The organism is Rudaea sp. 3F27F6, from assembly GCF_005503555.1.
In the GTDB taxonomy this organism is placed as follows: Bacteria; Pseudomonadota; Gammaproteobacteria; order Xanthomonadales; family Rhodanobacteraceae; genus Rudaea.
Genome location: NZ_SCNG01000001.1, coordinates 343,297 through 400,742 on the forward strand (window position 1 = coordinate 343,297; position 57,446 = coordinate 400,742).

The window sequence follows — 57,446 nt, forward strand, 5'->3', positions numbered from 1 at the left end:
CTCGACGAACCGCTGCTCGCGCTCGATTTGTGTGACGCCGCCCGGCATGCGTTCCGCTATGCCTATGCCACGCTCGCAGAGGCACGTACGCCGAAGCTACTCCTCGCGACGTATTTCTCCGGGCTCGACGAAAATCTCGACCTCGCCCTCTCGTTGCCCGCGCATGGATTGCATATTGATCTCGTGCGCGCGCCGCAGTTGCTCGACGCCGTGCTCGACCATCTGCCGGACGACCGCGTGCTTTCGCTTGGCGTCGTCGACGGGCGCAATATCTGGCGCACCGATCTGCACGCGGCGCTCGGTCTGATCAAGCGCGCGCGCGCCGCGATCAGCGCGCATCGCCTGCAGATCGCGCCGTCGTGCTCGCTGCTGCACGTGCCGATCGACGCGAGCCCGGAGGCCGCACTCGAAATCCATCCGTGGCTCGCGTTCGCACGCGAGAAAGTCGCCGAGCTGCGCACGCTCGCCGATGCCGCCGAAGGCAAGGAAGCGGCGCTCGCCGCCATCGCCGCCTCGCGCGAACTGCAGAAGTCGCGGCGCGCGTCCAAGCTCACCGTCAATGCGGCCGTGCGTGAGCGCGTCAAGCAGACCACGGCGCAGCTCGAACAGCGCCAGTCGGACTACGAAGCGCGCCGGCTCAAGCAAGCGCAGGCGCTTGGCCTGCCGGCCTACCCGACCACGACGATCGGCTCGTTCCCGCAGACCGCCGAAGTGCGCCACGCGCGCGCCTCGCACCGCGCGGGCAAGTTGAGCGACGCCGAGTATCGGACCTTCCTCGAAAACGAAACCGCGCAGACGGTGCGCATCCAGGAAGAACTCGATATCGACGTGCTCGTGCACGGCGAGTTCGAGCGCAACGACATGGTCGAATACTTCGGCGAGCAGCTCGACGGTTTCGCCTTCACCAAGCAGGGCTGGGTGCAGAGCTACGGCTCGCGCTGCGTCAAGCCGCCGATCATCTACGGCGATGTTTCGCGTCCGCAGCCGATGACGGTAGCGTGGTCGCGCTATGCGCAATCGCTGACCCAGCGCGTGATGAAGGGCATGCTCACCGGGCCGGTGACGATCCTGCAATGGTCGTTCGTGCGCGACGATCAGCCGCGCGCCGACACCTGCCGCCAGATCGCGCTGGCGCTGCGCGACGAAGTCGTCGACCTCGAAACCGCCGGCATCCGCGTGATCCAGATCGACGAGCCTGCGCTGCGCGAGGGCCTGCCGCTGCGCCGCCGCGACTGGGACGCCTACCTCGCCTGGGCGGTCGCCTGCTTCCGCGTCGCCGCGGCCGGCGTGCGCGACGAGACGCAGATCCACACGCACATGTGCTACGCCGAGTTCAACGACATCATCGATGCGGTCGCGGCGCTCGATGCCGACGTGATCTCGATCGAAACTTCGCGCTCGCGCATGGAACTGCTCGAAGCGTTCACGCGCTTCCGCTATCCGAGCGGCATCGGCCCCGGCGTGTACGACATCCACTCGCCGCGCGTGCCCGAGTACGACGACATGCTCGGCCTGCTGCGCAAGGCGCAGGCGCGGCTCAAGCCCGAACAGCTCTGGGTCAATCCGGACTGCGGCCTGAAGACGCGCGGCTGGCCCGAAGTGAAGGCCGCGCTCGGCGCAATGGTCGCCGCAGCGAAGGCGTTGCGTCAGGAAGCCTGAGGCAGCGAACCACGTGTTTTCGTAGGGGTTCGACTCATCGCACCCGGCTCTCGGTTCCATTGCCGAAAAGCCGGGTGCGACTCGAATGCATTTCCACTCGCATGAGGCGCGCGCACGAATCGACGTCTTTTCGTGCGCGAGGCGGGAAAGTGCGCCTCTACGACTGCCTGTTTCGCGGCAAAATCAAAACACCATATTTAGCGCCAGCGCCGGCGTCACCGTTGCGGCATCGTTGCGGGTGCGCGGAATCACGCGCATCCCGAGCAGCAGGCCGATGTTCGCGTTCCAGTTGTATTCGACCGCCGGCGCGATCGCGAACGACGTGCGCGGCCCGCTGTCGACATTCACGTCATCTGCCGGCGCGGCCGGCGACGAACGGCCGACCACGCGCGTGCTTTGCGCGTGACGATAGAGCAGATCCGCAGCGAGTACCCAGTTCTGCGTCAGGCTGTATTCGAAGGCGAGATCGGCGGTCTGCACGTCGCCCGGCTTCGCCGTGCCGCGAAAGCCCTGCGCCGTGCCGTACACACTGACGTCGGCGACGCTCGCATCCTGCGCATAGGCGTACGAAAAATTCAGCCGCGTGCGCAGAACGCGCCCGTTCGGCATCCAGAAATACGTCTGCATGTACAGGCCGAGCGTGGTCGAGCGCGAACCGCTGCCGAGACCGTCGGCGGGACGGTCGCCGAGGCGGTCGTACTTGCCGGTCGGTAGGGACTCCTGCAGGTTGATCGACATCGTCGGCAGCCAGCCGTCGGGATCGAACTGGGTTAGGCGCCACTGCGCCTGCACGCTGACGTCGCCGACGCCGATGTGCAAGGAGTCCGCGCCGCCGCCGACGCGGTTGTAGCCGAATGTGGGAATCATGCCGACGGTCAGACGGTCGGTCAGGCCGTAGTTGATATAAGTCAGCGAGCCGAAGCCGTCCGCATGCGGCGATCTCACGTCGTAGAGATACGGCTCGACGAGGAAATGTCCCTGCGGCAGCGTCCCGGCCGCGGCGGCGAGCATCGGCCCGGTCCACCACGCCTCGTCGAGCGACTGGCGCTGGACCGGCGCGGCGCCTTCCGCCGGACCGGCCGTCTCCTGAGCGACAGCGGGCACGCTCGCCAGGACGGCGGCAAGAACGATGGCTTGCAAAGCAATGGAAATCAGCGCCACGACGACGGCCCCATGCGATGAAGCCGATAAGCTAGACCCCGGCGTGGCGCAGAAACAGGCTCACTGCGCGCGATGTCCCTGGGGCCACTTCGGCTTGCGACGGGGCGCACCGACGATACCGCAGCGGCGACGGTGGAACGCGATGGCAGCCGTGCATCGGCGGCGCGCCGCCGCTACACTGCGCCGCCATGAATTCGCCCCGCCACACCGAACTGCAGCGCTTCGTCGCCGCGCAATTTCCGCATACCCGTTTCAGCCTCGCCCCGGCCTCCGCCGACGCGAGCTTCCGCAGCTATTGGCGCGTCGACGCGGACGATAAAACCTGGGTCGTCATGGACGCGCCGCCCGACAAGGAAAACATCGCGCCGTGGCTCGACATCGGCGCGCGGCTGCACGCCGCCGCGCTGCATACGCCCGAGGTGCACGCGGTCGATCCGGCGGCCGGTTTCATCCTGATGGAAGACCTCGGCACGCGCACCTACCTGCCCGAGTTGAACACGGTCACGGTCGATGCGCTCTACGCCGACGCGTTCGACGCCCTGCTGACGATGCAGACGCGCGTCTCCGCACAGGGCCTGTCCGCGTTCGACGACGCCTTCGTCACCATGGAACTCGAGCTGATGGCGCCGTGGTTCCTTATGCGCCATCTGGGCTACGCCCTCACGGGCGAAGAGCGCGGCGTCATCGATGCGGCAATCGCGCTCCTCACGCGCAACGTGCGCGCGCAGCCGCAGAGTTTCATGCACCGCGACTTCCACAGCCGCAACTTGATGATCGTCGGCAACGGCGAACCGGGCGCTGCCGATACGGCGCTCGCGAACCCCGGGATCATCGATTTTCAGGGTGCGCTGCTCGGGCCGATCACCTACGACCTCGCTTCGCTGCTGCGCGATTGCTACATCGCCTGGCCGGGCGAGCGGGTCGACGCCTGGGTCGAACGGCACCGTCTGCGCCTGATCGACGCCGGCGCGGTCGACGCGGGCGCCGAACAATTCCGCCGCTGGTTCGACCTGACCGGCCTGCAGCGGCACATCAAGGTGCTCGGCTTGTTCTGCCGGCTCAATTACCGCGACGGCAAGGCGGCGTACCTCAGCGACCTGCCGCTCGTCCTCGACTACGTGCTCGGCGTGTCGCGACGCTACCCGGAACTCGAAGCCTTCGCTGCGCTGATCGAGCGCGCTGTCGCCGACCGCGACATCACCGAACCGCTGCCCAAGGAAAAAGCAACGTGGCCTGTCGAGCGCTGATCTTCGCCGCCGGCCGCGGCGAACGCATGCGGCCGCTGACCGACACGACGCCGAAACCGTTGCTCGAAGTTGGCGGCAAGACGCTGATCGAGCACCACCTGGAAAAACTCGCGCTCGCGGGAATCAGCGACGTCGTCATCAACACCTCGCACCTCGCCGAACAGTTTCCGGCTGCACTCGGCGACGGCTCGCGCTGGAACCTGCGCATTCGCTATTCGTACGAAGGCCCGACTCCGCTCGAAACCGGAGGCGGCATGCGCCGCGCGCTGCATTGGCTCGGCGACGAGCCGTTCATCGCAGTCAGCGCCGATATCTGGTCCGACTACGACTACGCGCGCCTGACCGATCCACATACCCTGGCGCCCGACGCGTGGGCGCATCTCGTCATGGTGCCGAATCCCGATTTCCATCCACGCGGCGATTTCTGTCTCGATGGTGACCGCCTCAACCAAGACGACGCGGGCGAGCGATTGACCTTCGCCAATATCGGTCTCTATCGCGCCGCCCTGCTTTCGGATCAACCCGAGGGCGCATTCAAGCTGTTGCCGATGTATCAGCGTGCGATGCGCGCGCGGAAACTTACCGGTGAGCGTTACGACGGGCGTTGGTGGAATCTTGGTACGCCCGCGCAGTTGGCTGATTTGGGTTCGGTGTTTTCCGTCTGAATTCGGTTTTTTGGTGTTATTGGTGTTTCTTGCTGGAACCCCGCGCTTTCGTAGGGGGCGATTCGTCGCGCCCAGCTTTGCTTCTTTTGCTCGTCATTCCTGCGAAAGCAGGAATCCGGCTCTTCTTTTGCTCGTCATTCCCGCGTGCTCTTAGCGGGAATCCAGTGACTTTGCTCTGTGCTCTGTTGGTTTAAGAGCAAAGGCTTCCACTCGTCCCGCGGACGAGCGGGTCACTTTCTCTTGCTTGTGCAAGAGAAAGTAACCAAAGAGAACACACCCCGGGAGCCGCGCCGCCTACGGCGGTTCGCGAGGCCATGCCGGGGTTCGCTCGATGGACATCCCTGTCCATTCGCGAACTCGCGCGCATCCTGCGCGCGCCCCTTGCGGGCGGTTCCGTCATGCCTTCGCCGCGGCTGACGGGGACCCGAGATCAAAAGCAAAAAAGCAAAAGCAAAGCAGAGCAGAGCACGGAGAGCCTGCTTCTCGCTTTGCTCTGGCGCGCACGATGCGCGCTGCTCCGGCTCTTCCGGGTCCCCATTACATTGCGGCGGCAGCGGACGAAAAGGCCCGTAGGGTCGGCGCGATGGATCGCGCCGATTCCGTTGCCTGTACGGGGACGTGCAGTCAACGGAACCCGGCCGCTGACGCGGACCCTTCGGGCAGGAGGCCCGAAGGGCGCAATGTTCTGGGGCGGCGTCTTTTGGTTACTTTTCTTCGCTGTTGAAGAAAAGTGACCCGCTCGCCCGTAGGGCGAGTGGAAGCTTTGCTCTTAACCAACAAAAGCAAAAGCTAAAGTCACTGGATTCCCGCTAAGAGCACGCGGGAATGACGAGCAAAAGAAGAGCTGGATTCCTGCTTCCGCAGGAATGACGAGCAAGAAAAGCCCCCCGTCAGCTTGCCAACAATTTGCGCAAAAACGGCACCGTCACTCGCCGCTTCGCGGCAAGCGACTCTCGATCGAGCCGATCGAGCAACGCAGTCAGACTGCCAAGGTCGCGCTCGGTGCGCGCGAACAGCCAATCGAGCGCGGTGTCGTCGAGTTCAATGCCGCGCGCAGATGCGCGCTCGCGCAATACTTCGCGACGCGCTTCGTCGTCCAATGGCTTGAGCGGCGCCTGTGCGCAGGCCGACAGGCGCGAAATGAGATCGGGCAGGCCAATGCCGATTTGTGCGGGCGTGCGCGATGCAGCGAAAAGCAAAGTACACTTCTCCACTTTGCAGCGATTGTACAGATCGAACAACGCATGTTCGGCCTCGCGGTCGCCGGCGATCGCATCGAGATCGTCTAGGGCCAACAGGTCGCTGCCGCCGAGCGCGCGGATCGCATCGGGCGCGCGATCGCGCAGGCTGCGCAGCGATAGGTATTGTGCGCGTCTTTCGCCCGCGCTCGCCGCAGCGCAGGCAGCGATCAGCAGATGCGTCTTGCCTCCGGCCGCGGCGCCGCTGACGAAAACCCAGGATGCGTCCGCATCGGTCGCCGCACGGCGTACCAGGTCGAGCGCCGCGGCGTTGTCGCCGGCAAGGAAGGTTTCGAAGCGCTGCTGCGGCGGCCAGCGCATCGTCAGCGGCAACTGGTCAGGCTTCATTTCGTGCGCGGCCCGTTGTCGGCGTCTCCTTTCCGCACCACTACCGAAGAGGGGTCCGCGGCCTGCCGGGAAGAAGACACCACCACAATGGGTTCGCCTACCCCCGCAGGCGCATCCGCCGGCGCCTCGGGCGACTCGTGCGCATACAACTGGCTCGCGCGATAGCGTTCATTGGCATAGCGCAGCAGCACCATCAGCACGGAAGCGACCGGCAGCGCGAGCAGCACGCCGAGGAAGCCGAACATCTCGCCGCCGGCGAGCACGGCGAAGATCACTGCGACCGGGTGCAGGCCGATCTTTTCGCCGACCAGGCGCGGCACGAGCACGTAGCCTTCGATCAACTGGCCGATCACGAAGACGGTGACGACGAGCAAGACGTGGGTGACGTCGCCGTACTGCACGAGCGCAGCGATCACGCCCATCAGGATGCCGGTGATGCTGCCGAGGTACGGCACGAAGCTGATCAATCCGGCGATGAGGCCGATCAGCGGACCGACGTCGATGCCGACCGCCCACAGGCCGATCGCGTAGAGGATGCCGAGCACGATCATCACCGAGAGCTGGCCGCGCACGAAGGCCGACAGCGTCTCGTCCGCTTCGCGCGCGAGGCGCGAGACGGTCGGTTCGATCGAACGCGGCAGCAGGTCGTGGATCTTCTGGATCATCACGTCCCAATCGCGCAGCAGGTAGAAGAACGCGACCGGAATCACGACGAGGCGCGTGATCCAGGAAATCACGGCAAAGCCCGACTTCGAGATGCCGGCCACGACCGTCGTCGCGATACCACCGGCCTCTTTCCAATGGCTCTGCAGCACGGTGATGACCTTCTGCATGTCGGGCATTTCGAAGTCGAGCTCGAAGCGCTCGTGCAGCCACGGCAGCGCCACGTCCTGCATCCACGCGAGCCACTGCGGCAGATGGCCGATAAAGGCCGCGACCTGGCGCGAGAGGTAGGGAATCGCCAGCAGCAGAATCAGCGTCACCACGAGGCTGAGGGCGAGGAAGACGATGCTGACGGCCGTGGTGCGCGAGAGCTTCCAGCGCTCGAGCAGATCGGCGAGCGGATCAAACAGATAGGCGAACATCGCCGCGATCGCAAACGGCGTCAGCACCGGCGACAGGTAGTAAAACGCCGCGCAAAGCAGCACGAACAGCGCCAACATTTGCCAGCGCAGAGTGAAAGTCGAATTCATGCGTTCCCCCCTATCCTTGTATGCAGCGCCTTGCGCGACCAGACGACGACGTAATGCACGCCGCTCGCGGCCGTCGCCAGCGCAGTGAGCCAGATCAGCGTCTCATCGACCGAGTCCGGCAGCGGCAACGCGCCGCTCAGCTTCAGCAGGAGGGCAAGGACGCAGACGATCTGGATGAAAGTCGTGATCTTCGACAGCAGCGACGGCTCCGGCACGACGCGGCCGACGAGGAAATGATAGGCCGTCGCGCCCGCGGCGATCATCAGATCGCGGCCGACGACGAGCCACATGAGCCAGTCGGGAATCACCTCGGCGAGATCGAGCGAGACGAAACAGGCGATCAGCAACACCTTGTCGGCGAGCGGATCGAGCACGCCGCCGAGCCAACTGCGCCAGCCGAAGCGCCTGGCAAGCAGGCCGTCGAGCGCATCGCTTGCGCCAGCGATCGCAACGACGAGCAGCGCGCTTTTGAAGTAATGGTTGGCGATCAGCCAGACCAGCGGCGCGACGAGCGCAATGCGCGCCAGGGTCAGCGCGTTCGGCAGGTGTCGCCAGGGGGAAGAGCTGTTCGACGCAGGCGGCATGCGCGGTTCACGGTTCGAGATCGAGCACGGCGTCGACGCCTTCGACCGGCGGTTTCGTGTTCGTCGCGCGCGCGATGCGCGCGGCGTCGAGCGATTCGGTCAGTTCCTGCAGCGAGCCGCGCGCATCGATGCGCGCCTGCAGCACGTTGCCGTGCGCCTGCTCGACGCGCAGCGCGCGCACCTCGGGGCTGCCGTTGAGCGCGCCGACGAGTCGGGCATAGTCGTCGGCCGAACGCAGGCCGCTGAACCAGACGCGATACGAACCGGCGGCGGCCGGCGCGGGCGCCGCGTCAGCCTGCGGGGCTGCGGCTTCCACATTTGCACTCGCTGCAGCCGCGGGCGGCGCGGCGGGACTCGCCGCCGGCGGCGGATTCGGCGTATTCGTCCCGGCCGGCGATGCCGCAGCCGCGGGAGCGGCGGCGAGCCCCTGATCGCGCACGAGCGCGTCGATCTGCGCGCCGTCGAACTGAGCGACCAGGAGGAATTTCGCCGGCGGCTTGCCGGGCTCGACGGGCGTGCTGTTCGGCTGATAGCTGTATTGGCGCGTGTAGCGCTCCGCGCGGGTCAGCGCACGCGCGACCTCGGGGCGCTTGAGTACGGCCGCGTCGCCCTTGGCCGCTTGGGTCACGGCCTGGCTCAGGGCGACGCGCAGCGCGGCGGCACGGTCCTGGTCTGATTGCGTGGCGACGGGGGCGGTACCGGTGTAAATGCCCGCTGCGCAGGCAAAAATCGGGGCGAGACTCAGGCCGATCCCGAGGATCAGGGCCTTCAACGGTGATTTCGGCATACCTACATACTGCCCAATCGGGATGGCAACGTCTATCATGCGCGCCTGCCGGCCGTACTTCCGTTGCAAATTCGTTCCGCTCGCCGCCAAGCAGCGAACCGTGAACGGCAATCTTGGCGTGAGGTTCGGCCTTCGATATCCGAGGCGACGGGCTTCGCCCCGCATCGGGGCCCACCCGGCGATCTCCATAACTGGTTTCCCCATGTCGACCGAAAAAGAATCCCTGACCTACCGCGCCGCCGGCGTGGACATCGATGCCGGCGAAGAAGTCGTCGAACGCATCAAGCCGCTCGTCGCGCGCACGTTTCGCAAGGAAGTGATGGCCGGACTCGGCGGGTTCGGTGCGCTGTTCGAGCTCGCCGGGCGCTACAAGGACCCGGTCCTGGTCTCCGGCACCGATGGCGTCGGCACCAAGCTCAAGCTCGCCCAGATTCTCGGCCGCCACGACACGATCGGCATCGACCTCGTCGGCATGTGCGTCAACGACGTGCTCGTGCAGGGCGCCGAACCGTTGTTCTTCCTCGATTACTTCGCCACGGGCAAGCTCCACGTCGACACCACGGTCGCGGTCGTCGGCGGCATCGCGCGCGGCTGCGAACTCGCCGGCTGTGCCCTGATCGGTGGCGAGACCGCGGAAATGCCCGACATGTATCCGCCCGGCGAGTACGACCTCGCCGGCTTCTGCGTCGGCGCCGTGGAGAAGTCCGCGCTGATCGACGGCGCCAAGGTGCAAGCCGGCGACGCGATCATCGGCATCGCTTCGAGCGGGCCGCACTCGAACGGTTATTCGCTGATCCGCAAGATCGTCGCGCGCGCCGGCAATCCGTTCGATCTGGATTTGGGCGGCGTCAGTCTCGCCGATGCGCTGATGGCGCCGACGACGATTTACGTCAAGCCGATCCTCGATCTGCTCAAAGCGCAGCCGGTGCACGGCATGGCGCACATCACCGGCGGCGGCCTGACCGAAAACATCATCCGCGTCGTGCCCGACGGCCTTGGCATCGCGCTCGACAGCAAGGCTTGGACGCAGCCTGCGGTGTTCGACTGGCTGCGCCGCGAAGGCAACGTGCCGCAGACGGAAATGTGGCGCACGTTCAATTGCGGCATCGGCTACACCCTGATCGTCGCGCGCGACCAGGTCGCGATGACGCTGCAGCGCCTCACCGCGCTGAATCTCGCCGCGTGGACGATCGGCGAGATCGTGCCGGCGAACGGCGAAGATCGCGTGCACATCGCGTAAAGCCTCGCCGAGATTGCGCTTGCCAGACTCTCGTCCCTTGCGCGTCGTCGTCCTCGCCTCGGGCCGCGGCAGCAATTTCGCCGCGCTCGCCGACGCGCGGCGCCGCGGCGAACTGGCGATCGACATCGCCGCCCTGTTGTCCGACCGGCCCACAGCACCCGCGCTCGAACTGGCGCGCGAGGCCGGTGTCGAAGCGATCGCGCTCAAGCCGCGCGATTATGCGAGCCGCACCGAATTCGATCGCGCCATCTTCGATCGCGCCGCCGAGTTCGCGCCCGACCTGATCGCGCTTGCGGGCTATATGCGCATCATTGACCCGGCCGTCGTCGGCCACTGGCACGGCCGCATGATCAATATCCATCCGTCGCTGCTGCCGAAGTATCCCGGCCTGCACACGCATGCACGCGCGATCGAAGCCGGCGACGCCGAGCATGGATCGAGCGTGCATTACGTCACCGCCGAACTCGACGGCGGTCCGGTGATCGCGCGGGCCGTGCTGCCGATAGAAAAAGACGACACGCCGGAAACCCTCGCCGCGCGCCTGCTGCCGCTCGAACACCGCCTGCTCGTTGCGACGACGAAGCTGCTTGCGAGCGGGGCGATCGCGCTCGACGCCAATCGCGTGGTTCACAACGGCCGGCCTCTCGCCGCGCCGCTGCGCCTCGATGCGAGCGGCGCGCTGGCCTGAATCCCGGCGATACCGGTTTTATTCAGTCGCGGCGCGGCAGACTCGATCCACTCCCCTGTTTCCCCGGCCGGACCCCAGCCACCATGCGCAAATTCGCTATCGGTTTTCTGCTCGCTCTTTCCACCGTCGCCGCGCATGCGGCCGACCTCAAGGCGACCAGCGCGGTCTACACCGTCATCCGCGACGGCAAAGCCATAGGCGACGCGAGTTATACGCTCAGTGCGAACCCTGACGGCAGTTGGACCCTGCGCAGCGAAATGAAAGGCACCTCGGGCACGGCGCGCCTGGTCGGGCTGAACATCCACGAAGAGTCGACCTTCCGCTGGAACGGCGGCAAGGTCCAAAGCCTGCGCTACGATTTCAAGCAGGACGCGACGTTCAAGAGTTCGGTCAAGCACATCGATTTCGACCACACCGCGAAGCAAGCGCATTCGCGCGACGGCAAATCGAACTCCGACTACGCCATCCCGGCCGACGCCCTCGATCGCACCAACCTGACCCTCGTCCTCGGTGCCGCCGCCGCGAGCGGCAAGCGCGACCTGACCTTGCCCGTCGCCGGCCGCGACCACATCGAGTCGCAGCACTTCGCGGTCAAGGGTGAGGAGACCATCCAGGTCCCCGCCGGCAGCTTCAAAACCCTGCGCTACGAACGCGACGACATGCCCGGCAAAGCACGCTCCTGGTACTCGCCGGCCACCGGGGTCTTGCCGATTCGCTTTGAGAAGGCGCAGGGTGATGGGTCGGTGATTGCGCTCGAGTTGAAGGAACGCGGCTAAGCCCCAAGGGGTTTCTTCGCCTCTCGGCGGCGCGCGACTAAGGGTTCGGCGCTTGCTTTTGCTCGTCATTCCCGCGTGCTCTTAGCGGGAATCCAGTGACTTTGCTTTTTTTTGTTGGGTTAAGAGCAAAGGCTTCCACTCGCCCTGCGGGCGAGCGGGTAACTTTCTTTGCTTGTGCAAAGAAAGTCACCAAAGAAACACACCCCAGAACATTGCGCCCTTCGGGCTCCTGCCCGAAGGGTCCGCGTCAGCGGCCGGGTTCCGCTAATTGCACATCCGTGTGCAATAGCGGAATCGGCGCGATCCATCGCGCCGACCCTCACGGGCCTTTTCGTCCGCTGCCGCCGCAATGTAATGGGGACCCGGAAGAGCCGGAGCAGCGCGCATCATGCGCGCCAGAGCAAAGCGAGAAGCAGGCTCTCCGTGCTCTGCTCTGCTTTGCTTTTGCTTTTTTGCTTTTGATCTCGGGTCCCCGTCAGCCGCGGCGAGGGCATGACGGATTCGCCCATAGGGTCGCGCGCAGGATGCGCGCGAGTTCGCGAATGGACACGGATGTCCATCGAGCGAACCCCGGCATGACCTCGCGTACCCGGAGCGCGTAGCGCGGAGGGCGCGGCTCCCGGGGCGGCGTTTCTTTGGTTACTTTCTTGTCGCTGCTGACAAGAAAGTGACCCGCTCGTCCAAAGGACGAGTGGAAGCCTTGGCTCCTAACCCCCGATAAAAAAGCAAAGTCACTGGATTCCCGCTAAGAGCTCGCGGGAATGACGAGAAAAAGAAGAGCTGGATTCCTGCTTCCGCAGGAATGACGAGCAAAAGAAGCAAAGTCAGCCGAACAACCAACCAACAACCGTCAGGAGGGCAACCGCCGGATATGCGCCCCGAGGCTGCCGAGCTTCTCTTCGATGTTCTCGTAGCCGCGGTCGATGTGGTAGACGCGGTCCACCGTGGTGTCGCCTTTCGCGGCGAGTCCGGCGAGAACCAGGCACGCGGACGCACGCAGGTCGGTCGCCATGATCGGCGCGCCGGTCATCGTGTCGACGCCGTGGATCGTCGCCGTGTTGCCGTCGACGCGGATATCGGCGCCGAGTCGCTGCAGTTCCTGCACGTGCATGAAGCGGTTTTCGAACACGGTTTCGGTGATGACGCCGACGCCTTCGGCGACCGCGTTGAGCGCAGTGAACTGCGCCTGCATGTCGGTCGGGAATGCGGGATACGGCGCGGTGACGATGTCGACGGCCTTCGGCTTGCGGCCCTGCATGTCGAGCAGGATCCAGTCGTCGCCGGTCGTGATGTGCGCACCGGTTTCTTCGAGCTTCTGTAGCACGACTTCAAGCGTGTCCGGGCGCGCGCGCTTGGCCAGCACGCGGCCGCCGGAGATCGCTCCGGCGACGAGGAAGGTGCCGGTCTCGATGCGGTCAGGCAGCACGTCGTAGTTCGTTCCGTTCAGGCGCTCGACGCCTTCGATCACGATCGTCTCGGTGCCGGCACCGGAAATCTTCGCGCCCATCGTGTTGAGGCAGTTGGCAAGGTCGACGACTTCGGGTTCCTGCGCCGCGTTCTCGAGCACGGTCGTGCCCTGGGCGAGCGCGGCGGCCATCATGATGTTCTCAGTGCCGGTCACAGTGACGATGTCGAAGCGCACGCGTGCGCCCCTGAGCCGTTTCGCGCGCGCCTTGATGTAGCCGTTCTCGACGGAGACGTCGGCGCCGAGCGCCTGCAGGCCCTTGATGTGCAGATCGACCGGGCGCGAACCGATCGCGCAGCCGCCCGGCAGGGACACGTCGGCCTCGCCGAAGCGCGCGACGAGCGGCCCGAGCACGAGGATTGAGGCGCGCATGGTTTTCACCAATTCGTACGGCGCGAAATAGCGGTTCGTCGTGCGCGGATCGATGTTGATGCGCATGCGCTCGTCGATTTCCAGGCTTACGCCCATCTGGCCGAGCAGTTCCATCGTCGTCGTCACGTCGTGCAGATGCGGCACGTTGGTGATCGAGACGGGCCCGTCGGCGAGCAGGGTCGAGGCGAGGATCGGCAGGACGGCGTTTTTGGCGCCGGAAATCTGCACTTCGCCGTTAAGCGGCTCGCCGCCCGAAATCACGATTTTGGCCATTCAAGTTTCCAGTATTAGAGACGCCGCGAACGAATCCGCCCGGGATTCATTCGGAGCGCGACGCTTCTGCCGGCGTCAGCGTTTTCAGCGACAGGGCGTGGATCTCGCCGCCCATCAGATCGCCCAGGGTCGCATAGACCAGGCGGTGGCGCGCCAGCGGCAGCTTGCCGGCGAAGGCTTCGGCGATCACGACCGCCTCGAAATGCACGCCGTCGGCGCCTTCCACGTCGGCCTTGGCTCCGGGCATGCCTTGTTCGATGAGATTCTTGATCGTTTCGCTGTTCATGGGTATGGGACTTTAGCCGCGAAATGTGGCGCGGTGCGGGCAGACCGCCGATTTTCTGTCATCGGCGCGACGGATATTGCGTTATCTTCGTCCTGATGGGGGTTCGCGCCGCGGCATCGGCAGGCGGGAACCCGAGAAGCGTTTCGATGTCCCATCCGACGCGCTTCTGGCTGGCACAGGGGGTGACGGCTACAATAGGAAAACGACAATGGTAGCGAATTACCTCGGGCACAGAAACCCGGAACCTGCGCACCCTGCCCTTTCCCTGCTCCATCCCCAACTTATGAGCGCGTTGATGAACGCGAAGATCCAGCCATTCAACCCGGCCCAGACGCACGTGCGGCTCGATTCCGCCGCCTTGATGCGCAGCGCCGCCACCGTGATCGATACCGAAGCACGCGCGATCGACCTGCTCAAGTCGCGCATCGACGGCGAATTTCTGCGCGCCTGCGAGCTGATGCTCGACTGCGCCGGCCGCGTGGTCGTCTCGGGCATGGGCAAGTCCGGCCACGTCGCGCGCAAGATCGCAGCGACCCTGGCCTCGACCGGCACCCCGGCCTTCTTCGTCCATCCGGGTGAGGCGAGCCATGGCGACCTCGGCATGATCACGCAGAAGGACGTCGTCCTCGCCCTGTCGAACTCGGGCGAAACCGACGAACTGCTCGCCATCCTGCCGCTGATCAAGCGCCAGGGCGTGCCGCTGATCCTGATGACCGGCAACCCCGATTCCTCCCTCGCGGCGATGGCCGACGTGCATCTCGACGTCAGCGTGCCCGAGGAAGCCTGCCCGCTCGGCCTGGCGCCGACCGCGAGCACGACCGCCGCGCTCGTCATGGGCGACGCGCTGGCGATCGCCCTGCTCGAGGCACGCGGCTTCACCTCCGAGGATTTCGCCCGCTCGCATCCGGCCGGCGCACTCGGCCGGCGCCTGCTCGTGCACATCAGCGACGTGATGCACGCCGGCGAACGCATCCCGACCATCGGCGCCGACGCGACGCTGTCCGAAGCGATGGCCGAAATCACCCTCAAAGGCCTCGGCATGACCGCGGTGGTCGATACAGAGGGGCGCCTGATCGGCGTCTTCACCGACGGCGACCTGCGCCGCGCCTGGAGCAACGTCGACATCGACCTGCGCAAGACCCATGTCAGCCAATTGATGACGCGCACGCCGAAGACGATCACCGTCGACAAACTCGCGATCGAGGCGGCACGCGTGATGGAAGACCACAAAATCAACGCCTTGCTGGTAGTCGATGCCGACGATCGGCTGGTCGGGGCGCTCAATATTCACGACTTGTTTCTGGCGCGTGTGGTCTAACGGCGCGCGGTTTTGTTTATTCGGCCTTTGCGTTTATTTGGGTGGGTTAGGCGAAACCTTTGCTTGGGCATCGCGTTAGTATTGCTAACGCTCAAAGTCTTTTGAGCCAGAGCAAGGGCTTCCACTCGCCCTGCGGGCGAGCGGGTCACTTTTCTTCAGCAGCGAAGAAAAGTAACCAAAAGACGCCGCCCCAGAACATTGCGCCCTTCGGGCCTCCTGCCCGAAGGGTCCGCGTCAGCGGCCGGGTTCCGCTAATTGCACATCTGTGTGCAATAGCGGAATCGGCGCGATCCATCGCGCCGACCCTACGGGCCTTTTCGTCCGCTGCCGCCGCAATGTAATGGGGACCCGGAAGAGCCGGAGCAGCGCGCATCGTGCGCGCCAGAGCAAAGCGAGAAGCAGGCTCTCCGTGCTCTGCTCTGCTCTGCTTTTTTGCTTTTGATTTCGGGTCCCCGTCAGCCGCGGCGAGGGCATGACGGATTCGCCCAAAGGGTCGCGCGCAGGATGCGCGCGAGTTCGCGAATGGACAGGGATGTCCATCGAGCGAACCCCGGCATGACCTCGCGGACCGCCGTAGGCGGCGCGGCTCCCGGGGCGGCGTTTCTTTGGTTACTTTCTTGTCGCTGCTGACAAGAAAGTGACCCGCTCGTCCGTAGGACGAGTGGAAGCCTTTGCTCTGAAACACAAAAGAACAAAAGCAAAGTCACTGGATTCCCGCTAGAAGCACGCGGGAATGACGAACAAAGAGCAATGCGAGCAAAGAAGAGCTGGATGACCAGCCCTGCGGCTGTTGAAAGCCCTGCTTCCGCAGAAATAACGAGTAAAAAACCAGAATCAGACACCCCTGAAACAATCCCCAACCCACTCCTCAGCCCTCGTTAACAACCCATGGCTGTAGAATTGCCGCCTCCGAACCGCCCGAATTCTCATGCTTCCCACGGATCTCCCCGCTGACATCCTGCAGCGCGCCGCACGCATCAAGCTCGCGGTATTCGACGTCGATGGCGTCCTCACCGACGGCCGCCTCTGGTACGCCGCGGACGGCAGTGAGCTGAAGGCGTTCCACGCCCACGACGGCGCCGGCATGAAGCGCCTGCTGGCGGCGGGGGTCGAAATCGCCGTGATCACGGCGCGCACGAGTCATGTCGTCTCGGTGCGCATGGCCGAACTCGGCATCGTGCACGAGTATCAGGGACGCAGCGACAAGCTCGCCTGCTTCGAGCACCTGCTCGCCGCCCTCCAGCTCGCCCCCGAGCAAGCCTGCTACACCGGCGACGACATGGTCGACCTGCCGCCGATGCTGCGTGCCGGGCTTTCGATCGCGCCGGCCAATGCGCATCCATACGTGCGCGAACGCGCCTTGTGGCGCACGCGCCTGGCCGGCGGCCAGGGCGCCGCGCGCGAGGTCTGCGACCTGCTGCTCGCCGCGCAGGGCAAGCTCGAACTGCCATGATGGATCGTCGCAACTGGCTGGTCATCGCCATTCTCGCCGTGATCGCCTTCGCCGCCTGGATGGAGGTGTGGCTGATCCGTGCGCGCAACGCGAACGACGATTTCGTCGGCCCGCCGCGCTCCGACTACACGCTGAATAACTTCACCCTCGACGCGCTCGACCAGGAAGGCGCCTACGCGTTCAGCGTCAAAGGCCCGCGCATGGCCCGCCGCGGCGACGACGGTTCGAGCTACATCATCCAGCCTGACTACGAGATCATCGACAACGGCGGCAATACCTGGAAGGGCAAGTCCGAATCTGCCTGGATCGACAAGGACGGCAACGTGATGAAGCTCGAAGGCGCGGTCGCGATGCATCGCGTCGCGACCGAAACAGTGCAGCGCGTTGACGTGCTGTCGAGCGATATGACCATTACCACCGACCCGAAACTCAAGGACGCGCAGGGCCGCCCGATCGCCAATGCGCCGCATCGCGATCAGCGCATGGAAACCGCGGCGCCGACCACGATTTTCGAAGCGAACTCGGTTACGCACAGCATCGGCATGAAGGCCGATCTCGATCTGAAGACCACGGAAATGCTGTCCGACGTGCATATGATTTCACTACCGGGGAAACGTTGATGAAGACGGGGAAAATCCTCACTGCAGGCTGCATCGCTGCGCTGTTGCTCGCAAACGAGGCGTTCGCGCTGAAGTCCGACAAGGACCAGCCGGCGAACGTCGATGCGAACTACTCCAAATCGGTGCAGAGCAAGACCAGCGCGGTCAACGATCCGGACGTGACCGATCTCGACGGCAACGTCATCATCACGCGCGGTTCGATCAAGATGACCTCGTCGCATGGGACCATTTACCGGATTCCTGGCGGTGCAAACGATCCGAATGCCGGCAAGATGTCGCGCATCATTCTGACCGGCAAACAGGCGCACCTGCAGCAGGTGCACGACGGCGACTGTTCGCTGATGACAGCGAATGCCGACACGATCGACTACAACCCGTTGACCAACATCGCCGAGCTGACCGGCGGGGTGGTCGTGGTGCAGCAGGGGCGCAGCGAGTTCCACGGCGAGCACATGCTCTACAACACCGACACGGGCGACATGGAATCGGGCAACAAGGCCGACCCCGCTGCGCGCGTGCACATGGTCATGGAAGCAAAGACCGCGCCGCCGGCGCCGAGCCCCAACAATTGCGGCTTCCCGGTCGGCACGCCCAAACCCGCCGCGGCGAAACCCGCGGACAAGCCGGCCGCGACCAAGCCGGACGGCGACAAGAAGGATGCCGGCAAGGCCGCCGCCGACAAGAGCAAGGACGGCGCGCGCTGATGCTCAACGCAATCGGTTTGCAGAAGAGCTTCAAAGGGCGCACCGTCGTGCGCGACTTCGAGTTCACCCTCGAACAAGGCGAGATCGTCGGCCTGCTTGGCCCGAACGGCGCCGGCAAGACGACGACGTTCTACATGGTCGTCGGCCTGATCGGCGCAGACGCCGGCCGCATCACCCTCGACAAGCACGACATCACCGCGATGCCGATGCACGCACGCGCGCGCCTCGGCGTAGGCTATCTGCCGCAGGAGCCGTCGGTGTTCCGCCGCCTCACTGTCGAGGAAAACGTGCTCGCCATCCTCGAATTGCGCGAGGATCTCGACGCTGACGGCCGCCGTCGCGAACTCGAGTCCCTGCTCGATGAGCTGCAGATCGCGCACATCGCGAAATCCAAAGGCCAGGCACTGTCGGGCGGCGAACGCCGCCGCGTCGAGATCACGCGCGCGCTGGCCGCCAAACCGCGCTTCATGCTGCTTGACGAGCCGTTCGCCGGCATCGACCCGATTTCGGTGGTCGAGATCCAGCGCATCGTGCGCCAGCTCAAAGAGCGTGGCATCGGCATTCTCATCACCGATCACAACGTGCGCGAGACACTCGGCATCTGCGACCGCGCCTACATCATGAGCGACGGCGCCGTGCTCGCAAAAGGCTCGCCCGAAGACGTGCTCGCGAACAAGCAGGTACGCGAGGTGTATCTCGGCAAAGAATTCCGCATGTAGCGAGCGCGTCAGCCACTGGATCCGAACGTCAACACGTCGACGTAATTGGGATTTCCCTCGGCTTCGATATGCCAGTGCACGGACTTCTTCTGCCGCCAAGGTGAGCGAAAGATCACCGTCGTAATATCCTCGTAAGCCGGCGAGACGTCCCAGCCGTCGACACTGACGCTGATCAGTTTGTATTCCAGATAACGATGCGCCCGATGCGTAACGAGAACAGCCTGGTCTCCAGACGTGTCGCCATCGACGACGAATCTGCGCGACGTCCCGACGAGCCGATGCGGCCTGTTCAAGTAAAGCGGCAGATCCCAATGCAACGGCGTGGTGCTCTGCCAAACCGCCGTGGGCACTGCTAGGCCGAGCGTGTCCAGCCGTCTCGCCGGCTTCATAGCGAGTATCTCCCACGCTTGCGTGTGCAAGCCGAGCACCGCTTCACGGCCGACCTGAGGCATGCCGCCCATCTCGATGCCGTCGGCACCGCCACAGAGCTGCATGGCGCCGGCGCCATGGGTGATGTCGAAGAGATAGGCGTAATGCCCGTACAACGTGACTGGATGACACAGCTCGCGACCGAGGGCGAATACCTGGTAGAACGGGATGCGTGTGACCCGGTAACTACTTATCGGCTTTTCGTAGTCGCGAACGTCCATGAGGCCATTCTTCCCGGGCGATGCCTTGATCTCAGTCAAGTCCAACTGCGGGACGGCGAAATACGCCCAGACCGAAGCAGACCACACGGTTAACAAGGCCACGCCCGCGCCAACCGCTCTGCGCGACCATACGCGCGCAGCGCACGCCCACTCCCATCCGAGCGCGAACAAGGCAGCGAACAGCGGCCATTGGACATAGATCATCCAAGGCGGCATCGACTTGCGCAGTGAACAGACGAACATCGACTGCACGATGAGCAGGCCGAGCAACGCCGCGATCAGCCTTCGCTTGGCCGGTTCGCGCAGGCATCGCAACACCAAGCCGACCGCGGCGACCAGAAGCATCAGGACGTAGAGTGCAAACAGCCAGCGTTCGACTCTCGGTGGCTCCTCGAGCCAAAAACGGGTGATGTACTTCGGCCCGTTCATGAGAATCGCGCGATCCAGTTCAAGGGCTTTGAGAAACGAAGGCGAGCTCCATTCTCCTTTGGCATAGCTAGTCGCGGTGGCAACGTCGGGGAATCCATCGCGCCATTGCACATACAGCGCAGGCACGAACGGCAAAATAAATAGAACGGCGAAGAAAAGGCCGTGCAGAATGCGCGTCGCCCAATCAGGCGAGTTGCTCAAGCAGTACAAAGCCAGCAGGCCGACGAACAACAGCGTCGTCGGATGCGCCTGAAACAGCAAAGCGCAGGCGATGCCAGCCGCTACCGCACGCGGCACGTCCGGTCGTTCGCGATAAGCCAGCGCGGCGAGCACGCCGAATAGCAGGCAAGGCACCACCGCGATTACATGCGTGAGTGAAACGACGGAAACGTCCATGTAACCCGGCGTGGCGAGGGCGAGAGCAAACAACAGGCTCTCCCTAGCGCTGCCGAAACGCAACCCGAGCCGATACGCCAGCGGAAACTGCAAAGCACTGATCACGCCCATGCAAGCCATCGCCGCCGCCGCGTTGGGCACCAGCCATACGGCCATCGCAAGCACGTAGTACCACAACGGCCCCAGGTGCAGCATGCTGTTGATAACCGGGCCGACCAACGGAAAGTACTGCCCGGCAGCGATCTGCTGAGCAAAAAAGACGTCCCGATTGGTATCCGAGCTCCCCGTGGAAGCGAGAGTCACGCAGATCACCTGAATCAGCATCAGAGCGGCCAGCACGGCGATATGCCAAACCGGAATTCCGTACGCCGTCGGACTGCCCCCCCTCAAATCTGCTCCGCGCAATACGAACCCCTTTCTTGATGCGATAGTATCGCCGCGCAGCGGTATCTTCGTCACGCTCGCGAACCTCGCGTTACGACCTGCCGAAGTTGAAATTGTTCCTTTGAAGCCTAAGGAAGCGAACGATGGACCCTTTTCTCGATGCAGCAGTGAAAGAAGCCGAAGCCGGCCTCGCCGAAGGCGGCATTCCGATCGGCAGCGTGCTTGTCTACGAAGGCCGGATCATCGGCCGCGGCCACAACCGCCGCGTGCAGAAAGGCAGTCCGACCTTGCACGGGGAAATGGACGCGCTGGAAAATGCGGGCCGCCATTCAGCCAAGGTCTATCGCAACTCGACGATCTACACGACGCTGTCGCCGTGCTCGATGTGCTCGGGTGCGATCGCGCTCTACGGCATTCCGCGCGTGGTCGTCGGCGAAAACACGACGTTTATGGGCGAAGAAGACTGGCTGCGCAGCAAAGGCGTACGGCTCGAAGTCGTCAACGATCCGCGCTGTGTCGAACTGATGCGCCAGTTCATCGCGGCGCGGCCTGAGCTGTGGAACGAAGACATCGGGGAAACCTGAGTGCTCAGGCCTCGAGCGTCACAGCCCAGCGAATCACCTGTCTGCGGTCGACGATACTGGCGCAATATTCCTTCGCGCCAGTATCGAGAAAAGCCGGAGGCCGCAGCGGCCGACTGCGACTACTTCGCCGGGTATATCGTCGCACCGAGCCAGCGAATACCCGCGGCGCCGGATTCCCACGGAAACAATTCTTTCGGGATTTTCGCAACCGGCTCGCCATTGATCGAACATTCGAGTCCGCCGAGGCTCGGGGCGATGTGGATCTCCCCGGCCAAAGGAAGCCCGTCGACACAAATCGCGTCGTTCTTTGCCGACCACTCGTTGCCGTCGTGAACCCAGAGCTGCAGGCGAGCGCGATCTCGCGCATAAGCGGAAATCAACAACGCGTGCATATCGGTATCGGCACCATAGCCCCGATACGTCACGATCGACACATGAGAATGCGGTGCATCGGACTCTATGCGGTAGCCGATGCTCATACGCCAGCTCGCCCCTTGCGGCGAAGAAGGTTCAACCATCAGGCAAAGATCTTCGAGATCCGCAGTCAGCCCACCGTCTTCTCCCGCTGACGGGATGCCGCACACCGGCCGGAATCTCTGCCAAGCTTTGCGGCTTCTGCTCGCGCGATGCGCGGCGTTCAAACGGTCTGTACGAATCTTGGCGTGCGCATCGAGCGCCGGCAGATCTTCGATGCCGGCGAATACATGCCCATGGTGCGCCTCGTCCGGCACGCTGAGCAGACGCACCTCTTTGACTGCGCCGTACCAGCCGAGCGGCACGTAGTCGAGTGTCTGCCAGGTCTTGCGGTCGACGACCCATATGCCGCTCATCGAATTGCGGCGTATTTCGCGCGGCGCCTTGCGGCCTTCGCCCACGACGATATAGTCGGCGGACGCAGCCAGGCCGCGCAGGTAGCACAGACTGCCCGACTCCCAGAGTACGCGCCCCTCGCCGACATCGACCAGCGCGCCCGCGTCGCTGTGGCAACTGACCTGCCTGCCGTCGGCGGTGATCCAGATATTGTGCAACCCCGTGCGATTCTTGATCGGCGTGACGTCCACCAGTTCAAGCGACGGATAAGTGAATTTCGCGAGTTGCGAGCCCTTGTGGAATCCATGCGCGATGACGTAGAGGAACCCGTCCTTCTCGAACACCGAATTCAGATGATCGCCCGGATGCTCCGTCGTCGAGAGACGATCCCATCTCGATGCGGAAATCCTCGCCTCTTGAAAATGCCCCGGCCGCTTCAGATCGATGACCGAGATGGTATTTCTGCCGGTGTTCGCGCAGACGATGCGTCCGTCGGAGGCACAAAGAATCTGATGCGGCTGCGAAAGAAACGGTCCGGACTTCTCCTGTCCGTGCGAGATGTAGCCCAGCTCCGATTCCACATAGGACTTCAGATCGACAAGACGAGCGCTGTCGACCGCGGAGTGAGCGAGGACCAGATTGCGCCCCCCGGGAAACCAGGAAACGCCGTAGCCTTCAGAATTTTCCGTATCGAGCGGAATCACATTCCGCGTATCCAAATCCACCAGCAGCAAAGCCGATGCGGACACCAAGGCGAGATTTTTCGATTTCATCCGTCCTGCTGCGAAAGCGCCAGCAAGATCGGTACCTGGCTTAAAGCCATCACTCTCCGTATTTGGCAATGTCATACCCCATTAAAGCTAATCCGTAACCCCAACGTCATAATTTTCCGAACACTCCTTCAAAAACGGGCTCAGGTAGCTGCGGTTGACGGCACGAATCCAAGCTCGTGCCGTCAACGCAGATTCCACTTACCGATGCATGCGGCGCGACTTTTACTCGGGAAACTCCCCAGCCCCCGAAGCCGCGCTATGTCCGACTGCCGGCTCAGCGCCCGGACACAGGGCGGTGCAACTCAATGCACCGCACCCACCGCTGCCACAACAAAAGATTTCACAGAGGTGCGATTGTCTGCGTCGCCGCACCGTTCGTCGTGTTGCCGGCAACATAATTGTTGCCGAACGAAACCGTCTGACCGCCCACGGCCGTGATACCGCCGCCGTTGCCGGTGATCTGCAGATTGGACATATACACCGTCCCATTCGTGCCGGAATAAACGCCCCAGCTGATGTTGGACGCAATCGTGCTGCTTTCCAGACTCATGACCGCCGCGCGCGAGTCGGCCGAGCCCGCATTGAACGCCACGGCGGAGTTACCCGTCGCAACGCAGTTGCGCGCCGTCGCAGTCACACCGCCGCCAATGCGCAGGCCGCGCAGATTTCCTTCCATGGTCACATCGGTCAACGTGGCCGTCGCGGTTGCCGATGAGCCCGGCGCAACGAACACCGCTCCACCGGTGTTGCTCAGCAGCTTGGTATGGCTGACATAAAGCGCATTCGTCGTGCCTGTCGTAGGCGCGAAATTAATGCCTTGCTGAGTAAACCCGTAGATATTGCTGTTCTCGACGTGCAGCGCCGCTCCAGCGAGGAAGTTGACGCCGTTGAGGCCGGTGCCGAGGCCGTTGATGTCGAGATTGCGCAGGACCACCACGTCGTTCGCACCCGCGTTGACGACGATGCCGTTGGTGCCCGAAACGAGCACGCCGGCGATGCTGCCGCCGCTGCCGTCGATCGTGATCGCCTTGGTGATCGTGACCGCGCCGAAGCCGCCCGGATCGAGCACGTTGATCTCGCCGCTCGCCGCCGTCTTCGAAATCGCTCCGGCGAACGTCTTGCACGGCGCCGTTCTGCTGCATGGATTGGCATCGTCGCCGACGCCGGAAACCCAGGTCCTTGTCGCCTGCGCGTGAACCTGTGCGGCGGCGAACATACAAAAAAGAAGCAACGACAGTTTCTTGAACCAGTTCAGTCCGTTCATGGCAAATCCCCTGAAAAGTGAGTTGAGCGCCGAGACAGCGAGGCCGTACGACCTACGAGTAACGTACACAGAATGCCGGGCAGCCCCACAGCCCATCGGCGGCGCGGAGATATACCACTTTTCAGGGTTGGAATACCGAACTTCCGCCACGTTTCCGGAAGATTCCACAATCCCCTAACACGACTACCGTGCCTGCGGCAGCGGCGAGTCCACTCCGATGGCCTTCGCCTCGGGCAGTTCTTTGGCCTGCCATCCGCCGCCGAGCGCCTTGATCAGGGCGATGCTGTCGTTGTAGCGCGTGCCGAGCAGGGTAATCGCCGTGCGTTCGTTACTGTAGGCCGTGTTCTGCGCCGTGATGACGTTGAGGTAGCTGACGATGCCGGCGCGGTACTGGTTGATCGCGATCGCGAGCGCCTGCTCGGCGAGCTTGACCGCCTCGTCCTGCGCCTGCGCTTCCTGCTCGAGGATGCGCAGCGCCGCGATCTGGTCTTCGACGTTCTGAAACGCGGCCAGCGACACCTGGCGGTAGTTCGCCACCGCCGCGTCATAGCCCGCGCGCGCTTGCGCCGTCTGCGCGCGCCGCGCGCCGCCGTCGAACAGCGTTTCGGCGATCTTCGGGCCGATCGACCAGTAGCGGCTCGGCGCTTCGAGCAATTTCGACCAGGACGAATTGGAATAGCCGCCGGTCGCCGACAAGGTCAGCGACGGAAACCACGCGGCGGTCGCGACGCCGATCTGGGCGCTGGCCTGCGCCGCCTGGCGTTCGGCGACGGCGACGTCGGGGCGGCGTTCGAGCAGGACCGACGGCAGTTCGAGCGGAATCTTCGGCGGATCGGCCTTGAGCGATTTCGCTGCGAGGGAAAACTGCGCCGGCGCCTTGCCGACCAGCACGGCGATCGCGTGTTCGTACTGCGCGCGTGCGACGCCGAGATCGATCGCCTGCGCCTGCGCGCTTTTCAGCTGGGTCTGCGCCTGCACCACGTCCGAGCGCGCGGCGACGCCGACGTTGTATTGGTTCTGGGTCAGATCCAGGGCTTTCTGGTAAGCCGCTACCGTGTCGTCGAGCAGGCGCTTCTGCTCGTCGGCGATGCGCAACTGGAAATACGTCTGCGCGAGAGTCGCCTGCAGCGACAGGCGCGTGTTCGCGAGCGTCGCCGCGCTCGCCTGCGCGCTGGCGACGTCGCCCTCGACCGTGCGCCGCACGCTGCCCCAGAGGTCGGGCTCCCAAGTCGCCGAGATCGGCAACTGGTACGAATTGGTGTAGCCCTTGCCCGCCGCGACCGTGCCGCCGGTGACCGTACCGCCGCCGCTGGTGCTGTAGCGGCCGGTGCGTGTCGCGGAAAGGTTCGCCGTGACGGTCGGCAGGAAGCTCGCGCGCGCGCCCGACACGAGCGCGGAAGCCTGGCGGTACTGCGCCTCGGCCTGCTTGAGGCTCTGGTTCGACACGTCGACCTGCTTCATCAGGTCGTTGAGCTCCGCATCGGCGAAGACCTCCCACCAGGCGCCGCGCTCGACCGTGTCGCCGGGCTGCGCCGGCTTCCAGCCGGCCTGCTCTTTCCAGGCGTCGTCTTTGTATGCGTCCGTGCCCGGCACGTCGGGCTTCTTGTAGTCCGGCCCGACGGCGCAGCCCGACAGCACGACCGCGAGTGCGGACGTGCAGAGCATGCAAAGCGCTTTCGTAGACTTTGCGCGTTTTATCCAATTTGCGGCCATGACGCTCTTCGATGTTTCCTGATGGGTCATACGACGGGCTCCGGCGTGGAACCGGGCGGTGCGTGATAGACGCGCGCCCAGATGCGCTTGCACCACAAGCGGAACCGGTCGAGATAGAGGTACACCACGGGCGTGGTGTACAGAGTCAAAAGCTGGCTGACGATGAGGCCGCCGACGATGGAAATGCCGAGCGGCTTGCGCATCTCGCTGCCTTCGCCATAGCCGATCGCAAGCGGCAGCGCGCCGAGCATCGCCGCCATCGTCGTCATCATGATCGGGCGGAAGCGCAGCTTGCAGGCCTGGAACACCGCGTCGCGCGCCGACATGCCCTGATGGCGCTCGGCGTCGAGGGCGAAGTCGATCATCATGATCGCGTTCTTCTTGACGATGCCGATCAGCAGGATCACGCCGATGAAAGCGATCACGGTGAACTGAGTCTGGCAGACGAGCAGAGCGAAGATCGCGCCGACGCCGGCCGACGGCAGCGTCGACAGGATCGTCAGCGGGTGCACGTAGCTCTCGTAGAGCACGCCGAGCACGATGTAGATCGTGATCAGCGCGGCGAGGATCAGGAACGACTGATCGCCCTGCCCCTGCGCGAACGCGCGTGCATTGCCGGCAAAGCCACCGTGGATCGACGTCGGCACGCCGACGCGCGACATCGTGCGCTCGATCGCGTCCGAGGCCTGCGACAGGCTCACGCCGTCGGCGAGGTTGAACGAAATCGTCGTCGATACGAACTGGCCCTGGTGATTGACCGCAAGCGGCGTCGTGCCTAGGCCGTAGCTCGCGAACGACGACAGCGGCACCATCTTGCCCAAGGTGCTCTGTACGTAAATGTCCTTGAGCGAATCGGGATTCTGCAGAAACTGCGGCGCCAGCTGCATTACGACGAAATACTGATTGAGTTCCGTGTAGATGTTCGAGACGTTGCGCTGCGCGAACGCATCGTTGAGCGCGTTGTCGATCGCCTGCGTGGTGATGCCGAGCCGGGCCGCGGTCGCACGGTCGAAAGTCAACGCGGTTTCCAGACCCTTGGCGGCCTGATCGGAATTGACGTCGACCAGCTCGGGCATCTGCTGAAACGCCTGATTGATCTTCTCCGACCAGTTGCGCAGCTCGTCGAGGCTGTCGCTCTGCAATGTGTACTGATAGGTCGAATTGCTTTGCCGGCCGCCGGTGCGGATGTCCTGCGCCGGCTGCAGGAACAACTGCGCGCCGGCAACGTCGGAGAGCTTGCCGCGCAGCCGGCTGATCACCGCGTCGGCACCGATGCCGCGTTCGGACAACGGCTTCAGCGCCGCGTAGACGAAGCCGCCGTTGCGCTGACCACCGCCGGTGAAGCTGACCACGTTCTGCACCGCCGGATCGGCCTTCACGATCTTGGTGAAATCGGTCATCTTCTGCGACATGAGCTGGAACGAAATGCTCTGGTCGGCCTGCACGCCGCCGACGATAAAGCCCGTGTCTTCGGTCGGGAAGAAACCCTTCGGCACGATGACGTAGAGATAGACGTTGAGGCAGACCGTGGCGAGCAATACGAACATCATCAGCAAAGGCCGCGTGAGCGCCCAAGTCAGCGTGCGCTCGTACGTGCGCAGCATCGCGGCGAAGGCGTTCTCGCTGTAGCGGAAGAAGCGCCCGGGTTCCTTGTTCGGCTCGTGGCGCAGGAAGCGCGAGCACATCATCGGCGTCGTCGTCAGCGACACGGCGAGCGAAACCAGGATCGACACCGACAGCGTGATCGAGAACTCGCGGAAATAGCGGCCGACGAGCCCGCCCATCAGCAGGATCGGGATGAACACCGCGATCAGCGACAGCGACATCGACAACACGGTGAAGCCGACCTCGCGCGCGCCGAGCAGCACGGCCTGCATGCGCGACATGCCGGCTTCCATGTGACGCGAAATGTTCTCGAGCACGACCACCGCATCGTCGACGACGAAACCGGTCGCCACAGTCAACGCCATCAACGAGAGAATGTCGAGACTGAAGCCGAACAGATACATCGCGCTGAACGTGCCGATCAGCGATACCGGCACCGCGACCGCCGGAATCAGGGTCGCGCGCCAATTGCGCAGAAACACGAAGACAACGAGGATCACCAGGATCACCGCGATGATCAGCGTGGTCTCGACGTCGCGCAGCGAAGCGCGGATCGTGTTGGTACGATCGACCGCTACCTCGACATCGATGTCAGCCGGAATCGCCGCGCGCAGCTGCGGCAGCATGGCGCGGACGCGGTCGATGGTCTCGATGATGTTCGCGTTCGGCTGCTTGATCACCTGGATGATCACCGCCGGCACTCCGTTGAACAGGCCCTGGTTGCGGATGTCCTGCACGCCGTTGCTTACGTTCGCCACGTCCGACAAGCGCACCGGCGCGCCGTCTTTCCAGGTGACGATGAGGTTCCGGTACGGCGCCGCGTCGAGACCGAGCTGATCGTTGGTGTAGATCTGCCAGTGTTTCTCGCCTTCCTCGACGTAGCCCTTCGGCCGGTTCGCATTCGCGTTCTGCAACGCGATGCGGATCGTGTCGAGCGCGATGCCGTACTTGTTCAACGCGGCGGGATTGATGTCGACACGCACCGCCGGCGCAGTCGCGCCGTTGATCGACGCCTGGCCGACGCCCTCGATCTGCGAGATCTTCTGCGCGACGACATTCGAGGCTGCGTCGTAGATCTGGCCCGTCGTCAGCGTCTTCGACGTCATCGCGATGATCATGATCGGCGAGTCGGCCGGATTGATCTTGCGATAGGTCGGATTGGTCGGCACGCTCGGCAACTGCGCAAGCGCCGCATTGAGCGCCGCTTGCACGTCGCGCGCCGCGCCGTCGATGTCGCGCGACAGATCGAACACCAAGGTGATACGCGAATTGCCGAGCGAAGACGACGAAGTCATCTCAGTCACCCCGGCGATGCGGCCGAGCTGACGTTCGAGCGGCGTCGTCACCGAAGTCGACATCGTCTCCGGACTCGCGCCGGGCAGCGACGCCGACACCGACACCGCGGGAAAATCCACCTGCGGCAACGGCGACACCGGCAACAGCGAAAACGACACCATACCGGCCAGGGCGATGCCGATCGTCAGCAAAGTCGTCGCGACGGGGCGCTTGATGAACGGTTCGGAGAGGCTGGTGAGTCTCATGCGTCCGCCCTTCCTTCTCCCGCCGGGAGAAGGTGCCCGAAGGGCGGATGAGGGAAGAGCATCGCAATATCCGATGGCGCTTGGAGGTTGCGCTGTTCTGCTCTCAATTGCTCCGGCTTGTTTGCCGCTGAGGAATGAAAAGCGCCTGCGCGAGCCAGAGCTTCCACTCGTCCTGCGGACGAGCGGCTTACTTTCTCTGCTCGTGCAGAGAAAGTAAGCAAAGAGACACGCCCCAGAACATTGCGCCCTGCGCGCATCCTGCGCTCCGGGTCCGCGTCAGCGGCCGGGTTCCGTTGACTGCACGTCCGTGTGCAGGCAACGGAATCGGCGCGATCCATCGCGCCGACCCTGCGGGCCTTTTCGTCCGCTGCCACCGCAATGTAATGGGGACCCGGAGAAGCCAGAGCAGCGCGCTTCGTGCGCGCCAAAGCGACAGCCACCTTCGTAGGTACGGTTTTTGATCCGTCTTTTGATCTCGGGTCCCCGTCAGCCGCGGCGAGGGCATGACGGACTCGCCCGCTAGGGTCGCGCGCAGGATGCGCGCGAGTTCGCGAATGGACACGGATGTCCATCGAGCGAACCCCGGCATGACCTCGCGCACCCGTAGCGCGCAGCGCGGAGGGCGCGGCTCCCGGGGCGGCGTTTCTTTGGTTACTTTCTTGTCGCTGCTGACAAGAAAGTGACCCGCTCGTCCAAAGGACGAGTGGAAGCCTTGCTCTTAAAGAAAAACAAAAAAGCAAAGTCACTGGATGACCAGCCCTACGGCTGTTGAGAGCCCCGCTAAGAGCACGCGGGAATGACGGGCAGAGACAGAAGCTGGATTCCCGCTTTCGCGGGAATGACGAGCAAAAAAAGAGCGAAAGCCGGGCGCGATGAATCACGCCCCCACAAAGAGAGCCGCCCTCCCTCAACAAGAGAGAAGAAGACAAAGCAGCGCAGCCAGTCATGCGTGCGCCCCCTCAGCCGCCTCGTCGCCACCAAAGCGCTTCGACAACTTCTGCTGCAAGCGATCGAACGCCAGATAAATCACTGGCGTCGTGAACAAGGTCAGCATCTGCGACACGATCATGCCGCCGACGATCGTGATGCCGAGTGGATGGCGCAGTTCCGAGCCGACGCCGGTGCCGAGCATCAGCGGCAGCGCACCGAACAAAGCGGCCAGCGTGGTCATCAGAATCGGGCGGAAGCGCAGCAGACAGGCCTGATAGATCGCCTCGCGCGGCGCCATGCCCTGGTTGCGCTCGGCGTCGAGGGCGAAGTCCACCATCATGATCGCGTTTTTCTTGACGATGCCGATCAGCAGAATGATGCCGATGATGCCGACGATGCCGAGATCGCTGCGCGCGACCATCAGCGCGAGCAGCGCGCCGATACCGGCCGACGGCAATGTGGAAAGGATCGTGATCGGATGGATGAAGCTCTCGTAGAGCACGCCAAGAACGATGTACATCGTCACGATCGCGGCGAGGATCAGCAGCACCGTGTTGGTCAGCGACGCCTGGAAGGCAAGCGCCGCGCCTTGGAATTGGGTATCGATGCTCGCCGGCAGACCCAGTTCCTTCTCGGTCTGCTTGATCGCCTCGACCGCCGCGCCGAGCGAAGCACCGGGAGCGAGATTGAACGAAATCGTCGTCGCCGGGAACTGGCCGATGTGGCTGATCAACAGCGGCCCCGTGCGTTCGCTCAAGCGTGTAATCGTCGATAGCGGCAACTGCGCACTCTCGATCGCCGCCGCGGTCGTGCCGCTGGAAACGCCGGGTGTCGCGCCCTGCGGCGTGCCGACGTTCGATGTCGAACTCGAACTCGAGGTCACGCTGTTCGCATTGGCGAGACCGGGAATATAGATGTGTTCGAGCGCCTTCGGCCCCTGCTGCAATTCGGGGTGCACTTCGAGCACGACGCGATACTGGTTCGACTCGGTATAGATCGTCGAGATGAGGCGCTGGCCGAACGCGTCGTAGAGAATCTGATCGACCGCGGCCGGCGTGATGCCGAGGCGGCCCGCGGTGTCGCGGTCGATATCGAGGTAGGCCTGCAGGCCCTGCGACTGCAGGTCGCTGGCCACGTCGGCGAGTTCGGGCCGATGGTTGAGCGCGTCGACGAGCTTCGGCACCCAGGTATTGAGGTCGGCGAGGTTCGGCGAGCCGAGAGTGAACTGGTATTGCGTGCGGCTGACGCGGTCCTCGATCGTCAGGTCCTGTACCGGCTGCATGTACAGCGCGATGCCTGTGACCTTGCGCGTCGATGCGGCGAGGCGCGCGATCACCGTCTCCACGTCGTCGCGCGTGCCATGCTGCTTCAGATTGATGAGGAAGCGGCCGCTGTTGAGCGTCGTGTTGGTGCCGTCGACGCCGATGAACGAGGACAGTGATTCCACCGCCGGGTCTTTGAGGATCTCGGCGCCGAGCGCCTGCTGGCGCTCGCTCATCGCCGCGAACGAGATCGACTGCGAGGCTTCGGAAATGCCCTGGATCAGGCCGGTGTCCTGGATCGGGAAGAAGCCCTTCGGAATGACGATATAGAGAATCACCGTGAACACCAGCGTGGCGACCGCGACGATCAGCGTGGCGAACTGGCGGTCGAGCACCCAGGTCAGCCAGCGCCCGTAACTCGCGATGATGCGGTCGAACCATTCGCCGGTCTTGCGCGAGAAGCGGCTTTCTTCTTCGGGCTTGTGGTGCCTGAGAATCTTCGCGCAAAGCATCGGCACGAGGGTCAGCGAGACGACTGCCGAGATCACGATCGTCACCGCGAGCGTGATCGCGAACTGGCGGAACAGGCGCCCGACCACGTCGCCCATGAACAGCAGCGGGATCAGCACCGCGATCAGCGAGACGGTCAGGCTGATGATGGTGAAGCCGATCTGGCCCGAGCCTTTGAGCGCCGCTTCGAGCGGCGAATCGCCCTCTTCGAGATAGCGCGAGATGTTCTCGATCATGACGATCGCGTCGTCGACAACGAAGCCGGTCGAGATCGTCAGCGCCATCATGGTCAGGTTGTTGAGCGAGAACCCGGCGAGATACATCACGCCGAACGTGCCGACCAATGACAGCGGCACCGAGAAGCTCGGGATGATCGTCGCCGGCAGGTTGCGCAGGAAGACGAAGATCACCGCAACGACGAGGACGACGGCGAGCAGCAGCTCGAACTGTACGTCCTCGACTGAAGCGCGCACGGTGACGGTGCGGTCGGTCAGCAGGCTGACTTCGACCGACGCCGGCAGCGACGCGCGCAGCAGCGGCAGGCGCTGCTTGATCTGGTCCACGACCTGGATCACGTTCGCGCCCGGCTGGCGCTGGATGTTCATGATGATGCCGGGCAGCGTGTCCTTCCATGCGGCGAGCTTGTTGTTCTCGGCACCGTCGACGATCGTCGCGACGTCGGTCAGATGCACCGGCGCGCCGTTCTTGTAGGCGATGACGATGGCTTTGTAGGCGTCGGCCGACTTGAGCTGGTCGTTCGCGTCGATCGTGTACGAGCGCGTCGGCCCGTCGAAGCTGCCCTTGGAACTGTTGACGTTGGCGTTGACGATCGCGCTGCGCAGATCTTCCAGGCTCATGCCGTACGCGGCGAGCGCGGTCGGGTTGGCCTGCACGCGCACGGCCGGGCGCTGGCCGCCAGACAAGGTGACGAGGCCGACGCCGTCGATCTGCGAAATCTTCTGCGCGAGGCGCGTGTCGGCGATGTCTTCGAGCTGGGTCAGCGGCAGCGTCTTCGAGGTCAGCGCGAGGGTCAGGATCGGCGCGTCGGCCGGATTGACCTTGCTGTAGATCGGCGGCGACGGCAGATCGCTCGGCAGGAACGTGCCCGCGGCGTTGATCGCCGCCTGCACTTCCTGTTCGGCCACGTCGAGCGACAGATCAAGGCTGAACTGCAGGGTCAGTACCGACGCGCCCGCCGAGCTCGTCGACGACATCTGGTTCAGGCCGGGCATCTGGCCGAGCTGCTTCTCCAGCGGCGCGGTGACCATCTGGGTCATCACCTCGGGACTCGCGCCAGGATACAGCGTGGTGATCTGGATCGTCGGGTAGTCGACCTCGGGCAGCGCCGATAGCGGCAGATAGCGATAGGCGAGAATGCCGACGAGGAGGATCGCGACCATCAGCAGCGAGGTCGCGACCGGGCGCAGGATGAAGATGCGTGACGGATTCATTGTTTCGTTCTTGCGCTCGTCTTCGCGGAATCCCGACGCCAGCCGGATTCACAGGGGCGCGATTCGCCGCGCCCGACTTTTTCGTTCGTCACTTCCGCAAGAGCAGGCCGGGGCAAACCGGCGCCCGGCAGCAAAAACGAAAGCGGCCGCGCTGCGGAATTCACTGCTTTTTCTCGTCCGCCGGTTTGCCGCCGTCGGCCGGCTTTGCGCTGGCGTCATTCGCCGGCTGCGCAGACGCATTCGCCGGCGCGGCGGCATCGTTCGCAGGCGTGGCGTTCGGCGCGCTGCCGTCGCGGCGGTGATGCGCGCCTTGAGGCTGGCCCGGCTGGCCGCCGGCCTGATTCTGGCGACCCTGATTGTGCGCGGCGGATTTCTGCGCATCGCCCGGCGCAGCGGCAGGTTGCGGATTGTCGCCCGGCAGTTCGACCTTGCTGCCTTCGCGCAGGCGGTCCGCGCCGCTGGTGACGACGATTTCGCCGACCTGCAAGCCGTCGGTCACCGCGACGCGTTCGCCTTCGGTCGCACCGGTGATGATGTTGCGCACCGCCGCGGTCTTGTCCGCCTGGACGACGTAGACGAAGGTGCCGTTCGATCCGCGTTCGAGCGCCGAGGTCGGGATGACCGTCGCGCCCTGCAGCGTATCGACGAGCAGGCGCACATTGACGAACTGGTTCGGGAACAGGCCCTCGTCGTCGTTGACGAACTCGGCCTTGGCCTTGACCGTGCCGGTGCTCGTGTCGACCTGGTTGTCGAGGCTGGCCAGGCTGCCCGTGGCGAGCTTGGTCTTGCCGGCGCGGTCCCACGCCTCGGCCTGCATCGCCACGCCGGAGTGGAGCTTCTTGAGCACCGTGGGAAGATTGTCCTCGGGCACGGTGAACAACACGTCGATCGGCTTCAACTGGGTGACGATGACGATGGTCGTGCCGACGGCAACGTTGTTGCCGGGGTCGATCTGGCGCAGACCGACGCGGCCGGTCACCGGGGCGACGATCCGGGTGTAGTTGAGGTTGACCTTGGCCGTGTCGATCTGGCCCTGATCGGTCTTGGTCTGGCCTTCGTACTGGCGTACGAGCGAGGACTGCGAGTCGAGCTGCTGCTTGGCGATCGAATCCTGCTTGAACAGGGTCTGGTAGCGATCGAGGTCGATCTTCGCTTCGGCGAGCAGGGCCTGGTCCTTGGCCAACGTGCCCTGTGCCTGTTCAAGCGCGGCCTGATAGGTGCGCGGATCAATCTCGGCGAGCAAATCGCCCTGGTTGACGAGCTGACCTTCCTTGAACTTCACGCTGAGCAACTGCCCGGCCACTTGCGCGGTCACGGTTACGTTGCGCAGCGGCGTCACCGTGCCGAGCGCGTTGAGCACGATCTTGATGTCGCCCTTGGCTACCGTCGCCGTGCCGACCGGCATCGGCAGACCGCCGCCGCGGCCGCCAGCTCCGCCACCGGGCCCTCCGCCACCGCCGCCGAAGCGCCCGGTCGGTGCCGGCGCCGCGCTCTTGGACAGCCAGTACGCGCCGATGCCGAGCACGGCGACGACGGCGACGACGATCAGGTACGGCAGCCACCTGCGCTGCGGACTGCGGGCAGGGCCGGGGCGGGAGAAATCCGTGCTCATGGTTTTTTTTCTGGTCGATGGAATGGGTGGCAGTGCGCGGCGATCCGATATGCAATTCGCGCCCGATTCGCTGCCGGTGTGCGCCGCAGCACCGGCAGCGAATCGGGCCTTCCGCAAAGACCGCAAATCGCGCGCAACGTTACCGTGCGCAATCTGAATTCACAATTACAACCGGGTTAGCGGATGTAACGACGTACGAGCCCATATGCGGACTGGAAAGCGGCGGCGTGCGCGAGGCCCGTGCGGCGACGCCGATGGAACCATGCAAATGCGCAGGAAGTTTGAAGTTACTTCACAAAGCTGACAGCGGTTTGTTGCAGTGCCAGAAATACCGCCTCCGAATAGGGGTGCGGATCGACCCATTCGCTGTTCGTCATGATGACCACGCCGCGTTTTTCGCGCGGATAGATTTCCAGCCGCGTCCGCGTTTTCTCCTGCGAACCGTCGTGCGCAATACGCAAACGCTCGCCGTCGCCGACGACGCCCACGTTGAAACCGAGGCCGTAATTCGTCGGCGTGCCGTCGCGCAGAGTCTGCCGCGTCCACATCTGCACCGCGGTCTGCGCGCCGACCAGGCGGCCGTCGATCAGGCCTTTGGCGAAGGCGGCGAAATCGCCGATGTCGGAAATGTATCCGCCGCCACCGAGCTTCCAGCTTACGTCGGTGTCGGTCGAAGGCACGACCGCTTCGCCGTCCTTGCGGTAGCCGACCGCGCGGTTCGCGATCGCGAGCCACTGGTAGTCGGGCTGCATCGTGCTCAGATGCAGCGGTTCGATAATGCGCTCGCGCACCTGCTGCGCGAACGGCTCTGCGCCCGCGCGCTGCACCACGGCGCTGGCGAGAATATAACCGTGGGTCGAATACGCGTACTTCGCGCCCGGCGCATTGACCAGCGGCGAGTCCTTGAACGTGTCGAGCGCGGCGACGACATCGGCATAAGGATGCGGATCGGCGTACGTCTTCTCGGCGCGGATCACCGGCCCGTTGTCGTAGTGGACGATGCCGGCCTGATGGCGCAGCACGTCGCGCAGCGTGATCTTCACGCCCTTGTCGGGAAACTCCGGCACGTAGTGGCGCACGTCGGCGTCGAGATCGAGCTTGCCGCGCTCGGCCAGTTGCATCGCCGCGATCGCGGTGACCGGCTTCGACACCGAAGCCCAGCGGAACATCGTCCGCGTCGTCACCGCCATCTTCTTTTCGCGGTCCGCGTAGCCATAGCCTTTGAGGTAGACGATCTCGCCGTTCTCGATCACGCCGACCGCCATGCCGACTGCGCCGTCGCGGCGCATCCCGGCCTCGACCGCCGCATCGATCGCCGCGGCGCGTGACGGCGCCAGCGTCGCTACGCCGGGCCCGCGTTGCGCGGCGCAAGCCGCGAGAACCAGTGCCGAAAATACCCAGCCGAATCGCATCGCCCGCTTCATCGCCCTTCCCCTTGAAAACGTCCGCCCGCCGCGCTGCCGCGATTATGCGGCAAAATGCACGACCGCCCTGCCGATACGCCGATGACTGCCGCGCCCGCCCCCCGCTCGCACACGCCCTACAGCCCGCACGCGCTCGCCGTGACCCTGGCCTGGCTGCGGGTCTGCGCGGTGGTCGGCCAGCTCGTCACCGTGCTTGCTGTCGCTCACCTGCTGATGCTGCCGATCGCGGAAGGCGCCCTGCTCGCCGGCATCGCCGCGCTCGCCTTGTTCGATCTGTTCGTCTGGTGGCGGCTCGGGCAGCCGTGGCCGGTCGTCGAGACCGAAGTCGTCGCCCATCTCGCCGTCGATACCGGCGTGCTCTGCTATCTGCTGTACCTGACCGGCGGCGCGACCAATCCGTTCGTCTCGCTGTATATCGTGCCGATCGCGCTCGCGGCGATGGCGTTGTCGCCGCGCCATCTCGCCGCGTCGGTGTTGATCGCGTGCCTCGCCTATCTCGCCGTGCTGGTCTGGCATGAACCGCTGCCCGACGTCGCCAATCACGCTGCGCACGGCGCCGAAGCCGAGGCGGCGCGCGACTTCAACCTGCATGTGTTCGGCATGGCGGTGAATTTTGCGATCAGCGCGGTCCTGCTCGGCTTCTTTATCTGGCGCCTCGCGCGCGAGCTGCGCGAGCGCGAGACGGTCGCCCAGCGCGAGCGCGAGCGAGCGCTGCGCGACGAGGGCATCCTTGCCATCGCGACCCAGGCCGCCGGCGCGGCGCACGAACTCAATACGCCGCTGTCGACGATCCGCACTCTGGTCGGCGAACTGCGCCGCGAACATCCGGCCGACACGCCGCTCGGCGAAGATCTCGCTCTGCTTGCGGGCCAAGCCGAACGCTGCCGCGACATTCTGCGCGAGCTGGTCCACGTCGGCAGCGCGCAATTGACCGAGCAGGCGGCCGAGCAGACTCTCGGCGAATTCGTCGCCGACTGCGCCGAACGCTTCCGCCTGCTGCGCCCCACAGTCGAACTCGCGGTCACACTCGAGCCCGCAGCACAGGCGCCGGCGCTGCGCATCGTGCCGGCGCTGCGCCACGCGATCCTCAACCTGCTCAACAATGCGGCCGATGCTTCCGCCGCCGCGGCGAGCGCAAGCGTGGAATTCCGCGCCGCGCACGCCGGCACCGACGTCGTCATCGAAGTGCGCGACTACGGCACCGGCCTGCCACAGGCGGTGCGCGACGCGGCCGGCGCGCGCTTCGTCTCGGCCAAGCGCGACGGTCTCGGCCTCGGTCTCGCCCTGACCAATGCGACGATCGAACGCTTCCACGGCAGCCTGCATGCGGATGCCGTTGCGGGCGGCGGCACCGTGACGCGCCTGACTTTGCCTTTGTCCGAATTGAACAAAGCGGAGAGAATAGAGCGCAAGAATTCTTAGCCACGGATTACACGGATATCACGAATAAGATCACAGGATTTGCAAGAAGCAATGATCTGCTCCTGTTTGATCCGTGTTATCCGCGCAATCCGCAGCGAAAACGCCTTTCCCGGAAACTCACGATGACTACAACTTCCCCTCACCGCGTGCTGTTGATCGACGACGACGAAGTGTTCACGCGCGTGCTCGCGCGCGCGCTCAGTGCGCGCGGGTTTGCCGCCGCGGTCGCGCACGACGCCGCGCAGGCGCTCGCGCATGTACGCGCCGAGCCGGTGCAGTTCGCCGTGCTCGATCTCAAGCTCGGCGCCGACAACGGCCTCGCCCTGATCCCCGAGCTGAAAGCGCTGCGTCCCGGTCTGCGCATCCTGCTGCTGACCGGCTACGCGTCGATCGCGACCGCGGTCGAGGCGATCAAGCGCGGCGCCGACGATTACCTCGCCAAACCGGTCGATGCAGACGCGATCGTCAACGCCCTGCTCGCCACGCATCCGGCCGACAGGCAGCACGCCGCGGCGCACGACGAGGTCGCCCTGCCGCATGCGCCGCCGCCGCTCAAGCGGCTCGAATGGGAACACATCCACCGTGTGCTGACCGAATGCGACGGCAATATCTCGGAAACCGCACGCCGTCTCGGCCTGCACCGGCGCACCCTGCAGCGCAAGCTCGCCAAGCATCCGGTGCGCGAAGCCGAATAGGTCGCGCGAGGCGTGAATTCAGGCGCGGCGTGTGCGCTGCCCGTTCAACTGCGTATTGAGCAGATCGCGCATCGCCTGCGCACCGATCGTGTGCGAAAAGAACCAGCCCTGGGCGAGCTGGCAGCCGAGTTCGCGCAGCACCTTGACCGTGCGGCTGTCCTCGACCGCCTCGGCGACGAGGTCGATCTCGAGCGTGCGCCCGAGCGCGAGAATGCTCGCGACGATGCGCCGCGCCTTGTCGTCGGCGGCCAGATCGGAAACGAAGGCGCGATCGAGCTTGATGCGATCGACCGGTAGCTGACGCAGGTAGGCGATCGAGGAGTAACCCGTACCGAAATCATCGAGCGCGATGCGCACGCCGGCCTCGCGCAGCAGCGCAAGCTGATCGAGCACGACGCTGTCGGAACGGATCAGCACGCCTTCGGTGATCTCGAAGCACAGATTGCGGCCCGGAACGCGGTAGCGCGCGAGTTCCTGCAACACGTGCCCGGCCCATTGCGGATTCTGCATCTCGCTCGCCGACACGTTCACCGAGATCGCGAAATTCGGCAGGCGCGCGAGCGGCCAGCTCGCGACCGCGCGCAGCGTGGCCGACAGAATGCCGCGGTCGAGATCGCCGATCAGGTTCTTGCGTTCGGCCCATTCGATGATGTCGCCCGTGGTCAGCCCCTCGGGCGCGCCGGGCCAGCGCAGCAGGGCCTCGGCACCGCGGATCTCGCCGCTGCGGATGTCGACGATCGGCTCGAAGCGCGGCTCGAATGCGCGCTCGTTCCATGCGCCCTCGATCTCCGCGTCGAAAAGCGCCGCTTGCGTCTGCGGCACCGCGCTCTTGCGCAAGCCTTCAACGTAGCCGGCGTAGTAGCGTTCAAGCTGGAATATGCGGCGGTCGTTGTTCGCGATCAGGGCGAGGAACAGGCCGATGAGCACACAGAGCAACTGCGGCAGCGCCTGGCCGAGCCACCACAATGGCGCGCTCAGATACGGCAGGGCCATCTTCGACGTCGCCACGGTGAGATGCCAGACGTCGCTGCCGATCTTCAGCGTGAATTCCTGAGCGAGGTGCGGATCGGCATTGCGGATCCGCGTCGGCCCGGCCGGCATCTCGGCCAGGGTCTCGCCGCCCGCGTTGGTCAATTGCAGGTCGTGGCCGCCCGCAAGCAGCTCGCGGCTCATGCCGTGGCCGCCGAGCAGAGCCTGGATCTTCAGCGGCGCGACCACCGCACCGCGCGGATCGACGGTGGGCAGATACAGAAACACCGCCGGCACGTGCTCGCCGTCGGCGCGCAGTGAGATCGAGCGCGCCGACGCGGCGAGGCCGCCGCTCTGCGATTGCAGCAGCGCCGCACGCCGCTGCGCTTCGGAGGCAAGGTCGAATCCGAGCAGCGGCTTGCGCTCCTGCGGCGCGATGCGCAACAGCGGCCAGTATTCGTCGCGGCGCGGCGCGGCGGCGAGACTGCCGCTTTCGTCGACCTGGGTCAGCGGCGTCGCCACGCCGCGCTGCGCGGCGAGCCCCGCCTCGGTGCGCGCGCGCTCGGCATCGGGGATATGTTCGGCCCAGCCGAGTCCGAGCAACAGATGCGATCCTTCCAGCAGTTCCCCGGCGAACTGATCGAACTGCGTCGGCGACACGTCGCCGGTGACGCGATAGAACGCACGCAACAGCAGCAGTTTCTGTTCGGCCGCGTCGAGATCGGCCTGGATCTCGTTCTTGAAGGAAATACCGAGATTCTCGAAACGCTGCTGCTCGCGCTGCACCTGCTGTAAACCGAGATAGGCGGCCAAAGCGATCGCCGCCGACGTGACCAGAGCCAGCATGATGCGCGGATTGCGCAGCCGGTTCTGAGCGAGCCTCGGCATGTTCTTGCGCAATTCGCCGACCACGATCACTGGCACCGCCATCCAGACCGAGAGCGTCGTCGATACCCACATCGCACTCGCGAACAGTAGGTTCTCGGCAGCCAGCGGCACGTTGACCCAGCCGAAAACAAAGCCGAGGGCCAGTGTTCTCAACAGGCATACTGTGGGACCGACGAGCAGCATCAAGCCTATCCAGCCCGGCAGCGACAGCGAGCCGTCGCGTATATCGACGACATAGGCGCGCAAGATGCGGACGCCGAGCCAGGCCTGCACCGTGCCGACCGAACAGACCACGAGCAGCAGCGCGGTGTCGGCCGGCGCGGGCTGCGCCTTGCCCGTCCACGACAACAGGCTGAACCACTGCCAGTCGTTCGACCAGTTGTGGATCAGCGCGGCGAGAAACACGCCGACGAGCGCGGGCCGGCCCCAGTAGTACGCGAAGAGCAGGCTGGCTCCGGTCATCGGCCAGATCAGCGTGTAGCGGTAGAACGAACTGGAAAGCGCGAGCGTGGCGGTCATCACGCCGACGAGCGCCACGGTGGTGAGCAGCGTTTTGTATACGCTCGGCCACCAGCCGGTCGCGACGCTCATCGTCGCACCTTCGACTCGCGGAAAGGTTTCGCTACCGGAACGGACACGAAGGCTCTCCTGCTCGATCTGGATCGATCAATCTGCCGCATGCTAACAGACGTGCGCTCGATCGGGGGCGGGAAACCGGCGTTGCGCCGGAGCGGATGTCCGCGCAACGATGCTAAGCCACATCCGTGCTTTCACGTAAATAGCCCTTTCGTCCGTGGCCCCCGTTGCGCCGCCGGCGGTCACTTGACAAATCCGAAACTTAAACATACCGTCCAAATGGTATGTAGAATTTCAATCGCCGCCGCCGGAAGCGATCCGGCAGCGGTGCGATGTTCGGGGGCGAGGTCAGGATGCCGTTGTGCGCTCGCCGGCGTAGGCATTTCATCATCAGCGAGGTGGGCAATGGGGGCATCCAAGAATCGACTGCTGCGCACGATCATCCATGCGGGGCTCTGCGCAGCGCTGGCCGGGCCGTGGCCCGGCGCGCAGGCGCATGCCGCGGAAGCGGCGGACGACGCTCCGGCCGACGCCGCGCAGGACGGCGAACAGAGGAAGTCGCCGGACAAGAACGGTCAGCTCGAAACAATCACGGTCACCGCGACCAAGCGCGGCGAGTCGATCGAGAAAGTACCGATGGCGATCACCGCGATCAGCGGCAGCAAGCTCGAAGACCTCGGCGCGGTGAATTTCGAGGATTTCGCCCGCACCGTGCCGGGCCTCGACTTCGCCGCGCTCGGCGCCGGGCAGAACCGCGCGACGATCCGCGGCGTGTCGACGTTCTCGGGCGTATCGGTCATCGGCATCTATCTCGACGATTCGCCGGTCGCCTCGCCGATCAACTACACCCAGCCGAGCCTGGCGCTCTACGACATCGACCGCATCGAAGTGCTGCGCGGCCCGCAGGGCACTCTGTACGGCGAAGGCTCGCTCGGCGGCACGATCCGCTACATCACGCGGCCGGCCGAACTCGACGCGACCGAGGCGAGTTTCGCGACGTCCCTGTCGAGCACCGAGCACGGCGGTCTCAATTACAGCGTCGCCGGCATGTTCAATGCCCCGGTCGTGAACGACCGGCTCGCGGTGCGCGGTGAAGTGCAGCACATCCAGGACGCCGGCTTCATCAAGAACGTGCCGCTCAACGACGACGGTTACAACGACAGTCATACCGACGCGGCGCGGTTGAAGACCACGCTCAAGCTCTCCGACGATTTCAGCGTGCGCGCGAGCTTCATGTATCAGAACATCGTCCAGGGCGCGCCGAACGTCGAAAGCTACGACGCGCCGCGCGGCTCGCTGCTCAACTACGACACCGCGCAACAGTCGTACCGCGACCGCTTCTACCAGTCGAACGTCACCGCCGAGTACCGGTTCGACTGGGCCGACGTTCAGTCGTCGACGTCCTACTTCGACCGGCGCACCGACGCCGACCAGCAGTCACGCGGCTTGCAGTTGAACCTCGGCGCCTACCCGTACCCGCTCTATTCCGTCACCGAGAACAAGTACAACGTGTTCACCGAGGAACTGCGCGCGGCCTCGCGCGGCGACGGCCCGTTCAAGTGGGTTGGCGGCGTCTACTACAAGAACCAGAACGTGATCCAGCACGAGAACGACTTCAATACCGTGCCGAGCGGCCCGTTCGTCGGCAACCGCTATCAGAAGCAGAGCTTCGAACAGGTTGCCGTATTCGGCGAAGCGAGCTATGCGATCACGCCGGCACTGACCGCGACCTTGGGATTGCGCTGGTTCGACGAGAACCAGAAAGCGATCGACGAACTCGGCCGCAACTTTACCGTGTCGGCGAGCAAGGTCGTGCCGAAGGGCGTCCTCCAGTACAACTTCGCCGACGATCGCATGATCTACGCGAGCGTGACCGAAGGCTTCCGTTCGGGCGGGGTCAACTTCTACAAAGTGCCCGGCGTCGACACGACCTACAAGCCGGATACGACGCTCAATTACGAGGTCGGCACGAAACTCGCGTTCTTCGATCGCCACCTGACCGTCAATCTGGCCGCGTACTACATCGACTGGCGCGATCTGCAGACCTTCGTCTACCGCCCCGACATCGGCCCGTCGGCGTTCTTCGTCGAGAACGTCTCGGCCGCGCGCAGCAAGGGTTTCGAGTGGGAAATCGCCTGGGCGCCCGAAGCGGTCGCAGGGCTGACGCTTGGCTTCAACGGCAACGTCACCGACGCGCGCTTCACCAAGGACGCGCCGTTCGAGGGCAAGGCCGGCAACCGCCTGCCGCAGGTGCCGGCGAACAATTCGAGCGCGTTCGCCCAGTACGAATTCCCGATCGCGGACTCGAAAGCCGGCTTCGTGCGCGTCGACTACCAGCGCGTCGGCACGTTCTACAACAGCGGCAGCAACACGCTCAGTTCGGGCGGCTACGACCTGGTCAACCTGCGCGCGGGTGTCGACCTCAGCGAGCGCTGGCGCGTGAACGTGTTCGTCAACAACGCCGGCAATACGGTCGCCGATCTGTACAAGTACTACAGCACTTACTACGGCACCTTCCGCAACCCGCCGCGCACGATCGGCGTCGAGTCGCGCTGGACGCTCTGATCCATGCGCCACGTACCGGCGATCACTCTGACCACGGCGCAGCGCTGGGCCTTCGCCGGCGTCAACGTGCCGTTTGCGATCCTGCACGCGCCGGCGCTCGGCACCCTGCCGGCGCTGTACGCGAAGTACGCGCACCTCGATCTCGTCTTCATGGGCCTCGTGCTGACGCTCGCGCGCGTGCTCGACTGCGTGCTCGATCCGATCACCGGCTACGCCTCCGACCGCACCGTGTCGCGCTTCGGCCGGCGCAAGCCGTGGATCTTCGCCGGGGCGCTGCTCGCGAGCGTCTCGGCGTACTTCGTGTTCCGCCCGTCGCCGGCGACGGGTGCGGCCTACTTCGCGCTGTGGTATTTCCTCCTCTACGTCGGCTGGACCCTCGGCGAGATTCCGCACACCGCCTGGCTCAGCGAACTCTCGCACAACTACGACGAGCGTTCGCACCTGTCGACCCTGCGCAAAACCGCCGGCCTGATCGGCGGTCTCATGTTTCCGCTGATCGCCTTCCTGCCGATCTTCCCGACCACCGACATCACTCCCGACGTCACCGCGTTCGCCTCCTATCTGGTCATCGTACTGATGCCGATCACCGTGTTCTGGGCGCTGCGCAGTCTGCCGAACGACACCGCCGCCGCGCCGAACCGCACGCCGCTCATCGAAGTGTTGCGCGGCGTCGCGCGCAACCGCCCGTTCTGGATCTACATGGCGTCGAACGCCTGCTCGGGTCTTGGCTCGGGCATGGTCGCGGCGCTGTTCTTCTTCTATCTCGACAGCTATCTCGGCATCGGCAGCAAGCTCGCCCACATCACCATTATGGTCTTCGTCGCCTCGCTGCTCGGCACGAACTTCTGGCTGCGCGTGATGTACCGGATCGGCAAGCACCGCACTCTCGCGATCTGCTGCGCGACCTCGATGCTGACCCTCGTTGTGATGGCGATGATCCGTCCGGGCGACTACGCCTTCTGGGCCATCTTCGTCGTCTTCGCCACGTCGGCGTTCTGCGCGACAGGCTACGAAGCGGCCGGCATGGCGATGATGGCCGACATCGTCGACTACGACACGCTGAAGACCGGCGACCGGCGCGCCGGCAACTATTTCGCCGCGATGTCCTTCGTCAGCAAGCTCAATCTCGCCGCGGGCGGCGGCGTCGCGCTGATCCTCGTCGGCCTGTTCGGTTTCAGCCCGAGCAAGCCGAACGGCACCCTGGCGATGACCGGCTTCTTCACCGTCTTCATCGCGATCCCGATCGTGCTCAACGCGCTCGCCGCGTGGTTCGCCTGGCGCTTCCCGCTCGACCGCCGCCGCCAGGACATCGTCCGCCGCCGTATCGAGGACCGCGACCTGCGCGCCGCGCAGGCCTCCGCCACAGGAGTATCGCCATGATCTTTGAAGTACTGACCACGGCGAGCTGCCGCTGGTCGATCCGCAATATCGTCGCACTGCGCGAAAAGCAGGCGGCCTACACCCTCGTCGATGTCGCCACGGCCGCTGGCAAGGCACCGTGGTTTCTCGCGCTGACGCCGTTCGGCAAGACGCCGGGGCTGCGTCACGCCGGCGAAATCGTGGTCGAGAGCCGCGAGATCAACGAGTACGTCGATGCCGCCGCGCCGGGACGCGCCCTGCTTCCGTCCGATCCACTGCGGCGCAGTTGGGCACGCATCTGGAACGGCTACTGCGACGAGGTGCTGATGCGCTGCATCTATCGCCTCACCGCGCCGGTCGGCACACCGGAACGCGTCGACGCACTCGACCAGTTCGACCGCGCGCTCGCACGCGCCGACCGGCATGTCTTCGAGCACGCTGCCGCGGACGGCCTCTGGGGCGGAGAGCAGCCCGGCCTGACCGATATCTGCTACTGGACGGTGTTCGACGTGCTCGCGCGCGTCGAGTCGATGGCCGACGCGCGGCATTTGCTCGGCCATCACCCGACTCTGCAGCGCTGGAGCGAGCGGCTGCTCGCGCATCCTAGCTTCCGCGTCGCCGAGGCCGAGCTTGTGGCGATGTCGGCCCCTCCTTCTGCTTGCCTCCACTGACATGTCTTCGACGATTCCGCACTCCGGCGAGTCCGCCGCCGCGCACGCCTCCGTCATCACCGCCGAAGCGCATTGGCCGTTCTCCGACCTCGATGCCGCGCTTGCCGAGGCGCGCGCCCGCGACAAACCGGTGTTCGCCTACTGGAGCACCGAGTGGTGCCCGCCTTGCGGTGAAATGCGTGCGACCGTGTTCCGCACCGCGGAATTCCAGGCGCGCCTCGGCAGCGTCGTCGCACTCGCGATCGACGGCGATGCGCCGCTTGCACAGAGCGCGGGCGACCGGCTCGGCACCACGGTCTATCCGACCATGCTTCTGCTCGGCAACGACGGCGAGGAATGGCTGCGCTTTCCGGGCGGTCTGCGCGCCGCCACCTTTTGCAAGGTACTCGACCTCGCCGTGGAGAAGCGCACGCCGATTTCCGTGCTCGCCTCGCGCCTGCTCGGCGGCGAGGCGCTCGACGCCGGCGATTTTCGTCTGCTCGCGTTCCACTACTGGCCGCAGGACGGCCGCACCGCGGCAGGCGACCGGCGTCTGGGGCTGCTCGAACGGCTCGACGAACGCCTGCCGCCGCAGCTCGAAGTGGAGGCAGCGCGCGTCTTCCTCTGGCGCTTGCTCGAAACCGCTGCGCACCATGCGACCGACCCGGCTTCGGTCGCCGCACCGCTGCGCACACATCTGCACGAGCGTTTGCTCAGCCTACTGCGTTCGTCGCAGGCAAGCTACGCGACGCTCTACTACCTGATCGTCGGCACCGGTCCCGTGCTCGGCCTGCTCGCTCCCGATTCCGGCGCGGCTCGGCACAAGTTGCTCGACGCACTGATCGCCGCGCTCGAACGCGTGCTCGACGACACCGATCTCTCCGCGACCGAGCGCCTGATCGCCTTGTCCACGCATGCCGACCTGACACGCAAGCTCGTCGCGCCCGACGAACTCGACGCGCGGCTGCGCGAACGCGTACGCGCCACGGTCGAGCGAGCCGAAGCGCAGACGAGTTGGCCGCCAGAGCGGCAAAGCGTGATGAACATGGCTGGTCATCTGCTCAAGCAATGCGGTTTCCGCGGCGAAGCGGAAGCACTGTTCCGCAAGGCGACGCGTGAAGCGGTCGGCCCGACCTATTTCATGCCGTATCTGGCCGAAATCTGCATCGAAGATGGCCGCGCCGACGAGGCGCTGGATTGGTGGCTGCGCGCGTACGAAGAAACCCGCGGCAAAAACTCGCGCTTCGCTCTCGGCGTGCGCTACCTCGCCGCGCTGATCCGACATTTCCCCGAACGCACTGCGCAGATCGAGGCGCTGGCCACGCGCCTGCTCGGCGAACTCGGCGACGATCCCGACCTGACCCGCGGGCGCAACGGCAATTCGCTGCGCCAGCTCGCCCTTGCGTTAAAATCCCGGCGGCGATGAGCCCGCCTACCGCCAAACTGCGATCCGCCCGCCCCGATTCGGACGTCGCCGCCAAGAAGGCGCCGACAGCCCCCACACGCACACGCAAACCGCGCCAGCGGCCAACGCAGGAGGAGCGCAGCGCGGCGACCCAACTCGTCCTGCTCGACGCGACGCTCGACTGCATGAAAGAACTCGGCTACGCGAATACGACCCTGGCCGAAATCGAAAAGCGCTCGCGCATGACGCGCGGCGCCCTGCTGCACCACTACCCGAACAAGAACGCGATCATCGTCGCGGCCTTCGTCCACCTCTATCGCGAGCGCATCAAACGCTTCCAGACCCTCGTGCGCACGAAAAAAGCCGGCATGCACGGCGCCGTGTCGATGATCCGCGGCGAGATGGAAGAGTGGTTCCCGATGACGCTCGAATTCATGAGCGCGATGCGCACGGACCGCACCCTGCACAAGCTGTTCGACATCGAGATCGGCAAGTGGACGCAGTCGATTTCCACGACCTACGAATCGTTGATCCCCGAACTCGATTCGACGCCGTCGCCGCTGCTCGTGCAGTACGTGATCGGCTGCTTCCTGCGCGGCCTGTGCCTCGAAGCGATCGTCACCGAGAAGCCCCTGGTCGACAAGATTTTCGACCAGTTCGTCGAGATTCTCGAAGCCTATCTCGGCTCGCTCTGAACGACAGCGCGAGCCGAGCGCCCCAGCGTCACTCGCCCGAGTAGATGGCGACGTGCGTCTTGCCGTCGCTGTCGACCCAGCCGCGGAACATGCCGTCGGTGTTGAACGGCATCGCGATGTTGCCGTCCTTGTCGAGCGCGATCACGCCGCCGTCGCCGCCGAGCTTCGGAATCACGCCAAGCACGACTTCGTCTGCTGCCTTCTTCAGGCTGTCGCCGCGGAATTCCACACGTGCGCAAATGTCGCGCGCCGCGGTGGCGCGAATGTAAAACTCGCCCCAGCCCGTCGCCGACACCGCACAGCGTGCGTCCGCGTACGTGCCCGCGCCGATGATCGGCGAATCGCCGACGCGGCCCCAGCGCTTGTTGGTCATGCCGCCCGTCGAGGTGCCCGCGGCGAGGTTGCCCTTGGCGTCGAGCGCGACCGCGCCGACTGTACCGTGATGCGGCGTCTTGCCCGGCTCGGCGGTCTTGGCCTTTTCCTCTTCGAGCGCCTGCTGCAGCGCCTTCCAGCGCGCCTCGGTATAGAAGTACTTCGGATCGACGAGCTGCATGCCGATCGACTGGGCGAATGCCTCGGCGCCGTCGGCGAGCAGCATCACGTGCTCGGACTTCTCCATCACCGCGCGCGCGAGTTCGATCGGGTTCTTGATCCGATGCACATTGGCGACCGCGCCGGCGCGCAGGGTCGCACCGTCCATGATCGAGGCGTCGAGCTCGTTCTTGCCGTCGTGGTTGAACACAGCGCCTTTGCCGGCGTTGAAGTTCGGGTCGTCTTCGAGAACGACGATCGCCTTCTGCACCGCGTCGAGACTGCTGCCGCCGGACTTCAGCGCGCCATAGCCCGCCTGCAGCGCCTTTTCGAGCGCGGCACGCACGGCTTTCTCCTTCTCCGGCGTCATTTCCTTCTTCACCACGCCGGCACCGCCGTGGATGACCAGAACGGGAGTGGCGGCTTGACTCATCGAAACGGCTCCAAGGCTGAGCAGGGCGAAGGAAAGGCGGCGCAGAAGATGCGGCATGATGTACTCCAAAGGCGGACTCAAGTATACGTGACGAACTCGACCGGGATTTTTGAAATGACCAACTACCTTCTGCCGATCGCGCTGCTGCTCGCCTCGAACGTGTTCATGACGTTCGCCTGGTACGGCCATCTGAAATTCACCGACCGGCCATTGTGGATCGTGATCTTCGTGAGCTGGGCGATCGCGTTCTTCGAGTACTGCCTGCAAGTGCCGGGCAACCGCATCGGCTACCGCGTCTACAACCCGGCGCAACTGAAGACGATCCAGGAGATCATCACCCTGGTCGTCTTCGTCGCGTTCTCCACGACCTACCTCGGCGCGACGATCAAATGGAATCACCTCGTCGGCTTCGCCCTGATCGTCGTCGCGTCGTTCTTCATCTTCCTCGACTGAGGCCTGCGGCACACACGCAGCGCAGGCCGCTGCGATGGACGGCGCTTGGACGCCGCGTCAGAGCAGGCTGCGGATCGCGCCGATGATACCGAGCGCGGCGAGCACACCGACCGGTGCGATGCTGAGCACGTAGCCGAGCGTGCGCGTGCGCGGGTCGCGCACATAGCTGACCAGATAGAGCACGCGACCGATCAGATAGACGCAGCCGATCAGCGCCATCCAGGTCGCCGACCAGTAGTGCGCGGCGATCCACAGCGAGGGCAGGAACATGATCAGGGTTTCGAGCGTGTTCTGCTGCACGCGGAACCAGCGTTCGAACCCTTCGTCCCCGGTCGTCGCCGGCGCGCGCACCTTGTAGCGCGCGCGTGCCCTGCCGACGAGCCAGACCATCGCGAGAAACTGAAACACGGCGAGCAAGGTGACCAGATCGACCCAAGGCATGCGCTATCTTCCGTTCAATTCGGCGCCGACGCGCTCAGAAAGTGATTTTGCCGCGCAGCATCGCGGCGTACATGACCCAGTCGCCGGCCAGGCTGTAGAACGGATTCTTGAATGTCGCCGGCCTGTTCTTCTCGAAGAAGAAATGCCCGATCCAGGCGAAACCGTAACCGAACAGCGGCAGCAGCCACCAGAAGCCCCAGCGTCCGCTGACCAGCAGCCAGACCAGCGCAATCAGCACGAGCGTGCTGCCGATAAAGTGCATGCGCCGGCAGATGCGGTCGCTGTGCTCCGAGAGATAAAACGGATAGAACTCGCGAAAGCTGGCGTACATGGCGTGGCTCGCTGAGCGTCAAGTCCATTCTGCAGCGCGGGTTGCGGTGTGGCAAGACTTGCGGGCCCGGATAGCCCGGGCCCGCGTTTCGTCAGTGGTAAATGCAGAAGCGCATACCGGGTGCAACGAGTCGCACCCGCGTAGCCTCAGTCATCCTCGTGGCGCTTCGGCACGTCGACCTTGCCGCCGACGCCGCTATGGTGAACCGTGCCGCTGCCAGCCGAACGCACGGTCAGATTGCCGGTGATGGTTTTCACGGTGACGTCGCCCGAACCGATCGAGCCGACGTAGACGTCGCCGCCGATATTGTCGGCAACGAAATCGCCCGAGCCGATCGAGTCGGCGCGCACGCTGCCGCGCACGTTGGAGAACGTCAGATCACCCGAGCCGACATGGCCGATCGTCACGTCGCTCTGCACGTCCGAGATGCGCATGTCGCCCGACCCCGCATGGCCGAGTTTGAAGCCGCCCAGGTGGCTGGCGACGACATCGCCCGAACCGACCGTGACCGATACCGGACCCGGCACGCGATCGAGATTCAAATCGCCGGAACCGGAACGGTAGTCGAGGGACGCGATGTTCGCCGCGTGCGTATCGCCCGAACCCGAATTGACCTCGATCGCGAGATTCGCCGGCACGCGTATGACGTAGTCGATATAGGCGTAGCTCCTGCCGAAGCCGAAATGCGACGGCCGCTGCGCCGTCTTCACCACGGCCTTGTTGTCCTGGCGGCTCTGCTCGATCTGCAACTCGTCGAGCCAGGCCTGCTCGGAGGCGCAGGCTCTGCCGCGCACCTCAACCCGCATCGCGGCGGAATCGCCCTGCACGTTCAAGTCGCTGGAACCCAGCTCGATGCGCAGCCCCTGCAGACCGGCCGCATCGATATCGACATTGCGCTCGGCGCTGAATTTGCAGTCACCGGCCATCGCGAACGGGGAAGACAGAAGCAGGAGTGGGACGAGGATCAGGCGCATCGGGATTCTCCGTAAGGTTTGCGGGGATTTTGATACGTTCGCGGGGGAAATGGTTTAAGTCGGGGGTGGATTGTTTGTTTTTTGGTCATTCTGGCGGAGGAGGTGTGCCTTGTTGTGGCGGGTTTGTTTCTTTGCGCTCGTCATTTCCGCGGTTCTCAACAGCCGAAGGACTTGTCGAACTGGAATCCAGCTCTTGCCCTTGCTCGTCATTCCCGCGTGCTTCTAGCGGGAATCCAGCGACTTTGCTTTTATTAGTTTAAGAGCAAGGCTTCCACTCGTCCTGCGGACGAGCGGGTAACTTTCTTTGCTTGTGCAAAGAAAGTCACCAAAGAAACACACCCCAGAACATTGCGCCCTACGCGCATCCTGCGCTCCGGGTCCGCGACATCGGCCGGGTTCCGCTAATTGCACATCCCCGTGCAATAGCGGAATCGGCGCGATCCATCGCGCCGACCCTGCGGGCCTTTTCGTCCGCTGCCGCCGCAATGTAATGGGGATCCAGAAGAGCCGGAGCAGCGCGCATCGTGCGCGCCGGAGCCAGAGCAAAAAGCAGGCACTCCGTGCTCAGCTCTTGATCCGTCCTTTGATCCCGGGTCCCCGTCAGCCGCGGCGAGGGCATGACGGATTCGCCCAAAGGGTCGCGCGCAGGATGCGCGCGAGTTCGCGAATGGACACGGATGTCCATCGAGCGAACCCCGGCATGACCTCGCGTACCCGTAGCGCGCAGCGCGAAGGGCGCGGCTCCCGGGGCGGCGTTTCTTTGGTTACTTTCTTGTCGCTGTTGACAAGAAAGTGACCCGCTCGCCCAAAGGGCGAGTGGAAGCCCTTGCTTCGAAACCAAGAAAGCAAAGTCACTGGATTCCCGCTAAGAGCACGCGGGAATGACGAGAAAAAGAAGAGCTGGATTCCTGCTTCCGCAGGAATGACGAGCCAGAAAGCAAAGCCCGGCGCGATCAATCGCGCCCCCATCACACCGTTATAAAAGCCCCGCCTTGTCCTCGACCTTCGCCCTCTCCCAGTAGGCATCCTGCTCCGGGAGCGACTTGCCTTCGAGCGCCGAGCCTTCGGCTCGAGCGAGGGTTTCCATACGGCGGAAACGCCGCTCGAATTTCGCGTTCGCCGCGCGCAACGCCTGCGAGTAGTCGACTTTGGCCAGACGCGCCAGATTGACCGCGACGAACAGCACGTCGCCGATCTCATCGGCGAGGCGGGCGTGATTCGCCGCGCGCGCCTCGTCGTCGTCCTCGGCAATGACCGCCGCCGCGGCGAGTTCGCCGCGCACTTCGCCGATTTCTTCTTCCAATTTTTCCAGTACGGGCGCGGGATCGGCCCAGTCGAAACCGATCGTCGAGGCGCGCTTCTGCAGCTTGAAGGCGCGCTGCCATTCGGGCAGACCGCGCGAAATGCCGGCAAGCAGGCTCGTGTCCTCTTCCCCCTTGGCGGCGCGTTCGCGGCGCTTCAGTTCCTCCCATGCGGCGGTCTGTGCATCGGCGTCCTCGACGCTGAGCAGCTTGCCGTCCGTGTCGGGAAAGACATGCGGATGGCGGCGGACCATTTTTTCGCAGATCGAGTCGACGACGTCGGCGAACGCGAAGCGTCCTTCCTCTTCGGCCATGCGCGCATGAAACACAACCTGCAGCAGCAGGTCACCAAGCTCGTCGCGCAGGTCGGCGTAGTTCTTGCGGTCGATCGCGTCGGCCACTTCGTAGGCTTCTTCGATCGTGTAGGGCGCGATCGTGGCGAAATTCTGCTTCACGTCCCACGGGCAGCCGCGCACGGGATCGCGCAGGGTAGCCATGATGCGCAGCAGATCGTCGATGTTTTTCATCGCTTGGTTCTCGATACTTTTGTTCGTCGCTGCCACAGGCGCGGCAACGATTCTGCGGAAAACCTACGCGTCGCGCAGCAGACCAGCCCAATCGACCGACTTGTCGCCGAAGGCGAGGAAGTCCGGATTGAGCAGCGACTCTTTGCTGTTGTACGCGAGCCGCGAACCGTCGAGCCGGGTCACGCCGCCGCCGGCCTGTTCGAGCACGCATTGGCCCGCCGCGGTATCCCATTCGCTGGTCAAACCGTAGCGCACATAGAGGTCGGCCCGCCCTTGCGCCGTGCGGCAGAATTTGAGCGAGGAACCTAGTGAAATCAATTCGTGCTCGCCGATCTTTTCGAGCGCGGCCGACATGCGCGGATCGGCATGCGAGCGGCTGCCCGCGACGACGAGCGGCGTCGCGCGCGCGCGCGTGGAAATTGCCGCGGTTCCGCCTTGGCGAATCTCCGCGAAGGCGTGTCCGCCGCACCAGGCCGTGTACATCTCTTCGAGCGCCGGCGCGTAGACCACGCCGAGCGTCGGCGCTCCGTCTTCGATCAGGGCGATGTTGACGGTAAATTCGCCGTTGCGTTTGACGAACTCGCGCGTGCCGTCGAGCGGATCGACGAGCCAGTGGCGCGCCCAGGTGCGCCGCTCGACCCAGGCCACCTGCTCGGCTGACTCTTCGGACAACACCGGGATCGCCGGGGTCAGCACGTGCAGGCCGTCGAGAATCGCATGATGCGCGGCGAGGTCCGCGGCGGTCAGCGGCGAGGCGTCGTCCTTGCGTTCGACGGTGAAGTCGCTGGCGTAGATTTGCATGATCGCGCGACCGGCGACGCGCGCGATCGCCGCGCATCCGCGCGTCAGTTCGGAATAGTCGATGGTCATACGCGGGGCTGATAGCGGCCGGCAAGGTATTCGCGCGCCATGAACAGTGCGGCGATCGAGCGGCCTTCGCTGACTTCGGGATGGTTGAGCAAGGTATGCAGTTCGGACAGCTTCCACGGCACGACTTCGAGCTCCTCGGGTTCGTCGCCGACGAGGCGTTCCGGATACAGATCGCGCGCGAGTACGACATGGGTCATCGCGCTCATGTACGAGGGCGACAGCGACAGCGTGCCGAGAATGTGCATTTCGCGCGCGCCGTAGCCGACCTCTTCCTTGAGTTCGCGATTGGCGCCTTGCTCCACCGTCTCGTCGCGGTCGAGGCGGCCCTTGGTCAGGCCGAGTTCGTAGCGTTCGATGCCGGCGCCGTACTCGCGCACGAGCAGCACGGTGTCGTCGTCCTGCATCGGCACGACGATGACCGCACCGAGCCCTGAACTCTTGAGTTTCTCGTAGGTGCGGCGCTCGCCATTGGAGAATTCCAGATCGAGCTGCTCGACTTTGAGGAAACGGCTGCCGTCGACGCTGCGGCGGGCATGGATGATCGGAGGGTTGCGCATGCCGCGATTGTATCGCGTCGCGGCGCAGGCGTAGGGGCTCGATTCACCGGGACGGTCCTTTCTTGCGGGAAAAGCGTGAGTCTGCGCGAATCGGCCGGATGCCTTTCGCGAGCGGCATCCTCACGCCTTCGACTGCGATCGCGCCTAACGCGCGATCCGGCTCCGCTACAGATCGCCCGCCAGCGCCTGCAGCGCCGCCATCGCGGCGATGCCGGCGGTTTCCGTGCGCAGAATGCGCGGGCCGAGACGCAGGCCGTGGAAGCGCGCGTGTTTCAGCAGACCGACATCGTTCTCGGAGAAGCCGCCTTCGGGGCCGACGCAGAGCACGACGCCGTCGTCCATCTGCGCGAATTCGCGCAGTCCTGCGTCGCCTTCCGGCAGCAGGGCCAGCCGCAGCGCGGCATCGTCGCCGAGATCGCCGAGCCAGCGGTCGAGGCGCACGGGCATCTCGATCTCGGGTACGCGCGTGCGTCCACTCTGTTCGCACGCACCGGCAACAACGCTGCGCCAGTGCGCGACACGGCGCTCGGCACGCTCCTCGTCGAGTTTGACTTCGGTGCGCTCGGTGACGAGCGGCACGACGCGCGCGACGCCGAGTTCGGTGACCTTCTGCAGAATCCAGTCCATCTTCTCGCCGCGCGCGACACCCTGCGCGAGCGTGATGTGCAATTTAGATTCGCGATCGACCTCGCGCACGCGCTCGACTTCGGCGGTCACCGCGCGCTTGGCCAACGACGCCAGAGTCGCGTCGTACTCGTGCCCGTCACCGTTGAACAGGATCAGGGGGTGTCCGCGCTCCAGGCGAAGTACGCGCGCGACGTGCTCGCCGCCCTGCTCGGGCAGCAACACTACGATGCCGGCGCGCAGCGGCTCGTCGATGAATATCCGGGGAATGCGCATAATCGCAATTGTAATGTAGCGGCGTACGCCTCGCTCCCTTATGCCGCGGTCGCGGCGTCGATGCTCTGCGTCGCGACCTCGACCATGAAATCGATCTCTTCGGGCGCGATCACGTACGGCGGCATGAAATAAACCACGTCGCCGAGCGGCCGCAGCAGCACGCCGCGCGGCAGCGCATGCAGATAGGCGCGAAGGCCGCGGCGGTCGGCGCTCGCAAACGGCGTTCGCGTCGCCTTGTCGCGCACCAGTTCGACCGCGGCGATCATGCCGGTCTGGCGCACTTCGGCGACGTGCGGATGCGCAGCCAGCGGCGCCAGCCGCTCGCTGAGCCGCTGCGCGAGCGAGCGGTTGCGTGCGATTACCGGCTCGTCGCGGAAGATCGCCAGCGTTGCGAGCGCCGCACGACAGGCGAGCGCATTGCCGGTGTAGCTGTGCGAATGCAGAAACGCCTTGCCGGCCGCGTACTCCGCGTAGAACGCGTCGTAGACACGCGCCGTGGTCAGCACGGCCGACAACGGCAGGAACCCGCCGGTCAGGCCCTTCGACAGGCAGAGGAAATCGGGCGTGATCGCCGCCTGTTCGCAGGCGAACAAGGTTCCGGTGCGACCGAAGCCGACGGCGATCTCGTCGGCGATCAGGTGCACGTCGAACTCGTCGCAGAGTTTGCGCAGGCCGGCAAGATAGGCCGGGTGATACATGCGCATGCCGCCTGCGCACTGCACGAGCGGTTCGACGATCACCGCGCTGACCTCGTCCGCGTGGCGTTCGAGCGCCGCACGCATATCGTCGAGCTTGCGTAGCGAATGCGCCTGCCAGTCCTCGCCGGCCTCGCGCTCGTAGCAGTCGGGCGAGGCGACGAAGATCGGATCGAGCAGCAGCGGCGCGTAGGTCGCACGGTACAGCGGCACATCGGTGACCGACAGCGCGCCGAGCGTTTCGCCGTGATAGCCGCCGCTCAACGCGATAAAGCGCGTCTTGCCCGCGCGGCCGGTATTGCGCCAGTAGTGAAAGCTCATCTTCAGCGCGATCTCGACCGCACTCGAACCGTTGTCGCCGTAGAACACCTTGGCGAATCCCTTCGGCGCGATGTTGAGCAATTGTTCGGCGAGTTCGATGCCCGCCTCGTGGCTGAAGCCGGCAAAGATCACGTGTTCGAGCTTGTCGACCTGGTCCTTGAGCGCCGCGGCGATGCGCGGATTGGCGTGGCCGAACAAGTTGGTCCACCACGAGGAAACGGCGTCGAGATAGCGCTTGCCGTCGTGATCGACCAGCCACGCGCCCTCGCCGCGCGCGATCGGCGTCAGCGGCACACGCGCGCCGTCGACGTCGGCGTGATCGCGCATCTGCGTGCACGGATGCCAGAGCACGGCGAGGTCGCGCGCAGTCCAGTCGGCTTTGAGGGAACGGGGGGCGGAAGCGGACGAGGAGACAGTATTCATTTTGCTATGATCGGGGCCGGTTCGCCTTCGCACAATACTTGCAATGACGCAGCACTCCTGCTTCGGCCGCGACGACTGAGCGCTGAGGGCTGCAACCGCGGTCGCTCCGTTTGCAGCCCTCAGTCCTTCGTATTGCCCGCGCCCAATGCCGACTCCCGAATTCCTCGATACCGCCCTCGACGTCGCCAAGCGCGCGGCTCAGGCCGCCGCTACGGTCATTGCGCGCCACTATCGCGCCGGTACCGATGTCGAAATCAAGGCCGACCAGACGCCGGTGACGATTGCCGACCGCGAAGCCGAAGCGGCGATCAAGCGCGTGCTGCGCGAGACGTTTCCCGAGCACGCCTACTACGGCGAGGAAGAAGGCCGCGAAGGCGATGGCGATTTTCTCTGGCTGATCGACCCGATCGACGGCACGCGCAGCTTCGTCCGCGGCTATCCGATGTTCTCCACGCAGATCGCCCTGATGCACCGGGGCGAACTGGTGCTCGGCGTATCGAGCGCCGCGGAATTCGGTGAGGTCGCCTGGGCGCGCAAGGGCGGCGGCGCATTTCTCGCCGATGCGCGCGGCGAGCGTCCGCTCAAGGTTGCGGCGACGCAGGCCTTCGATGCGCAGACGGCGATTTCGTTCGGCAACGTCAAGACGCTGTCGCGCGGCGCGGGTTGGAACGCGCTCGCCGGCCTGATTCAGCGCTGCGGCCGCACGCGCGGCTACGGCGACTTTTATCACTACCATCTGCTCGCGCGCGGCAGCCTTGATCTGGTCGTCGAATCGGACGTCAATATTCTCGATATCGCCGCGTTGGCCGTGATCGTGCGCGAAGCCGGCGGCAGCTTCACCGACCTGGCCGGCCGCGAGTTGTCGCTCGACACGACGAGCGTACTGACCGGAACGCCGGCGCTGCATGCGCAGGCGCTGGAACTGGGCCTCGCCTGACCGCGCCGGACAGGTGCGATTTCGGCTCCGGACCCACTCGGAGCGCCTTTTGCATTGATTCCGCAACGCGCTTGCGTTAGCTTGCGCACATGCCGCAGATCACCCCCCAAGAAGACCAGGCCGGAGCGAACAAAATCGCCGAATTCGAGGCCTCGCTGGACGAACTCGAGAAGCTGGTTTCGCGCATGGAAGGCGGCGAGATGAGCCTCGACGAATCGTTGCAGTCCTTCGAACGCGGCATCTCGCTCTACCGCAACTGCCAGAGCGCGCTCGACGAAGCGCAGCTGCGCGTCAAACTGCTGCGCGATCCGGCCGAGCCCGACGCGGCGGAAGATTTCGATCCGCAGACACCGTAAGCACACGCCTTTGTCCACCGATACCGCCAGCGCCGCCG

General features: G+C 64.7%; 48 protein-coding genes (2 of these 48 only partly in view). 23 read left to right on the forward strand and 25 right to left on the reverse strand.

Annotation, left to right across the window (positions count from 1 at the left end):
* On the forward strand, positions 1–1,659 hold the 3' portion of the coding sequence (metE, locus tag FFS30_RS01480; RefSeq protein WP_137911341.1) for a 5-methyltetrahydropteroyltriglutamate--homocysteine S-methyltransferase. The gene continues 615 nt to the left of window position 1, outside the view; 1,659 of the gene's 2,274 nt are visible here — the last part of the coding sequence; its start codon lies off the left edge, out of view; it ends in the stop codon at positions 1,657–1,659.
* A gap of 183 nt (positions 1,660–1,842) precedes the next feature.
* Here the strand turns inward: metE and FFS30_RS01485 are convergent, their stop codons facing one another.
* Positions 1,843–2,820, reverse strand: coding sequence for a transporter (locus tag FFS30_RS01485; protein WP_137911342.1), 978 nt, complete (start codon positions 2,818–2,820; stop codon positions 1,843–1,845).
* A gap of 188 nt (positions 2,821–3,008) precedes the next feature.
* On the opposite strand from FFS30_RS01485, the gene FFS30_RS01490 reads away from it, so the two are divergent.
* Together FFS30_RS01490 and FFS30_RS01495 are read left to right on the forward strand one after the other, a co-directional pair.
* On the forward strand, positions 3,009–4,067 hold the full coding sequence (locus FFS30_RS01490) for a phosphotransferase (RefSeq protein WP_137911343.1): 1,059 nt from the start codon (positions 3,009–3,011) through the stop codon (positions 4,065–4,067).
* A gap of 26 nt (positions 4,068–4,093) precedes the next feature.
* Positions 4,094–4,732, forward strand: coding sequence for a nucleotidyltransferase family protein (locus FFS30_RS01495; protein ID WP_249352259.1), 639 nt, complete (start codon positions 4,094–4,096; stop codon positions 4,730–4,732).
* 890 nt (positions 4,733–5,622) lie between these two features.
* Here FFS30_RS01495 and hda read toward each other — a convergent pair.
* From hda to FFS30_RS01515, 4 genes are read right to left on the reverse strand one after another with little or no spacing between them, the layout of a single operon-like run.
* Positions 5,623–6,318, reverse strand: a complete 696-nt coding sequence (hda, locus tag FFS30_RS01500; protein WP_137911345.1) for a DnaA regulatory inactivator Hda — start codon at positions 6,316–6,318, stop codon at positions 5,623–5,625.
* Positions 6,315–7,511 (reverse strand): AI-2E family transporter, encoded by a 1,197-nt coding sequence (locus FFS30_RS01505; protein WP_137911346.1) that lies wholly within the window; start codon positions 7,509–7,511, stop codon positions 6,315–6,317. Before FFS30_RS01505 ends, hda begins: the two co-directional genes overlap by 4 nt.
* Positions 7,508–8,095: a CDP-alcohol phosphatidyltransferase family protein gene (locus tag FFS30_RS01510; RefSeq protein ID WP_137911347.1), complete on the reverse strand. Its 588-nt coding sequence runs from the start codon at positions 8,093–8,095 to the stop codon at positions 7,508–7,510. Before FFS30_RS01510 ends, FFS30_RS01505 begins: the two co-directional genes overlap by 4 nt.
* A 7-nt stretch (positions 8,096–8,102) precedes the next feature.
* Complete coding sequence (locus FFS30_RS01515) at positions 8,103–8,882, reverse strand: DUF2066 domain-containing protein (RefSeq protein WP_212742383.1); 780 nt, start codon at positions 8,880–8,882, stop codon at positions 8,103–8,105.
* A gap of 223 nt (positions 8,883–9,105) precedes the next feature.
* On the opposite strand from FFS30_RS01515, the gene purM reads away from it, so the two are divergent.
* The 3 genes from purM to FFS30_RS01530 all read left to right on the forward strand — a co-directional run bounded on the left by purM (position 9,106) and on the right by FFS30_RS01530 (position 11,586).
* Positions 9,106–10,122: a phosphoribosylformylglycinamidine cyclo-ligase gene (gene purM, locus FFS30_RS01520; RefSeq protein WP_212742423.1), complete on the forward strand. Its 1,017-nt coding sequence runs from the start codon at positions 9,106–9,108 to the stop codon at positions 10,120–10,122.
* A 19-nt stretch (positions 10,123–10,141) separates the two neighbouring features.
* Positions 10,142–10,810, forward strand: a complete 669-nt coding sequence (purN, locus tag FFS30_RS01525; protein ID WP_137911350.1) for a phosphoribosylglycinamide formyltransferase — start codon at positions 10,142–10,144, stop codon at positions 10,808–10,810.
* Positions 10,811–10,893: 83 nt separating this feature from the next.
* The gene (locus FFS30_RS01530) at positions 10,894–11,586 is read left to right on the forward strand and encodes a DUF3108 domain-containing protein (protein WP_137911351.1); all 693 of its coding nucleotides are present in this window, start codon (positions 10,894–10,896) and stop codon (positions 11,584–11,586) included.
* An 850-nt stretch (positions 11,587–12,436) separates the two neighbouring features.
* On the opposite strand, the gene murA is transcribed toward FFS30_RS01530, so the two are convergent.
* Complete coding sequence (gene murA, locus FFS30_RS01535; RefSeq protein WP_137911352.1) at positions 12,437–13,696, reverse strand: UDP-N-acetylglucosamine 1-carboxyvinyltransferase; 1,260 nt, start codon at positions 13,694–13,696, stop codon at positions 12,437–12,439.
* Positions 13,697–13,742: 46 nt separating this feature from the next.
* Positions 13,743–13,982, reverse strand: coding sequence for a BolA/IbaG family iron-sulfur metabolism protein (locus FFS30_RS01540; protein ID WP_137911353.1), 240 nt, complete (start codon positions 13,980–13,982; stop codon positions 13,743–13,745).
* 295 nt (positions 13,983–14,277) lie between these two features.
* Between FFS30_RS01540 and FFS30_RS01545 the strand changes: the two genes are divergently transcribed.
* The 5 genes from FFS30_RS01545 (at position 14,278) to lptB (ending at position 18,796) form a co-directional block, all read left to right on the forward strand.
* A complete protein-coding gene (locus FFS30_RS01545) occupies positions 14,278–15,300 on the forward strand; it encodes a KpsF/GutQ family sugar-phosphate isomerase (protein WP_137911354.1) in 1,023 nt (340 codons plus the stop codon).
* A 928-nt stretch (positions 15,301–16,228) separates the two neighbouring features.
* The gene (locus FFS30_RS01550; protein WP_137911355.1) at positions 16,229–16,753 is read left to right on the forward strand and encodes an HAD hydrolase family protein; all 525 of its coding nucleotides are present in this window, start codon (positions 16,229–16,231) and stop codon (positions 16,751–16,753) included.
* Positions 16,750–17,373, forward strand: coding sequence for an LPS export ABC transporter periplasmic protein LptC (gene lptC, locus FFS30_RS01555; RefSeq protein WP_137911356.1), 624 nt, complete (start codon positions 16,750–16,752; stop codon positions 17,371–17,373). Before FFS30_RS01550 ends, lptC begins: the two co-directional genes overlap by 4 nt.
* Positions 17,373–18,077, forward strand: a complete 705-nt coding sequence (lptA, locus tag FFS30_RS01560; protein WP_137911357.1) for a lipopolysaccharide transport periplasmic protein LptA — start codon at positions 17,373–17,375, stop codon at positions 18,075–18,077. Before lptC ends, lptA begins: the two co-directional genes overlap by 1 nt.
* Positions 18,077–18,796 (forward strand): LPS export ABC transporter ATP-binding protein, encoded by a 720-nt coding sequence (gene lptB / locus FFS30_RS01565; RefSeq protein WP_137911358.1) that lies wholly within the window; start codon positions 18,077–18,079, stop codon positions 18,794–18,796. The genes lptA and lptB overlap by 1 nt, the downstream gene beginning before the upstream one ends.
* Before the next feature lie 8 nt (positions 18,797–18,804).
* Here the strand turns inward: lptB and FFS30_RS01570 are convergent, their stop codons facing one another.
* Positions 18,805–20,730 carry a hypothetical protein gene (locus FFS30_RS01570; RefSeq protein ID WP_137911359.1) on the reverse strand — a complete coding sequence of 642 codons (1,926 nt, stop codon included), beginning with the start codon at positions 20,728–20,730 and terminating at the stop codon, positions 18,805–18,807.
* A 68-nt stretch (positions 20,731–20,798) separates the two neighbouring features.
* Between FFS30_RS01570 and FFS30_RS01575 the strand changes: the two genes are divergently transcribed.
* On the forward strand, positions 20,799–21,239 hold the full coding sequence (locus tag FFS30_RS01575; protein ID WP_137911360.1) for a nucleoside deaminase: 441 nt from the start codon (positions 20,799–20,801) through the stop codon (positions 21,237–21,239).
* A gap of 119 nt (positions 21,240–21,358) precedes the next feature.
* Here FFS30_RS01575 and FFS30_RS01580 read toward each other — a convergent pair whose 3' ends face one another.
* The 7 genes from FFS30_RS01580 to FFS30_RS01610 form a co-directional block, all read right to left on the reverse strand.
* A complete protein-coding gene (locus FFS30_RS01580) occupies positions 21,359–22,822 on the reverse strand; it encodes a hypothetical protein (RefSeq protein WP_137911361.1) in 1,464 nt (487 codons plus the stop codon).
* 340 nt (positions 22,823–23,162) lie between these two features.
* Entirely contained in the window at positions 23,163–24,086 is a 924-nt protein-coding gene (locus FFS30_RS01585) for a hypothetical protein (RefSeq protein ID WP_212742384.1), read from the reverse strand.
* Between the two features lie 183 nt (positions 24,087–24,269).
* Positions 24,270–25,751 (reverse strand): efflux transporter outer membrane subunit, encoded by a 1,482-nt coding sequence (locus FFS30_RS01590; RefSeq protein WP_249352112.1) that lies wholly within the window; start codon positions 25,749–25,751, stop codon positions 24,270–24,272.
* 74 nt (positions 25,752–25,825) lie between these two features.
* Positions 25,826–28,945 carry a multidrug efflux RND transporter permease subunit gene (locus FFS30_RS01595; RefSeq protein WP_137911362.1) on the reverse strand — a complete coding sequence of 1,040 codons (3,120 nt, stop codon included), beginning with the start codon at positions 28,943–28,945 and terminating at the stop codon, positions 25,826–25,828.
* A 943-nt stretch (positions 28,946–29,888) separates the two neighbouring features.
* On the reverse strand, positions 29,889–33,098 hold the full coding sequence (locus FFS30_RS01600; RefSeq protein ID WP_137911363.1) for an efflux RND transporter permease subunit: 3,210 nt from the start codon (positions 33,096–33,098) through the stop codon (positions 29,889–29,891).
* 160 nt (positions 33,099–33,258) lie between these two features.
* The gene (locus FFS30_RS01605) at positions 33,259–34,710 is read right to left on the reverse strand and encodes an MdtA/MuxA family multidrug efflux RND transporter periplasmic adaptor subunit (protein ID WP_137911364.1); all 1,452 of its coding nucleotides are present in this window, start codon (positions 34,708–34,710) and stop codon (positions 33,259–33,261) included.
* Positions 34,711–34,997: 287 nt separating this feature from the next.
* Positions 34,998–36,134, reverse strand: a complete 1,137-nt coding sequence (locus FFS30_RS01610; RefSeq protein ID WP_137911365.1) for a serine hydrolase domain-containing protein — start codon at positions 36,132–36,134, stop codon at positions 34,998–35,000.
* 81 nt (positions 36,135–36,215) lie between these two features.
* Between FFS30_RS01610 and FFS30_RS01615 the strand changes: the two genes are divergently transcribed.
* Entirely contained in the window at positions 36,216–37,556 is a 1,341-nt protein-coding gene (locus FFS30_RS01615) for an ATP-binding protein (protein ID WP_137911366.1), read from the forward strand.
* Between the two features lie 122 nt (positions 37,557–37,678).
* Positions 37,679–38,251 carry a response regulator transcription factor gene (locus FFS30_RS01620; RefSeq protein WP_137911367.1) on the forward strand — a complete coding sequence of 191 codons (573 nt, stop codon included), beginning with the start codon at positions 37,679–37,681 and terminating at the stop codon, positions 38,249–38,251.
* Between the two features lie 18 nt (positions 38,252–38,269).
* On the opposite strand, the gene FFS30_RS01625 is transcribed toward FFS30_RS01620, so the two are convergent.
* Positions 38,270–40,699: an EAL domain-containing protein gene (locus FFS30_RS01625; RefSeq protein ID WP_137911368.1), complete on the reverse strand. Its 2,430-nt coding sequence runs from the start codon at positions 40,697–40,699 to the stop codon at positions 38,270–38,272.
* Between the two features lie 390 nt (positions 40,700–41,089).
* Here FFS30_RS01625 and FFS30_RS01630 point away from each other — a divergent pair, with 390 nt between their 5' ends.
* Genes FFS30_RS01630 through FFS30_RS01650 form a run of 5 tightly spaced genes read left to right on the forward strand, consistent with a single transcriptional unit; the run spans position 41,090 to position 47,358 of the window.
* Positions 41,090–43,249, forward strand: coding sequence for a TonB-dependent receptor (locus FFS30_RS01630; protein WP_171014359.1), 2,160 nt, complete (start codon positions 41,090–41,092; stop codon positions 43,247–43,249).
* Positions 43,250–43,252: 3 nt separating this feature from the next.
* A complete protein-coding gene (locus FFS30_RS01635; protein WP_137911370.1) occupies positions 43,253–44,629 on the forward strand; it encodes an MFS transporter in 1,377 nt (458 codons plus the stop codon).
* Positions 44,626–45,279, forward strand: coding sequence for a glutathione S-transferase family protein (locus FFS30_RS01640; protein ID WP_137911371.1), 654 nt, complete (start codon positions 44,626–44,628; stop codon positions 45,277–45,279). The genes FFS30_RS01635 and FFS30_RS01640 overlap by 4 nt, the downstream gene beginning before the upstream one ends.
* Before the next feature lies 1 nt (position 45,280).
* A complete protein-coding gene (locus FFS30_RS01645; RefSeq protein ID WP_137911372.1) occupies positions 45,281–46,684 on the forward strand; it encodes a thioredoxin family protein in 1,404 nt (467 codons plus the stop codon).
* Positions 46,681–47,358, forward strand: coding sequence for a TetR/AcrR family transcriptional regulator (locus FFS30_RS01650; RefSeq protein WP_137911373.1), 678 nt, complete (start codon positions 46,681–46,683; stop codon positions 47,356–47,358). Before FFS30_RS01645 ends, FFS30_RS01650 begins: the two co-directional genes overlap by 4 nt.
* A 28-nt stretch (positions 47,359–47,386) precedes the next feature.
* Here FFS30_RS01650 and FFS30_RS01655 read toward each other — a convergent pair whose 3' ends face one another.
* Complete coding sequence (locus FFS30_RS01655) at positions 47,387–48,322, reverse strand: isoaspartyl peptidase/L-asparaginase (RefSeq protein WP_249352114.1); 936 nt, start codon at positions 48,320–48,322, stop codon at positions 47,387–47,389.
* Positions 48,323–48,436: 114 nt separating this feature from the next.
* Here FFS30_RS01655 and FFS30_RS01660 point away from each other — a divergent pair, with 114 nt between their 5' ends.
* A complete protein-coding gene (locus FFS30_RS01660; RefSeq protein WP_137911375.1) occupies positions 48,437–48,775 on the forward strand; it encodes a DMT family protein in 339 nt (112 codons plus the stop codon).
* A 57-nt stretch (positions 48,776–48,832) separates the two neighbouring features.
* On the opposite strand, the gene FFS30_RS01665 is transcribed toward FFS30_RS01660, so the two are convergent.
* The 8 genes from FFS30_RS01665 to FFS30_RS01700 form a co-directional block, all read right to left on the reverse strand.
* The gene (locus tag FFS30_RS01665) at positions 48,833–49,216 is read right to left on the reverse strand and encodes an MAPEG family protein (protein WP_137911376.1); all 384 of its coding nucleotides are present in this window, start codon (positions 49,214–49,216) and stop codon (positions 48,833–48,835) included.
* 34 nt (positions 49,217–49,250) lie between these two features.
* Positions 49,251–49,547, reverse strand: a complete 297-nt coding sequence (locus tag FFS30_RS01670; RefSeq protein WP_137911377.1) for a DUF962 domain-containing protein — start codon at positions 49,545–49,547, stop codon at positions 49,251–49,253.
* A 146-nt stretch (positions 49,548–49,693) separates the two neighbouring features.
* Positions 49,694–50,521, reverse strand: a complete 828-nt coding sequence (locus tag FFS30_RS01675) for a DUF4097 family beta strand repeat-containing protein (RefSeq protein WP_137911378.1) — start codon at positions 50,519–50,521, stop codon at positions 49,694–49,696.
* A gap of 976 nt (positions 50,522–51,497) precedes the next feature.
* On the reverse strand, positions 51,498–52,349 hold the full coding sequence (gene mazG, locus FFS30_RS01680; protein ID WP_137911379.1) for a nucleoside triphosphate pyrophosphohydrolase: 852 nt from the start codon (positions 52,347–52,349) through the stop codon (positions 51,498–51,500).
* A 63-nt stretch (positions 52,350–52,412) separates the two neighbouring features.
* Positions 52,413–53,219, reverse strand: a complete 807-nt coding sequence (gene cysQ, locus FFS30_RS01685; RefSeq protein ID WP_137911380.1) for a 3'(2'),5'-bisphosphate nucleotidase CysQ — start codon at positions 53,217–53,219, stop codon at positions 52,413–52,415.
* Complete coding sequence (gene nudE / locus FFS30_RS01690; protein WP_137911381.1) at positions 53,216–53,776, reverse strand: ADP compounds hydrolase NudE; 561 nt, start codon at positions 53,774–53,776, stop codon at positions 53,216–53,218. The genes cysQ and nudE overlap by 4 nt, the downstream gene beginning before the upstream one ends.
* Positions 53,777–53,941: 165 nt before the next feature.
* Positions 53,942–54,676, reverse strand: coding sequence for a 16S rRNA (uracil(1498)-N(3))-methyltransferase (locus tag FFS30_RS01695; protein WP_137911382.1), 735 nt, complete (start codon positions 54,674–54,676; stop codon positions 53,942–53,944).
* Between the two features lie 38 nt (positions 54,677–54,714).
* Positions 54,715–56,115: an adenosylmethionine--8-amino-7-oxononanoate transaminase gene (locus FFS30_RS01700; protein ID WP_137911383.1), complete on the reverse strand. Its 1,401-nt coding sequence runs from the start codon at positions 56,113–56,115 to the stop codon at positions 54,715–54,717.
* Between the two features lie 145 nt (positions 56,116–56,260).
* Between FFS30_RS01700 and FFS30_RS01705 the strand changes: the two genes are divergently transcribed.
* The 3 genes from FFS30_RS01705 to ispA form a co-directional block, all read left to right on the forward strand.
* The gene (locus FFS30_RS01705) at positions 56,261–57,052 is read left to right on the forward strand and encodes an inositol monophosphatase family protein (protein ID WP_137911384.1); all 792 of its coding nucleotides are present in this window, start codon (positions 56,261–56,263) and stop codon (positions 57,050–57,052) included.
* Positions 57,053–57,141: 89 nt separating this feature from the next.
* A complete protein-coding gene (locus FFS30_RS01710; protein ID WP_137911385.1) occupies positions 57,142–57,408 on the forward strand; it encodes an exodeoxyribonuclease VII small subunit in 267 nt (88 codons plus the stop codon).
* A 10-nt stretch (positions 57,409–57,418) separates the two neighbouring features.
* A protein-coding gene (gene ispA / locus FFS30_RS01715; RefSeq protein WP_137911386.1) for a (2E,6E)-farnesyl diphosphate synthase crosses the window boundary here: on the forward strand, positions 57,419–57,446 show its start. The gene runs 881 nt beyond the window's last position; only the first 28 of its 909 coding nucleotides appear in the window; its start codon is at positions 57,419–57,421; its stop codon lies off the right edge, out of view.

What these genes read in the sequence shown, in the direction of transcription:
- FFS30_RS01540 (WP_137911353.1), bottom strand. Translation starts at nt 13,982, where the DNA reads ATGAACAGCGAAACGATCAAGAATCTCATCGAACAAGGCATGCCCGGA.
- lptB (WP_137911358.1), top strand. Translation starts at nt 18,077, where the DNA reads ATGCTCAACGCAATCGGTTTGCAGAAGAGCTTCAAAGGGCGCACCGTC.
- FFS30_RS01650 (WP_137911373.1), top strand. Translation starts at nt 46,681, where the DNA reads ATGAGCCCGCCTACCGCCAAACTGCGATCCGCCCGCCCCGATTCGGAC.
- FFS30_RS01620 (WP_137911367.1), top strand. Translation starts at nt 37,679, where the DNA reads ATGACTACAACTTCCCCTCACCGCGTGCTGTTGATCGACGACGACGAA.
- FFS30_RS01510 (WP_137911347.1), bottom strand. Translation starts at nt 8,095, where the DNA reads ATGCCGCCTGCGTCGAACAGCTCTTCCCCCTGGCGACACCTGCCGAAC.
- lptC (WP_137911356.1), top strand. Translation starts at nt 16,750, where the DNA reads ATGATGGATCGTCGCAACTGGCTGGTCATCGCCATTCTCGCCGTGATC.
- FFS30_RS01505 (WP_137911346.1), bottom strand. Translation starts at nt 7,511, where the DNA reads ATGAATTCGACTTTCACTCTGCGCTGGCAAATGTTGGCGCTGTTCGTG.
- lptA (WP_137911357.1), top strand. Translation starts at nt 17,373, where the DNA reads ATGAAGACGGGGAAAATCCTCACTGCAGGCTGCATCGCTGCGCTGTTG.
- FFS30_RS01595 (WP_137911362.1), bottom strand. Translation starts at nt 28,945, where the DNA reads ATGAGACTCACCAGCCTCTCCGAACCGTTCATCAAGCGCCCCGTCGCG.
- cysQ (WP_137911380.1), bottom strand. Translation starts at nt 53,219, where the DNA reads ATGACCATCGACTATTCCGAACTGACGCGCGGATGCGCGGCGATCGCG.
- FFS30_RS01695 (WP_137911382.1), bottom strand. Translation starts at nt 54,676, where the DNA reads ATGCGCATTCCCCGGATATTCATCGACGAGCCGCTGCGCGCCGGCATC.
- FFS30_RS01700 (WP_137911383.1), bottom strand. Translation starts at nt 56,115, where the DNA reads ATGAATACTGTCTCCTCGTCCGCTTCCGCCCCCCGTTCCCTCAAAGCC.
- FFS30_RS01610 (WP_137911365.1), bottom strand. Translation starts at nt 36,134, where the DNA reads ATGAAGCGGGCGATGCGATTCGGCTGGGTATTTTCGGCACTGGTTCTC.
- FFS30_RS01705 (WP_137911384.1), top strand. Translation starts at nt 56,261, where the DNA reads ATGCCGACTCCCGAATTCCTCGATACCGCCCTCGACGTCGCCAAGCGC.
- FFS30_RS01625 (WP_137911368.1), bottom strand. Translation starts at nt 40,699, where the DNA reads ATGAGCGTCGCGACCGGCTGGTGGCCGAGCGTATACAAAACGCTGCTC.
- FFS30_RS01675 (WP_137911378.1), bottom strand. Translation starts at nt 50,521, where the DNA reads ATGCGCCTGATCCTCGTCCCACTCCTGCTTCTGTCTTCCCCGTTCGCG.
- FFS30_RS01530 (WP_137911351.1), top strand. Translation starts at nt 10,894, where the DNA reads ATGCGCAAATTCGCTATCGGTTTTCTGCTCGCTCTTTCCACCGTCGCC.
- FFS30_RS01515 (WP_212742383.1), bottom strand. Translation starts at nt 8,882, where the DNA reads ATGCCGAAATCACCGTTGAAGGCCCTGATCCTCGGGATCGGCCTGAGT.
- hda (WP_137911345.1), bottom strand. Translation starts at nt 6,318, where the DNA reads ATGAAGCCTGACCAGTTGCCGCTGACGATGCGCTGGCCGCCGCAGCAG.
- FFS30_RS01630 (WP_171014359.1), top strand. Translation starts at nt 41,090, where the DNA reads ATGGGGGCATCCAAGAATCGACTGCTGCGCACGATCATCCATGCGGGG.
- FFS30_RS01605 (WP_137911364.1), bottom strand. Translation starts at nt 34,710, where the DNA reads ATGAGCACGGATTTCTCCCGCCCCGGCCCTGCCCGCAGTCCGCAGCGC.
- FFS30_RS01545 (WP_137911354.1), top strand. Translation starts at nt 14,278, where the DNA reads ATGAACGCGAAGATCCAGCCATTCAACCCGGCCCAGACGCACGTGCGG.
- FFS30_RS01575 (WP_137911360.1), top strand. Translation starts at nt 20,799, where the DNA reads ATGGACCCTTTTCTCGATGCAGCAGTGAAAGAAGCCGAAGCCGGCCTC.
- FFS30_RS01710 (WP_137911385.1), top strand. Translation starts at nt 57,142, where the DNA reads ATGCCGCAGATCACCCCCCAAGAAGACCAGGCCGGAGCGAACAAAATC.
- FFS30_RS01645 (WP_137911372.1), top strand. Translation starts at nt 45,281, where the DNA reads ATGTCTTCGACGATTCCGCACTCCGGCGAGTCCGCCGCCGCGCACGCC.
- nudE (WP_137911381.1), bottom strand. Translation starts at nt 53,776, where the DNA reads ATGCGCAACCCTCCGATCATCCATGCCCGCCGCAGCGTCGACGGCAGC.
- FFS30_RS01550 (WP_137911355.1), top strand. Translation starts at nt 16,229, where the DNA reads ATGCTTCCCACGGATCTCCCCGCTGACATCCTGCAGCGCGCCGCACGC.
- FFS30_RS01490 (WP_137911343.1), top strand. Translation starts at nt 3,009, where the DNA reads ATGAATTCGCCCCGCCACACCGAACTGCAGCGCTTCGTCGCCGCGCAA.
- FFS30_RS01590 (WP_249352112.1), bottom strand. Translation starts at nt 25,751, where the DNA reads ATGCTCTGCACGTCCGCACTCGCGGTCGTGCTGTCGGGCTGCGCCGTC.
- FFS30_RS01585 (WP_212742384.1), bottom strand. Translation starts at nt 24,086, where the DNA reads ATGAACGGACTGAACTGGTTCAAGAAACTGTCGTTGCTTCTTTTTTGT.
- FFS30_RS01495 (WP_249352259.1), top strand. Translation starts at nt 4,094, where the DNA reads ATGCGGCCGCTGACCGACACGACGCCGAAACCGTTGCTCGAAGTTGGC.
- murA (WP_137911352.1), bottom strand. Translation starts at nt 13,696, where the DNA reads ATGGCCAAAATCGTGATTTCGGGCGGCGAGCCGCTTAACGGCGAAGTG.
- FFS30_RS01655 (WP_249352114.1), bottom strand. Translation starts at nt 48,322, where the DNA reads ATGAGTCAAGCCGCCACTCCCGTTCTGGTCATCCACGGCGGTGCCGGC.
- FFS30_RS01635 (WP_137911370.1), top strand. Translation starts at nt 43,253, where the DNA reads ATGCGCCACGTACCGGCGATCACTCTGACCACGGCGCAGCGCTGGGCC.
- FFS30_RS01615 (WP_137911366.1), top strand. Translation starts at nt 36,216, where the DNA reads ATGACTGCCGCGCCCGCCCCCCGCTCGCACACGCCCTACAGCCCGCAC.
- FFS30_RS01640 (WP_137911371.1), top strand. Translation starts at nt 44,626, where the DNA reads ATGATCTTTGAAGTACTGACCACGGCGAGCTGCCGCTGGTCGATCCGC.
- FFS30_RS01600 (WP_137911363.1), bottom strand. Translation starts at nt 33,098, where the DNA reads ATGAATCCGTCACGCATCTTCATCCTGCGCCCGGTCGCGACCTCGCTG.
- FFS30_RS01670 (WP_137911377.1), bottom strand. Translation starts at nt 49,547, where the DNA reads ATGTACGCCAGCTTTCGCGAGTTCTATCCGTTTTATCTCTCGGAGCAC.
- FFS30_RS01660 (WP_137911375.1), top strand. Translation starts at nt 48,437, where the DNA reads ATGACCAACTACCTTCTGCCGATCGCGCTGCTGCTCGCCTCGAACGTG.
- FFS30_RS01580 (WP_137911361.1), bottom strand. Translation starts at nt 22,822, where the DNA reads ATGAAATCGAAAAATCTCGCCTTGGTGTCCGCATCGGCTTTGCTGCTG.
- FFS30_RS01665 (WP_137911376.1), bottom strand. Translation starts at nt 49,216, where the DNA reads ATGCCTTGGGTCGATCTGGTCACCTTGCTCGCCGTGTTTCAGTTTCTC.
- mazG (WP_137911379.1), bottom strand. Translation starts at nt 52,349, where the DNA reads ATGAAAAACATCGACGATCTGCTGCGCATCATGGCTACCCTGCGCGAT.